General features: G+C 61.3%; 53 protein-coding genes. 32 read left to right on the forward strand and 21 right to left on the reverse strand.

Features of this window, described 5'->3' with window-relative positions; all coding sequences use genetic code 11:
* Positions 1-36: 36 nt before the first annotated feature.
* Positions 37-453, reverse strand: coding sequence for a Fur family transcriptional regulator Irr (irr, locus tag P2081_RS13555; RefSeq protein ID WP_278923416.1), 417 nt, complete (start codon positions 451-453; stop codon positions 37-39).
* Positions 454-661: 208 nt separating this feature from the next.
* On the opposite strand from irr, the gene fabA reads away from it, so the two are divergent.
* Positions 662-1,171, forward strand: coding sequence for a bifunctional 3-hydroxydecanoyl-ACP dehydratase/trans-2-decenoyl-ACP isomerase (gene fabA, locus P2081_RS13560; protein WP_278923417.1), 510 nt, complete (start codon positions 662-664; stop codon positions 1,169-1,171).
* Positions 1,172-1,250: 79 nt separating this feature from the next.
* On the opposite strand, the gene P2081_RS13565 is transcribed toward fabA, so the two are convergent.
* The gene (locus tag P2081_RS13565) at positions 1,251-1,487 is read right to left on the reverse strand and encodes a hypothetical protein (RefSeq protein ID WP_278923418.1); all 237 of its coding nucleotides are present in this window, start codon (positions 1,485-1,487) and stop codon (positions 1,251-1,253) included.
* 191 nt (positions 1,488-1,678) lie between these two features.
* On the opposite strand from P2081_RS13565, the gene fabB reads away from it, so the two are divergent.
* Positions 1,679-2,908 carry a beta-ketoacyl-ACP synthase I gene (gene fabB, locus P2081_RS13570; protein ID WP_278923419.1) on the forward strand — a complete coding sequence of 410 codons (1,230 nt, stop codon included), beginning with the start codon at positions 1,679-1,681 and terminating at the stop codon, positions 2,906-2,908.
* Between the two features lie 7 nt (positions 2,909-2,915).
* A complete protein-coding gene (locus P2081_RS13575) occupies positions 2,916-3,707 on the forward strand; it encodes an enoyl-ACP reductase FabI (protein ID WP_278923420.1) in 792 nt (263 codons plus the stop codon).
* 92 nt (positions 3,708-3,799) lie between these two features.
* Here P2081_RS13575 and P2081_RS13580 read toward each other — a convergent pair whose 3' ends face one another.
* Entirely contained in the window at positions 3,800-4,228 is a 429-nt protein-coding gene (locus P2081_RS13580) for an FKBP-type peptidyl-prolyl cis-trans isomerase (RefSeq protein WP_278923421.1), read from the reverse strand.
* Between the two features lie 284 nt (positions 4,229-4,512).
* Between P2081_RS13580 and P2081_RS13585 the strand changes: the two genes are divergently transcribed.
* From P2081_RS13585 to P2081_RS13630, 10 genes are all read left to right on the forward strand, one after another.
* On the forward strand, positions 4,513-5,199 hold the full coding sequence (locus P2081_RS13585) for a haloacid dehalogenase type II (RefSeq protein WP_278923422.1): 687 nt from the start codon (positions 4,513-4,515) through the stop codon (positions 5,197-5,199).
* Between the two features lie 54 nt (positions 5,200-5,253).
* Positions 5,254-6,231, forward strand: coding sequence for a threonine ammonia-lyase (locus tag P2081_RS13590; protein ID WP_278923423.1), 978 nt, complete (start codon positions 5,254-5,256; stop codon positions 6,229-6,231).
* A 115-nt stretch (positions 6,232-6,346) separates the two neighbouring features.
* Positions 6,347-7,138 carry a 3-oxoadipate enol-lactonase gene (gene pcaD / locus P2081_RS13595; protein ID WP_278923424.1) on the forward strand — a complete coding sequence of 264 codons (792 nt, stop codon included), beginning with the start codon at positions 6,347-6,349 and terminating at the stop codon, positions 7,136-7,138.
* Complete coding sequence (locus P2081_RS13600; protein WP_278923425.1) at positions 7,131-7,841, forward strand: alpha/beta fold hydrolase; 711 nt, start codon at positions 7,131-7,133, stop codon at positions 7,839-7,841. The genes pcaD and P2081_RS13600 overlap by 8 nt, the downstream gene beginning before the upstream one ends.
* Positions 7,841-9,178, forward strand: a complete 1,338-nt coding sequence (locus P2081_RS13605) for a lyase family protein (protein WP_278923426.1) — start codon at positions 7,841-7,843, stop codon at positions 9,176-9,178. Before P2081_RS13600 ends, P2081_RS13605 begins: the two co-directional genes overlap by 1 nt.
* Positions 9,179-9,235: 57 nt before the next feature.
* The gene (locus P2081_RS13610; RefSeq protein ID WP_278923427.1) at positions 9,236-10,435 is read left to right on the forward strand and encodes a TCR/Tet family MFS transporter; all 1,200 of its coding nucleotides are present in this window, start codon (positions 9,236-9,238) and stop codon (positions 10,433-10,435) included.
* 77 nt (positions 10,436-10,512) lie between these two features.
* Positions 10,513-11,613, forward strand: coding sequence for a Zn-dependent alcohol dehydrogenase (locus P2081_RS13615; protein ID WP_278923428.1), 1,101 nt, complete (start codon positions 10,513-10,515; stop codon positions 11,611-11,613).
* Between the two features lie 15 nt (positions 11,614-11,628).
* Positions 11,629-12,006 carry a hypothetical protein gene (locus P2081_RS13620; protein ID WP_278923429.1) on the forward strand — a complete coding sequence of 126 codons (378 nt, stop codon included), beginning with the start codon at positions 11,629-11,631 and terminating at the stop codon, positions 12,004-12,006.
* Positions 12,003-13,235: a mandelate racemase/muconate lactonizing enzyme family protein gene (locus tag P2081_RS13625; RefSeq protein WP_278923430.1), complete on the forward strand. Its 1,233-nt coding sequence runs from the start codon at positions 12,003-12,005 to the stop codon at positions 13,233-13,235. The genes P2081_RS13620 and P2081_RS13625 overlap by 4 nt, the downstream gene beginning before the upstream one ends.
* 168 nt (positions 13,236-13,403) lie before the next feature.
* The gene (locus tag P2081_RS13630) at positions 13,404-13,736 is read left to right on the forward strand and encodes an ArsR/SmtB family transcription factor (RefSeq protein WP_417700783.1); all 333 of its coding nucleotides are present in this window, start codon (positions 13,404-13,406) and stop codon (positions 13,734-13,736) included.
* 121 nt (positions 13,737-13,857) lie between these two features.
* On the opposite strand, the gene P2081_RS13635 is transcribed toward P2081_RS13630, so the two are convergent.
* Positions 13,858-16,908, reverse strand: a complete 3,051-nt coding sequence (locus P2081_RS13635) for an ABC transporter transmembrane domain-containing protein (protein ID WP_278923431.1) — start codon at positions 16,906-16,908, stop codon at positions 13,858-13,860.
* Positions 16,909-17,058: 150 nt separating this feature from the next.
* Here P2081_RS13635 and P2081_RS13640 point away from each other — a divergent pair, with 150 nt between their 5' ends.
* On the forward strand, positions 17,059-17,451 hold the full coding sequence (locus tag P2081_RS13640; RefSeq protein ID WP_278923432.1) for a DUF3307 domain-containing protein: 393 nt from the start codon (positions 17,059-17,061) through the stop codon (positions 17,449-17,451).
* A 57-nt stretch (positions 17,452-17,508) separates the two neighbouring features.
* Here the strand turns inward: P2081_RS13640 and P2081_RS13645 are convergent, their stop codons facing one another.
* Positions 17,509-17,970, reverse strand: coding sequence for an Lrp/AsnC family transcriptional regulator (locus P2081_RS13645; RefSeq protein ID WP_278923433.1), 462 nt, complete (start codon positions 17,968-17,970; stop codon positions 17,509-17,511).
* Between the two features lie 154 nt (positions 17,971-18,124).
* Here P2081_RS13645 and P2081_RS13650 point away from each other — a divergent pair, with 154 nt between their 5' ends.
* Entirely contained in the window at positions 18,125-21,547 is a 3,423-nt protein-coding gene (locus P2081_RS13650) for an indolepyruvate ferredoxin oxidoreductase family protein (RefSeq protein ID WP_278923434.1), read from the forward strand.
* A gap of 86 nt (positions 21,548-21,633) precedes the next feature.
* Here the strand turns inward: P2081_RS13650 and P2081_RS13655 are convergent, their stop codons facing one another.
* The 3 genes from P2081_RS13655 to P2081_RS13665 all read right to left on the reverse strand — a co-directional run bounded on the left by P2081_RS13655 (position 21,634) and on the right by P2081_RS13665 (position 23,607).
* A complete protein-coding gene (locus tag P2081_RS13655) occupies positions 21,634-22,299 on the reverse strand; it encodes a TetR/AcrR family transcriptional regulator (protein WP_278923435.1) in 666 nt (221 codons plus the stop codon).
* A gap of 82 nt (positions 22,300-22,381) precedes the next feature.
* Complete coding sequence (locus P2081_RS13660; RefSeq protein ID WP_278923436.1) at positions 22,382-23,011, reverse strand: glutathione S-transferase family protein; 630 nt, start codon at positions 23,009-23,011, stop codon at positions 22,382-22,384.
* Between the two features lie 101 nt (positions 23,012-23,112).
* Entirely contained in the window at positions 23,113-23,607 is a 495-nt protein-coding gene (locus P2081_RS13665; protein ID WP_278923437.1) for a class I SAM-dependent methyltransferase, read from the reverse strand.
* Between the two features lie 303 nt (positions 23,608-23,910).
* Here P2081_RS13665 and P2081_RS13670 point away from each other — a divergent pair, with 303 nt between their 5' ends.
* From P2081_RS13670 to P2081_RS13690, 5 genes are all read left to right on the forward strand, one after another.
* The gene (locus P2081_RS13670; protein WP_278923438.1) at positions 23,911-25,683 is read left to right on the forward strand and encodes an ABC transporter ATP-binding protein; all 1,773 of its coding nucleotides are present in this window, start codon (positions 23,911-23,913) and stop codon (positions 25,681-25,683) included.
* Positions 25,684-25,756: 73 nt separating this feature from the next.
* Positions 25,757-27,625, forward strand: a complete 1,869-nt coding sequence (locus P2081_RS13675; protein ID WP_278923544.1) for an ABC transporter substrate-binding protein — start codon at positions 25,757-25,759, stop codon at positions 27,623-27,625.
* On the forward strand, positions 27,625-28,653 hold the full coding sequence (locus P2081_RS13680; protein ID WP_278923439.1) for an ABC transporter permease: 1,029 nt from the start codon (positions 27,625-27,627) through the stop codon (positions 28,651-28,653). Before P2081_RS13675 ends, P2081_RS13680 begins: the two co-directional genes overlap by 1 nt.
* The gene (locus tag P2081_RS13685; RefSeq protein WP_278923440.1) at positions 28,650-29,804 is read left to right on the forward strand and encodes an ABC transporter permease; all 1,155 of its coding nucleotides are present in this window, start codon (positions 28,650-28,652) and stop codon (positions 29,802-29,804) included. Before P2081_RS13680 ends, P2081_RS13685 begins: the two co-directional genes overlap by 4 nt.
* Positions 29,801-31,159: a CoA transferase gene (locus P2081_RS13690; protein ID WP_278923441.1), complete on the forward strand. Its 1,359-nt coding sequence runs from the start codon at positions 29,801-29,803 to the stop codon at positions 31,157-31,159. The genes P2081_RS13685 and P2081_RS13690 overlap by 4 nt, the downstream gene beginning before the upstream one ends.
* A 226-nt stretch (positions 31,160-31,385) precedes the next feature.
* Here the strand turns inward: P2081_RS13690 and P2081_RS13695 are convergent, their stop codons facing one another.
* A complete protein-coding gene (locus P2081_RS13695) occupies positions 31,386-33,788 on the reverse strand; it encodes a mechanosensitive ion channel domain-containing protein (RefSeq protein ID WP_278923442.1) in 2,403 nt (800 codons plus the stop codon).
* 302 nt (positions 33,789-34,090) lie between these two features.
* On the opposite strand from P2081_RS13695, the gene P2081_RS13700 reads away from it, so the two are divergent.
* Genes P2081_RS13700 through P2081_RS13730 form a run of 7 tightly spaced genes read left to right on the forward strand, consistent with a single transcriptional unit; the run spans position 34,091 to position 40,690 of the window.
* Positions 34,091-35,317: a glycosyltransferase family protein gene (locus P2081_RS13700; RefSeq protein ID WP_278923443.1), complete on the forward strand. Its 1,227-nt coding sequence runs from the start codon at positions 34,091-34,093 to the stop codon at positions 35,315-35,317.
* Positions 35,314-36,558, forward strand: a complete 1,245-nt coding sequence (locus tag P2081_RS13705; protein ID WP_278923444.1) for a glycosyltransferase family 4 protein — start codon at positions 35,314-35,316, stop codon at positions 36,556-36,558. Before P2081_RS13700 ends, P2081_RS13705 begins: the two co-directional genes overlap by 4 nt.
* Complete coding sequence (locus tag P2081_RS13710) at positions 36,555-37,655, forward strand: glycosyltransferase family 4 protein (protein ID WP_278923445.1); 1,101 nt, start codon at positions 36,555-36,557, stop codon at positions 37,653-37,655. Before P2081_RS13705 ends, P2081_RS13710 begins: the two co-directional genes overlap by 4 nt.
* Positions 37,652-38,239: a histidine phosphatase family protein gene (locus P2081_RS13715; RefSeq protein ID WP_278923446.1), complete on the forward strand. Its 588-nt coding sequence runs from the start codon at positions 37,652-37,654 to the stop codon at positions 38,237-38,239. Before P2081_RS13710 ends, P2081_RS13715 begins: the two co-directional genes overlap by 4 nt.
* A complete protein-coding gene (locus P2081_RS13720; RefSeq protein ID WP_278923447.1) occupies positions 38,236-39,408 on the forward strand; it encodes a glycosyltransferase family protein in 1,173 nt (390 codons plus the stop codon). The genes P2081_RS13715 and P2081_RS13720 overlap by 4 nt, the downstream gene beginning before the upstream one ends.
* Positions 39,405-40,217 (forward strand): polysaccharide deacetylase family protein, encoded by an 813-nt coding sequence (locus tag P2081_RS13725; RefSeq protein ID WP_278923448.1) that lies wholly within the window; start codon positions 39,405-39,407, stop codon positions 40,215-40,217. The genes P2081_RS13720 and P2081_RS13725 overlap by 4 nt, the downstream gene beginning before the upstream one ends.
* Entirely contained in the window at positions 40,214-40,690 is a 477-nt protein-coding gene (locus P2081_RS13730; protein WP_278923449.1) for a class I SAM-dependent methyltransferase, read from the forward strand. Before P2081_RS13725 ends, P2081_RS13730 begins: the two co-directional genes overlap by 4 nt.
* 77 nt (positions 40,691-40,767) lie before the next feature.
* Here P2081_RS13730 and P2081_RS13735 read toward each other — a convergent pair whose 3' ends face one another.
* Positions 40,768-41,910: an alpha-D-ribose 1-methylphosphonate 5-triphosphate diphosphatase gene (locus P2081_RS13735; protein ID WP_278923450.1), complete on the reverse strand. Its 1,143-nt coding sequence runs from the start codon at positions 41,908-41,910 to the stop codon at positions 40,768-40,770.
* Between the two features lie 52 nt (positions 41,911-41,962).
* Between P2081_RS13735 and P2081_RS13740 the strand changes: the two genes are divergently transcribed.
* Positions 41,963-42,664 carry a DUF1045 domain-containing protein gene (locus P2081_RS13740; protein ID WP_278923451.1) on the forward strand — a complete coding sequence of 234 codons (702 nt, stop codon included), beginning with the start codon at positions 41,963-41,965 and terminating at the stop codon, positions 42,662-42,664.
* On the opposite strand, the gene phnN is transcribed toward P2081_RS13740, so the two are convergent.
* The 7 genes from phnN to phnG all read right to left on the reverse strand — a co-directional run bounded on the left by phnN (position 42,628) and on the right by phnG (position 47,836).
* Positions 42,628-43,206, reverse strand: a complete 579-nt coding sequence (gene phnN / locus P2081_RS13745; RefSeq protein ID WP_278923452.1) for a phosphonate metabolism protein/1,5-bisphosphokinase (PRPP-forming) PhnN — start codon at positions 43,204-43,206, stop codon at positions 42,628-42,630. The genes P2081_RS13740 and phnN overlap by 37 nt on opposite strands.
* Positions 43,203-43,886 carry a phosphonate C-P lyase system protein PhnL gene (gene phnL, locus P2081_RS13750; protein ID WP_278923453.1) on the reverse strand — a complete coding sequence of 228 codons (684 nt, stop codon included), beginning with the start codon at positions 43,884-43,886 and terminating at the stop codon, positions 43,203-43,205. Before phnL ends, phnN begins: the two co-directional genes overlap by 4 nt.
* 12 nt (positions 43,887-43,898) lie before the next feature.
* Complete coding sequence (gene phnK, locus P2081_RS13755) at positions 43,899-44,669, reverse strand: phosphonate C-P lyase system protein PhnK (protein WP_278923545.1); 771 nt, start codon at positions 44,667-44,669, stop codon at positions 43,899-43,901.
* Positions 44,670-44,695: 26 nt separating this feature from the next.
* Entirely contained in the window at positions 44,696-45,553 is an 858-nt protein-coding gene (locus P2081_RS13760) for an alpha-D-ribose 1-methylphosphonate 5-phosphate C-P-lyase PhnJ (protein ID WP_278923454.1), read from the reverse strand.
* 141 nt (positions 45,554-45,694) lie between these two features.
* A complete protein-coding gene (locus P2081_RS13765; RefSeq protein ID WP_278923455.1) occupies positions 45,695-46,795 on the reverse strand; it encodes a carbon-phosphorus lyase complex subunit in 1,101 nt (366 codons plus the stop codon).
* Positions 46,796-46,799: 4 nt separating this feature from the next.
* Positions 46,800-47,384: a phosphonate C-P lyase system protein PhnH gene (phnH, locus tag P2081_RS13770; protein WP_278923456.1), complete on the reverse strand. Its 585-nt coding sequence runs from the start codon at positions 47,382-47,384 to the stop codon at positions 46,800-46,802.
* Positions 47,384-47,836, reverse strand: coding sequence for a phosphonate C-P lyase system protein PhnG (gene phnG / locus P2081_RS13775; protein WP_278923457.1), 453 nt, complete (start codon positions 47,834-47,836; stop codon positions 47,384-47,386). Before phnG ends, phnH begins: the two co-directional genes overlap by 1 nt.
* Before the next feature lie 107 nt (positions 47,837-47,943).
* On the opposite strand from phnG, the gene phnF reads away from it, so the two are divergent.
* Entirely contained in the window at positions 47,944-48,675 is a 732-nt protein-coding gene (gene phnF, locus P2081_RS13780) for a phosphonate metabolism transcriptional regulator PhnF (protein ID WP_278923458.1), read from the forward strand.
* 137 nt (positions 48,676-48,812) lie between these two features.
* Here the strand turns inward: phnF and P2081_RS13785 are convergent, their stop codons facing one another.
* The 3 genes from P2081_RS13785 to P2081_RS13795 are packed head-to-tail and all read right to left on the reverse strand — an operon-like array spanning position 48,813 to position 51,033.
* Positions 48,813-49,616, reverse strand: a complete 804-nt coding sequence (locus tag P2081_RS13785; protein WP_278923459.1) for an ABC transporter substrate-binding protein — start codon at positions 49,614-49,616, stop codon at positions 48,813-48,815.
* A complete protein-coding gene (locus P2081_RS13790) occupies positions 49,613-50,329 on the reverse strand; it encodes an ATP-binding cassette domain-containing protein (RefSeq protein WP_278923460.1) in 717 nt (238 codons plus the stop codon). The genes P2081_RS13785 and P2081_RS13790 overlap by 4 nt, the downstream gene beginning before the upstream one ends.
* Positions 50,329-51,033 (reverse strand): ABC transporter permease, encoded by a 705-nt coding sequence (locus P2081_RS13795; RefSeq protein WP_278923461.1) that lies wholly within the window; start codon positions 51,031-51,033, stop codon positions 50,329-50,331. Before P2081_RS13795 ends, P2081_RS13790 begins: the two co-directional genes overlap by 1 nt.
* 427 nt (positions 51,034-51,460) lie before the next feature.
* Here P2081_RS13795 and nadA point away from each other — a divergent pair, with 427 nt between their 5' ends.
* From nadA to nadC, 3 genes are read left to right on the forward strand one after another with little or no spacing between them, the layout of a single operon-like run.
* On the forward strand, positions 51,461-52,513 hold the full coding sequence (gene nadA, locus P2081_RS13800) for a quinolinate synthase NadA (protein ID WP_278923462.1): 1,053 nt from the start codon (positions 51,461-51,463) through the stop codon (positions 52,511-52,513).
* Between the two features lie 53 nt (positions 52,514-52,566).
* Complete coding sequence (locus P2081_RS13805) at positions 52,567-54,162, forward strand: L-aspartate oxidase (protein ID WP_278923463.1); 1,596 nt, start codon at positions 52,567-52,569, stop codon at positions 54,160-54,162.
* 11 nt (positions 54,163-54,173) lie between these two features.
* Positions 54,174-55,025 carry a carboxylating nicotinate-nucleotide diphosphorylase gene (gene nadC, locus P2081_RS13810; protein WP_278923464.1) on the forward strand — a complete coding sequence of 284 codons (852 nt, stop codon included), beginning with the start codon at positions 54,174-54,176 and terminating at the stop codon, positions 55,023-55,025.
* A 61-nt stretch (positions 55,026-55,086) separates the two neighbouring features.
* Here nadC and P2081_RS13815 read toward each other — a convergent pair whose 3' ends face one another.
* Positions 55,087-57,072, reverse strand: coding sequence for a CocE/NonD family hydrolase (locus P2081_RS13815; RefSeq protein ID WP_278923465.1), 1,986 nt, complete (start codon positions 57,070-57,072; stop codon positions 55,087-55,089).
* Positions 57,073-57,138 lie beyond the last annotated feature (66 nt).

Below are 57,138 nucleotides of genomic sequence, written 5' to 3' on the forward strand. Positions count from 1 at the left end.
CTCGTCCCGCAGGGCGCAATGACCTGTCGGCACGGTTCAGATTTTGCGTAGGCGGATCACCACATCAACCGAGGCAATTTCCATGCCCTCGGGCGCGTCTGGCAGACGCTGGATCACCAATTGGTCCGATGGTGCATCGGTGACTCGGCTGCCATCTTCCCAGAAATAATGCGGATGATCATGGGTATTGGTGTCGAAATAGCTTTTGGAGCCATCAACGGTGATCTCTTGCAGCACGCCCGCATCACAAAAGGCGCGCAGGGTATTATAGACAGTGGCCAGGGAAACGGCCGTCCCCTTGGTCTTGGCAGCGTCAAACAGGCTTTCGGCGGTGACATGGCGATGGTTGCCATCCCCCACCAGCAATTCAGCCAAAGCAAGCCGCTGTCGGGTCGGGCGCAGCCCGGCCTCGACCAACCAGTTTGTTGCCACGTCTTCGCTGTTTGGCGTCATGTGCGGATCCTGCATCGCGTTGCTATTGGGGGTTATACTGCAAATGCGTCGCGTTTTTCAAACAGAATCCCCATTTCCAGCGATCCTGTCCAGCGCCCTGATGACACATTCTCTTTGTCAGCCTGGCTTCACTGCTCTTGCCGGACCGGCAAGCCGGGTGCTACAGGAAAGAAAACACATGAAACACCCAGGCAGGAGACGCGCCAGCATGGCCGATTACCCCAGCAGCTTTGACAAAGACGACCTGTTGAAATGTTCCCGAGGAGAGCTGTTTGGCCCCGGCAACGCCCAGCTTCCCGCCCCGCCAATGTTGATGATGGACCGCATTAGCGAGGTCAGCGCCGATGGCGGCGCCCATGGCAAGGGCCATATCGTCGCGGAGTTCGATATCAACCCGGACCTGTGGTTCTTTGAATGCCATTTCCCCGGCAACCCGATCATGCCCGGCTGCCTGGGTCTGGATGGCCTGTGGCAGCTCACCGGCTTCAACCTCGGCTGGCGCGGCTGGAAAGGCCGCGGCATGGCGGTTGGCGTTGGAGAGGTCAAACTCACCGGCATGGTCCGCCCCGAGCGCAAGATGCTGACCTATAAGATCGACTTCAAAAAAGCGATCCAGACCCGCCGCCTGACCATGGGCGTGGCGGATGGCATCGTCGAAGCCGATGGCGAGATGATCTATGACGTCAAGGACATGAAGGTCGTTCTGTCCGAAGCCTAGTTCGCTCTATTCTTCTGCGATGAAAAAAGAGGCCTCCGGGCCTCTTTTTTGTTTGAGAACTGCCCGCTCAGAGCCCGGATTACCGTTTAGGTTTGCTCAAATGCCATGCATTGTAGAGGCCCACTCCAAGCGCCAGCACAGCGAGCAAAAACCATACGTTCCCTGATTGCTCTGAATGTACGACACCCGCGTCATCATCAAAGCAGCGGCCCAATTCATTGAAACAATTCCGCCATTTGAAATACTCGACGTAGTACAAATACCCAAAAGCCAACGCAAACCCGAAAGAAACCAGAGAAGCGATCTTTCTAATCATCTACCAGCCCCTTGCATCACCGCCAAAAGTTTAACGCTTCGGCAGCGAACTTCAACGACCGCTTTGCCCTGTGGTTTCAACGCGGCCAACCACCGCAAAACCAGCTGCAAGCCTGCGCCGCGCCGCCATGCCGTCTTGCACCCCCGCCCTGCAATGCATACTAAGACATAAGCAATTAAGGGAGTGCACGTATGCGTCGTGTCGTCGTCACCGGTCTGGGGATCGTCTCCTCCATCGGAAACAACACCGAAGAAGTCATCGCTTCACTGAAGGCGGGGAAATCCGGCATCGTTGCCAGCCCCGAAATGACCGAGCACGGCTTTCGCAGCCAGGTTGCCGGCACGCTGAAGATCGACATCAAGGAACATGTAGACAAGCGCGCGCTGCGCTTTATGGGCCCCGGTGCCGCCTATGCCCATATCGCCATGAGCCAGGCCATCGCTGATGCGGGCCTTTCAGAAGACCAGATCGTGAATGAGCGCACTGGCCTGGTGGCCGGTTCCGGTGGGCCCTCCACCTCTGCCATGCTGGCGGCGCATCAGGTGGTTGCCAAGACCGGCGCCACCAAGCGTATCGGGCCTTTTGCGGTGCCGAAATGCATGTCCTCGACCATTTCGGCCAACCTCGCGACGGCCTTCAAGATCAAGGGCATCAACTATTCCATCACCTCCGCCTGCTCGACGTCGCTGCACTGCATCGGCAATGCGGCGGAACAGATCATGATGGGCAAGCAGGACGTGATGTTTGCCGGTGGCGGCGAAGAGCTGGACTGGACGCTGTCCTGCCTGTTTGATGCCATGGGCGCCATGTCCTCCAAGAAAAACGACGACCCAGAAGCAGCCAGCCGCGCCTTTGATCAGGACCGCGACGGTTTTGTCATTTCAGGCGGCGGCGGCATTGTGGTGCTGGAAGATCTCGACCACGCGCTGGCGCGCGGCGCCAAGATCTACGCCGAAGTGGTGGGCTATGCGGCCACCTCCGATGGTCACGATATGGTAGCGCCATCTGGCGAGGGCGGCGAACGTGCCATGCGTCTGGCGCTGTCGACCCTGCCCGAAGGCCGCAAGGTCAGCTATATCAACGCCCACGGCACATCCACACCTGTGGGCGATGTCGGTGAAGTCGAAGCCGTGCGCCGGGTCTTTGGCGAAGGTCAGACCCCGCCGATTTCGTCAACCAAATCCATGACCGGTCACGCCCAGGGCGCTGCAGGCGCACTAGAGGCGATTTTCTGCCTGCTGATGCTTGAGAATGATTTCATCACCCCCTCGATCAACGTGGACACGCTGGCCGACGGTATTCTTCCCGGCGAAATCGCCACTGACCTTGTCGAAAATGCGGGCCTCGACTGTGTAATGACCAACAGCTTTGGCTTTGGCGGCACCAATGGGTCGATGGTTTTGAGCAAGTACAAAGGATAATCTCATAATGTCAGGATTGTTGACGGGCAAACGTGGATTGGTCATGGGCGTAGCCAATGAACGTTCAATCGCTTGGGGCATTGCCAAGGCCATGGCTGGTGCCGGTGCCGAGCTGGCCTTTACCTACCAGGGCGATGCCTTTGGCAAACGGTTGGAACCGCTGGCCCAAAGCCTGGGCAGTGACTTCATGGTCGATGTCGATGTGACCAATGATGCCTCGCTGGATGCCGCCTTTGAACAGCTGGGCAACCGTTGGGACAGCATTGATTTTGTCGTGCACGCCATTGCCTATTCGGACAAATCCGAACTGACAGGCCGTTTCCTGGATACCAGCCGGGCGAATTTCAAGAATTCGCTGGATATCTCTGCCTATTCCTTCATCGAAGTGGCGCGCCGGGCGCATCCCTTCATGAAAGACAACGGCGGCACCCTGCTGACGCTGACTTATGGCGGATCCAACCGGGTGACGCCCAACTACAATGTCATGGGTGTGGCAAAGGCGGCACTGGAAAGCGCCACCCGCTATCTGGCCAATGATCTTGGCCCCGAAGGCATCCGCGTCAACGCCATCTCGCCCGGCCCGATGAAGACCCTGGCCGGGGCGGCCATCGGTGGTGCACGCAAGACCTACAAGCACACCGAGCAGAACGCCCCCATGCGGTCCAATGCCACGCTTGAGGCCGTTGGCGGTACTGCGGTCTATCTGGCCTCAGATGCCGGTGCCTGCACCACTGGCGAAATTATCCGCGTTGATGGCGGTTTTCACATCCTCGGGATGCCGCAGCAAGAGCACTTGTAGGCCATCGCGGCGCAAGCGATGCACAAGACCCAAGACAAAAAGGGCGCCTCATCAGGCGCCCTTTTTCTGTTCCAACAGTGCCTTGCACCTGCTCAGCCGATCGAGACCAGCTCGATCTCAAAGTTCAGATCCTTGCCGGCCAGCGGGTGGTTGGCGTCCAAGGTCACGGTGGCCTCGGTCACTTCAACCACGGTCACCGGCAGTACATGGCCTTCTGGGCTTTGCATTTGCAGTTGGGTGCCCAGCTCCAGCGGGATGTCATCAGGAATGCCTTCGCGCGGAATCGCCTGGCGTGCCTCGGGGTTCAGCGGGCCGTAGGCATCGGCGCTTGCGATCTCAAGGCTCTTTTTGTCACCGACGACCATGCCGGGCAGGCCAGCATCCATTCCAGCAATCACCTGCCCAGAGCCAACGGTGAACTCCAGCGGGTCACGCCCCTCAGAGCTGTCAAAGACGGAACCATCCGTCAATGTGCCAGTGTAGTGGATGCGGACAGTATCGCCGTTTTTTACCTCGGTCATGGGACCTCCAGTTTATACAAAATTACAGTGGCGCACCCTACAGGCCTCAGTTCTGAAGTAAACCCGCCTATCCGAGCCTTTTTTGCCCCCTTTACGGCCCCTGCCGCTGCCGCGGAAACCAGCAACCCCAAGCCGAAGTTACGGCCCAAATTCAGGTCCGAATTCAGGCCCGAACTGCGGCCAAGGCGATATAAGGCGCGGCGGCTGAAGAATTGTATCCATCACAACTTCGCGCTTTGCCCCCTCCGGGAGGCATGACAGGATATCCCCAAAGGAGATGTTACATGCCGATTACCACCTGCGTTTTTGATGCCTATGGCACGCTCTTTGATGTGACCGCCGCAGCCCGACAGGCCGCCGCTGACCCCGCGTTTCCGCAGCTGCAGGAAACCTGGCCCGCGCTGGCCAATCATTGGCGGCTGAAGCAGTTGCAGTACACCTGGCTGCGCGCGATCACAGATGCCCACTGCGGGTTTTGGCAGGTCACCCAGGATGGCCTTGACTGGGCGCTAGAGGCCACCGGGCTGCAGGGCGACGCCAAACTGCGCCAGCGCTTGCTGGATCTCTATTGGGAACTGCAGGCCTACCCAGAGGTCCCCGCCATGCTAGCCACCCTGAAAGAGGCCGGCCTGAACACCGCCATCCTGTCAAATGGCTCTCCGGATATGTTGGACGGGGCAGTGCAATCGGCCGGGATTGGTGCGCTGCTGGATGATGTCTTATCCGTGGAAAGCGTCGGCATCTTCAAGCCGGACTCCCGTGTCTATGATCTCGTCGGCCAGCGCTTTGGCTGCCAGAACAAAGAGGTTCTCTTTGTGTCCTCCAATGGCTGGGATGCCGCCGGGGCTGCGGGCTATGGGTTCACCACAGCCTGGGTCAATCGCGCGAAAGAACCCATCGACCGCCTGCCCTGGACACCGGCGCATGTGCTGCAGGATCTGACGACGATTCCAGCCCTTGCCTGCCCGTAACCACCGCTTTTGCACTACAAACCATTTTCGCCACTCAGATTACCGGAGCCCCAGATGTCCTCTTTTGCAATGATCCAGTCCGCAGCCAAGCGGTTGCAGGGCCATGCCCGCATCACGCCGATGCTCAGCTCGCCCTTTATGGACGAGATCGCCGGCCGCCGCGTGCTGGTCAAGGCAGAGTGCCTGCAACACACCGGATCCTTCAAGTTTCGCGGCGGCTGGGCTGCGATTACTGCGCTGGCCCCCGAAGAACGCGCCCGCGGCGTGATCGCCTATTCCAGCGGCAACCATGCCCAGGGTGTGGCCGCTGCCGCCAAGGCCCATGGCGTCGCTGCCGTGATCCTGATGCCTGTCGATGCACCACGCCTCAAAATCGAAAACACCCGCGCCCTGGGCGCCGAAGTGGTGCTGTATGACCGCGCAGGCGGCGAAGATCGCGATGCCATCGGATTGGATCTGGCCCAGACGCGCGGCCTGACCCTGATCAAGCCCTATGACGAACCCGAAGTCATCGCCGGACAGGGCACCACCGGACTGGAAATCGCAGAGCAGGCGGCCAGCCTGGGGGTCGAAACCGGTGATGTGCTGATCTGTTGTGGCGGTGGCGGGCTGACCAGCGGCGTCGCCCTGGCCCTGGAAGGGCTTGGCTCCTCCCTGCAGGTCAGACCGGCAGAGCCCGAGGGTTTTGACGATGTGACCAGATCCCTGGCCAGCGGCCAGGTTGAAACCAATGCGGCGGTATCAGGCTCGATCTGCGACGCCATTCTGACCCCCGCCCCCGGAGAACAGACCTTTCCAGTGCTGCAACGGCTGTGCGGCGGCGGCATCGTGGTCAGCGAGGAAGAAGCCCTGCGCGCCATGGCCCTGGCCTTTGTGCGGTTGAAAATCGTGCTGGAACCGGGTGGTGCCGTCTCACTGGCGGCGGCGCTGTTTCACCCGGATCAGATCCAGGGGGAAGCGGTGATCGCCATCGCCACCGGCGGCAATGTCGACACCGCCGTGTTTCAGCGTGCGCTCTCCAGCTACGCATAGCCCCGCGGCGACGCGCGACCTGCGCCCCCACGGGCGCAGGCAAATCGCACTGTGGGCTTTACCCCGGCCCGGCACCTCTTCTAGATAGCCTGCAAGAGTTATCGGAGAACACACCATGCAGATCGCAGATCTTGGCGATGTCCAGCTTCACTACCGCATTGATGGCGACCCAGAGGGCGCGCCCATTGTCTTTGCCAATTCGCTTGGCACCGATCTGCGGGTCTGGGATCAGGTGGTGGATCGCCTGCCCGCCGGGTTGAAGGTAATCCGCTATGACAAGCGCGGCCATGGGTTGTCCTCTTGTCCAGATGCACCCTATTCGATGGGGGCGCTGGTGCGCGATGCGGAACGGCTGCTGGATCTGCTATCGGTGCGCGACTGCGTCTTTGTCGGCCTGTCGATCGGCGGCATGATTGGTCAGGGGCTGGCGGTCAAGCGGCTGGACATGGTGCGCGCCCTGGTGCTGTCCAACACTGCGGCCAAGATTGGCACCGCCCAGATGTGGCAGGATCGGATCCAGGCGGTCACCGACCACGGCATCGAAGCACTGGCCGACAGCGTGATGGAGCGCTGGTTTGCCCGCGATTTTCGCGCCAAGCCAGAATTGCAACTGTGGCGCAATATGCTGGTGCAACAGTCGCGCGCCGGATACATCGGCTGCTGCACGGCCATTTCCGGCACTGATTTCTACACCCCTACCAGCGGGCTGCGCCTGCCCTGTCTGGGCATTGCCGGATCAGAAGACGGCTCTACTCCGCCCGATCTGGTACGCGAAACCGTCGATCTGATTCCCGGCAGCCAGTTCCATCTGATCCGCCGCGCAGGCCATATCCCCTGCGTTGAACAACCCGACGAATACGCGGCACGCCTGACCCAATTCCTGCAAGAGGTCGGCCACTGTGACTGATTTTCTACTGATCCATGGCTCTTGCCATGGTGCCTGGTGCTGGCGCGATGTGATCCCGGCGCTGGCTGCGCGCAGCCATACTGCCCGCGCCATTGATCTGCCCGGTCATGGGGATGCCCGTGATCCCGCCACCGTCACCCTACAGGAAACCGCCGAGGCGATCCTGGCCGCCGCCACCCCTGAAACCGTTGTTCTGGGCCATTCCTGGGCCGGCTATCCCATTTCCGCCGCCGCCGACATCGTCCCCAAGGCGCTGCGCGGGTTGATCTATCTCTGCGCCTATGTGCCTGTTTCGGGCCAGTCGCTGATCGATATGCGCAAGGCCGGGCCACGCCAGACCATCGGATCCGCCGCGATCAAATCTGCCGATGGCGCCAGCTATACCATTGAACCAGCTGCGGCCCCGCGCCTGTTCTACCACGATTGCCCGCAAGAGGCGGTGGATTACGCGCTAAGCCATCTCTGCCCGCAGCCGATCTTGCCGCAGGACACGCCACTGGTGCTGGGGGACAACTGGCAGGCCCTCCCCAAGGCCTATATCCGCTGCACGAAGGATCAGACGATTCCGCCGGAATATCAGGCACAGATGGTGGCGGACTGGCCACGCGGCAGTGTATACGAGATGCCAAACTCTCATTCGCCCTTTTTTGCCAACCCTGAGGGGCTTGCTGATCTGATCGGGCATATCGCAAAGGACTTCTGATGGCGGGTTCCGTTTTTGACAGCCAGATCTATGGCGACCTATTTACCTCGGGCGATGTAGGGCGCCTGTTCACCGACACCGCCGAAGCACGCGCCATGCTGCTGGTCGAAGGCGCATTGGCCCGGGCGCAGGGGGCCGCCGGGGTGATCCCGCAAGACAGCGCCGCCGCCATTGGCCGCGCCGTGATGGAGGTGGCACTGGATCCCGGCACCCTGCGCAAACCCACTGGCCAGAACGGCGTGCCGGTGCCCGGATTGATCGCCGCCTTTCGCGCCGAGATGAACGCGCCGGAGCACGCGCAATATGTGCATTGGGGCGCGACCTCGCAGGATATCATGGACAGCGCCCTGATGCTGCGCCTGCGCCAGGCGCTGGCCCTGATCGAAGATGACCTGAAGCTGGCGCTTTTCGCCTTGGCCAGGCTGGCCGAAACCCATGCCGAGCTGCCGATGCCCGCGCGCACCTATGGTCAACATGCGACCCCAACCAGCTTTGGGGCGGTGGTCGCCGCCTGGGGCGCCCCCCTTCTGGCGCTGGTTGGCGAGTTGGACACCCTGCGCCGCGACTGCCTGCTGATATCGCTTTCCGGTGCTGCAGGCACCTCTGGGGCACTCGGCCCCAAGGCTGCCGAAATCCGCGCCGAGATGGCCAAGGCCCTGGGACTACACGACCCCAAGCGCAGCTGGCACAGCGACCGCACAGCCCTGCTCCGGCTGATGGATTGGATGGTGCGGGTCAATCTGGCGCTGGGAAAACTGGGCGAGGACTGTATCGCCCTGGTCCAGACAGGCATTGGCGAGATCACCCTCGGGGATGCCGGGGCCTCGTCCACCATGCCGCAAAAGCAGAACCCCGTTGCCGCCTCGGCGCTGGTGGCGCTGGCACGGCAAGGCAGCGGGTTGTTGTCGATCCTGCACGGCAGCGCCTTGCAGCAGCACCAACGCGACGGGGCCGCCTGGTTTAGCGAATGGCTCTGCTTGCCGCAGATCGTTCTGGGCTGTGCCAGTGCTGCGCGCAGTGGTCGCGACCTCTGCGCCGGGATCACCCCGCGGGCCTCGGCCATGGAAGCTGCGCTGGCGAGCGGGCTGGACATGATCCACGCCGAAGCGCTGAGCTTTGCCCTGGCCCGCGACATGCCCCGGCCCGAGGCACAGGCCCTGGTGAAAACCCTGTGTCGCGAGGCCCAGGACACCGGACAGCCACTGCGGGACCTGGTTGCCCGCGACCAGCCTCAGCTGGATGTTGCCACGTTGTTTGATCCGGCAGCGCAGCTTGGCGCAGCCCCGGCCGAGGCCCGGCACTTTGCCCGCAAGGTTGCGGAGCTACCCACCGATTGACATGATAGACCGCTGGCGCCGTTCCACGCCCAGCCCTTGCCAGCAAAGACCATTTTGATGCGCCTGCCTTTGTTCTTTGTGCTGATCACCGTGATGATCGACGCCATAGGCGTGGGGCTGATCATGCCGATCATGCCCAGCCTGCTGCAAGAGGTGCAGGGCGGCAGCCTGGCAGATGCGGCGATCTGGGGCGGGGTCCTGGCCACCACATTCGCAGTGATGCAGTTCCTGTTCAGCCCGGTGCTGGGCGCGCTGTCGGATGCCTATGGGCGCCGCCCCGTTCTGCTGATTTCGCTTTTCATCATGGCGCTGGACTATCTGGTAATGGCGCTGGCCGGATCGCTATGGCTGCTGCTGTTGGGACGGCTGGTGGGCGGCATAACCGCCGCCACCCATGCCACGGCCGGCGCCTATATCGCGGATATTTCCAAACCCACTGAAAAGGCCGCAAACTTTGGCCTGCTGGGGGCCGCCTTTGGCATTGGCTTCGTGCTGGGGCCTTTGATGGGCGGCCTGCTCGGAGAGCTGGGCACCCGCGCGCCCTTTTATGCGGCGGCGCTGCTGGCGGGGCTTAACTTTACCCTGGGCTGGTTTGTCATGCGTGAAACTGTCACTGATGAAACCCGCCGCGCCTTTGACTGGCGCCGTGCCAATCCGCTTGGGGCCTTTCGCGCAATGGGCCGCATTCCCGGCATCAGCGGCTTGCTCTGGGTGTATTTTCTTTATTCCGTTGCGATCTATGTCTACCCGGCGGTCTGGTCGTATTTTACCGCAGAACGCTTTGGCTGGCAGCCGCAAATGATTGGGGTCTCGCTTGCGACCTACGGGATCTGCATGGCCTTGGTTCAAGGCGGCTTACTGCGCTACATGGTGCGCCGCCTCGGCGAACGGCGAACGGTGATCTGGGGGCAGATCTTTGATTTTTTTGCCTTTGGCATCCTGGCGGTGATCAGCAGTGGCGGGCTGGCGCTGGCGCTGATTCCGATCTCGGCCCTTGGCGCCGTCGTTCAACCGGCCCTGCAAGGGCTGATGTCGCGTGCCGTTGCTGACAACCAACAAGGAGAGCTGCAGGGCGTTATGACTGCGGCACATGCGCTGTCGATGATTATCTCACCGCTGATGATGACCGCCACCTTTGCCGCGTTTTCAGATAGGAACAGCGGGTATTACCTGCCGGGCGCGCCCTTTTTACTGGCGTTGTTGCTGATGCTGATCGGTGCTGCATTTTTTGTGCGCAGCCGGTCTTCCGTGACGTAAAACTTCAGGCTGTTCGTGGTTTCCATCTTGCGACACCAGAGACAGCGCGCCACCCTACCACAAACAGGGAGAACACGATGAAAACCATCAAAGCCGCCGTCTGCCATAGCCATGGGGAACCCTTGGTCATCGAAGATATTCAACTGGCCGCGCCACGTATGGGCGAGGTCGAAGTCACCCTGGATGCGGTCGCGATCTGCCATAGCGATATTTCCTGGGCCGAAGGCGCCTGGGGCGGGTTTCTGCCTGCGGTCTATGGCCACGAAGCGGCCGGAGTAATCACTGCCCTGGGTGATGGGGTCAGCGGTTTTCGCGAAGGCGACAGCGTTGTGGTCACCCTGATCCACTCTTGCGGCAGCTGCCCGAATTGCGCAGGCGGCAAACCAACGCTTTGCCAAACGCCCTATGATCCCATCAAGGACGGCCCCCTGCAGACCGCTGATGGCGGCCCCTTGATGCAGGCGATGACCTGTGGTGCCTTTGCCGAAAAGGTGGTGGTAGATCAACGCCAAATCGTCAAGATCCCCGATGACCTGAACAAAGAGGCGGCCTCGTTGATTTCTTGCGGGGTGATCACCGGGGTGGGGGCTGCGGTCAATGCTGCCGGGCTGCGCGCCGGACAAGATGTGGTTGTGATTGGCGCGGGCGGTGTCGGCCTGAACGCCATTCAAGGCGCGCGCATTGCCGGGGCACGGCGCATCGTGGCAGTTGATATGACCGAAGAGAAACTGGAAATCGCCAAGGAATTCGGCGCCACCGACGGCGTGCTCGGCAGCCTGAAATCCCCCTGGAAAGCCGCCTTCAAGGCGCTTGGCGGCAAGGGGGCCGATGTGGTGTTGGTCACTGTGGGGGCCATTCCCGCCTATGAACAGGCGCTGCGCTATCTCGGCTATGGTGGCAAGGCCGTAATCATTGGCATGCCCCATTCTGGCGCAAAGGCAGAATACGAACCCGTCATCATGGCAGCGGTCGGGCATGGTCTTATCGGGTCCAAAATGGGCGATGTGGTCATTCAGCGGGATATTCCCTGGATGGTTGACCTCTACCAGCAGGGACGGCTGAAACTGGACGAACTGATTTCGGGGCGCTGGCGGCTGGATCAAATCAACGAGGCCATCGCCGATACAAAGACTGGCAGCGCCAGACGCAATGTGATTGTGTTTGACCGAACCGACTAAGACGGAGCCTTTCCGGTGCTGCAATTTCTGACCGAGCTGTTCAAACCCAAGCCCGCCCCGACGCCGCCCATCACCGCTGAAACCTCGATGAATTTTGAGGCCAGGGATATCGGCCCCTTTCTGGCACGGCTGGCGGGCTCGCCCCGATTTGAGCTGCCGCGCGATTTTGCAGCCACAATCACGGACGCCCTGCCTGACCTGGACCTGGGCCAAACCCGGCGTTGGCGCATTGATGGCGATTTCGATCAACGTGCCGCGGTGCTCGAAATTCAGGTCTTCATGGATGATTTCGACGCGCCGGACCTATCCTTTTTCAGCTCGGCCCCCGTCATCGCTGCGATCAATGCCGAGCTGGACCTTCTTGACGACACCGCAGAGAGGCCTGGCACATGAAGCTACAAGATCTCGACATCATCGTCACAGCCCCGCCTGCCCCCGGCTGGGGCGGGCGGTACTGGATCCTGATCAAGCTGACCACCGACAGTGGCATCACCGGCTGGGGGGAATGCTATGCCTCCACGATCGGTCCCGAAGCGATGAAACCCGTAATCCGCGATGTATTTGAACGGCACATGGCAGGGGAAAACCCGGAAAACATCGAGCTGATGTTCCGCCGGGTTTACTCCTCGGGCTTTACCCAACGCCCCGACCTGACAGTCATGGGTGCCTTTTCCGGACTAGAGATCGCCTGCTGGGATATCCTGGGCAAGGATCGCGACCGCCCGGTGCATGCGCTGATCGGCGGTCGGATGAACGACAAGATCCGCGCCTACACTTACCTCTACCCGCTGCCGCACCACGACATGAACGCATTCTGGACCGCCCCCGATCTGGCCGCGGAATCCGCCGCCGAAATGGTGCGCCAAGGCTATACCGCCATCAAGTTCGACCCGGCCGGCCCCTACACCATGCGCGGAGGCCACATGCCCGCGATGCAGGATATTGCGCTGTCGGTTGCCTTTTGCAAAGCCATTCGCGGTGCTATCGGTGACAAGGCGGATCTGCTGTTTGGCACCCATGGTCAATTCAACACCGCTGGTGCGATACGGCTGGGGCAGGCGCTAGAGCCCTATTCTCCACTCTGGTTTGAAGAGCCGACGCCGCCGGACAATATCGAAGACATGGCCCGCGTTGCCCGCAACCTGCGTATACCCATCGCTACCGGCGAGCGGATGACCACCAAAAGCGAATTTGCAGCCGTGCTGCGCAGCGGTGCCGCCGAGATCCTGCAGCCGGCGCTGGGGCGTGCCGGCGGGATCTGGGAGATGAAGAAGGTCGCCGCCCTGGCAGAGGTCTTCAACGCCCAGATGGCACCGCATCTTTATGCCGGTCCGGTGGAATGGGCCGCCAATATCCAGCTGGCTGCCTCGATCCCCAATATCCTGATGGCCGAATGCATCGAGACCCCGTTCCATGACGCCCTGATCAAAGGCAGCATCCGGGTCGAGAATGGCTTTATCACCCCGCCGCTGACCGTCGGCCTGGGCATCGAAGTAGACGAAGCCCTGGCCCGTGCCCATCCCTTTGGCGGCGACGATCTGCATCTCAACATGCAAGAGGCCCCCTGCGACTACCAAGGCGGGAACAGTTTTGCCGGGGGGGCACCACCACTGGACGCCTAGCCTGGGGGGAGCGCCTTGCCCCCTGCGCCGCCCATCTGGCAAGAAGGTTTTGCAGGGGGTGACTTATCCCGGTCAAATCGGGCAATATGGGGCCACCAGCCACCGCAGGATCTAGAATACGTGCCCCTTCAGACACCAGCCGCCCCCCGTGAAACCGCTGCGTCCCCCATGCCGGAGGAAACCCTGGCAGGCCTGCCCGCCATGGCCCCCGACGACATGGCCGACCGCGCAGCCGAGGCCGCTGCCTTTCTGAAAACCCTGGCCCATGAAGGCCGCCTGATGATCCTGTGCCACCTGGGCACCGGCGAAAAATCCGTTGGCGCACTGGGAACCCTGCTGAGCATGCGGCAGGCGGCAGTCAGCCAGATGCTGGCGCGGCTGCGCGACGAAGGTCTGGTGCAGACACGGCGCGAGGGAAAGACCATCTACTACGCGCTGAAGAACCAACACACCGAAGAAATCATCGCGCTGCTGCATCGCCAGTTCTGCAGCCCCGACTAGCTGCGCCGCACCCGACCCACAGCAAACAGCCTGTTGCACAACCCGGTGGTCTGTCCAGTACTCTGCGGCTGCGCGCACCAAGACCTGTCGCGTTCATTTTCTTTCGCATGTTTCAGATGCGCTAGTGGCTCACGTAGCCAGACACCACCTGCAACAGCTTGAAGGCTGTATTGGCGTCGTTCTCCACCACCGACAGGAACTCTTCCTCGCCGATCCGCAGGCAGGTCAGCTCTGTCTCTGCCACCATGCTCAGGGCGCGGGGTTCCTTGCGGATCAGCCCCAGTTCGCCCACCAGATGCCCTGGCCCGACCGAGGTCACCAGATGATCGGCCTTGCCCTCTTGTGGCAGAAACAGCCCCGCCTTGCCGTCGATGATCATGTAGACACCATCGCTGGCCACATCGTCCTTGTGGAAGACCGTGTCGCCTGCCTCGGCGGAATACCAGCGCGCGCCAAAGGCAAGCAGCCGCAGCTGTCGACGGTTCAGCCCGGAAAACAGCTCTGTCTGTTCCAGCGCACGCAGCTTGCGCGCCAGATCCTGGCTGGCGGCGCTGTCTTCTACGCTTTCCTGCTGCGCCTCATCGCTGACCAACCTGCCCTGCCGCAACTCGAAATGGACATCAAAGACATCCACATTCTCAAAGCCGACCTCAAGATAGATCAGCGTCGTATCCGGCAACAACTCGCGCAGGTTTTTGTGAACCGCAATCCGGGTCTCAATATCATAGCTGCTCAGGGCCCCATCCAATAGCAGGATATCAGGCCGCTTGATTGTCGCCCGCGCAAAGGCCAGTGGCTCTGCATAGCTGGCGGGCAGCCCCTGACCGCCAATTGCGACCGGCAGGTCAAAGATCAGCTCTACCACCATGTCCCGGCCGCCATTCTCTACCAGGACCTGCGCTACCAGACGGCGGACATCATCGCCGCGCGCGCCGGAACTGTCAGAGATTTTCCCAAAGAGCGCATTTTCCAGGACCGTCAGGCCCGGCGCGAATGCCTCCTCGTCCAGCCGTACAACGACATCCGACAGGCTGCCCATCAGATCATCCGCGTGGTTTTCGCGAAACTCCAGAATGCGCGCCTTCATATCATCACTGAAGGCCGGGCCGATCTGCTCTGCCGAGATACTGAAAGGGACAATCATCAGCTGTGCCAGTTCTTGATGGCCCAGCGCACCGCCCCCGTTGGCGCGGGTTGTATCCACCAGCGCCGAGGCCCGTTCGTAGGCCCTAACATCCAGCCCCAGCTTGCGAAACAGCGGATGATCGGTGCCGTCCATGCCAAAGATCTGGCGCAGGATGTCCACGACATCTTCAGTCAGCGCCACCAGGTCATCCACCAGTTTCAGCGCCTGCAGCCGGTCGAGAAATTCAACATGCCGCTGCAAGAGCTCTTCCGAGATCGGCTCTCGGAGGGTGGCATAGAGCAGGTTTTCCGCCACCGGCAGCGCCGAATTATACCTGTCTGGTGCCAGCGCATGGACCTGGCTTGTCAGCCCCGCCTCTTTGAGCGCGGCACGCACCTTGGGACGCAGGTCAATCAGACACTGCGCCAGCCTCGGGTGCAGCTTGGGGTCAAAATGTTGCTCCATACCGCGGCGAAACAAGGCGCTATCAGTGCCTATCCCCGCCAGCAACTGCACCCACCAATCGCGCAGGTCATGCGCCGAAGAAAAGCCCGCCAGGCCCGGATCAAGCCAGGGCGCATCAAAGGGATCGGCGCTGTTCCCTGCCTGCTGCGCGGCGCGATAACGCTGCACATCGCGCGGTTCCCCCTGTGGGCGAGAGCGCATGGGCATCATCACGTTGTCGCCAAAAGAGCCCTGAAACAGCACCGGACGCGAGGTCACATGGCCAACCCGCAGCGCCAGAACCGCCTGATGGATCGAGCGCAAATCCACATCTGCAATCGTCACCTTGCCCGCCGAGGGCAGCACTTCACGGGTCAGCAACTGGGCCAGCGCCCGCCGGTCTTCTTCCGACGGGGCAGCAATGCCGATAACCTTGCCCCCAGGCAGGCAGGCATTCAGATCCTCCAGCACCAGGTTGCCATCAGCATCACGCACATTGACCGCATCCAGCACGATATCGCCGCGCAGCCGGATCTGCTCTTCCGGTTCGCCGATCATCAGCTCTTCGCGCACCATGCCTGGCGGGGCAAACCGTTCCAGTATCACATCCCAACGCAGGGACATATCCTGGGTCTGGTTGTAATAGGTCAGCAGTTCTTTCCAGGGCGACGCAAGATCCTTATAGGCCGCCAGGGCCGCCACCAAAGCCCCAAGAGAGACCTTCCCCTGCAGCACCAGATAGCCGCCAATCGCATAAAAGAAAAAGGGCGTCAGATTGGTAATGAAGTTATTGAGAAACTTCATGAAAAACTTTTTCTGATAGATCTGGAAGCGGATATCATACAGATGCCCCAGCCGATCCGTGATCGCCGCCATCCGATAGCGCCAGCCGCCATTGATGCGCAGGGTCGCCGCCCCTGCAGCGCTTTCACCGATTTCAGAGGCCAGGGCGCGCACCTGGTGGATGCGGGTCTTGTTCAACACGTTGATCTGACGCTGCAGCATCGGGATCAGCCAGCCCTGCAAGGGGATCAGTGCCACCGCCGCCAAGCCAAACCAGAGACTCTGGCTGAACAGAAAAAACAGAATGGTCGCCATCTGCCCGGCCTGCAAGACTGGCTGACTGACCGCATCGCCCATCAGCCCGCCCATCGGCTCGCTCTCAGAGGTGATCATCGAAACCAGTTCCCCCTGGCTCACCCTTTCGAAATAGGGCTGCGGAAAGCGCAGCACGCGGGCGATCAGAGAATAGCGAAAGCGGCGCAGCATCCGTTCGGCCAGCACCCCCTTCATGGTGTTGATCCGCATCTTCAACAGTCCGTGCACCAGCACCGAGATCAGGAATGCGCCGCACAGGATCCACAGATAATTCAGCTGCGCGATATCGTATCCCAAAAGATCAATACTATCGCTTTGGGCACCAATCGCGTCATTGATGATCCGCTTTGGCAGTTCCAGCGTCAGGTAGAGCAGTGGAAAAAGACAGGTGGTGACCGCCAGTAAAAGCACTTGATCACGTTTGGAATATTTCCAGATAAAGCGGAACAGGGAACGTTCTATGGGACAGCTCCAACTCTGGCTGCAACAAAAGGGATCTTTCATGACTAGCGCGGATTACCCCTGACAGGCAATGGCCGGTTGGCGCTGTGATCTAGTTCACCTTCGCATAACCCCAACCGTGATAAGCAGTATTTGCCAGCCCGCCAAAAACCCGTATGGTTTCACTTAAGTTGTTCATCACAGGGGATCGCATTGCCAGGACTTGTCGGATCAGTATTGACCTTGCTCTGCCTGTTGCAGATCAAACATCTTTTTGCGGATTTCTTTCTGCAAACCCCCAAGATGCTCTCTGGTCGCGATACCTATCTGCATACTGGCCGCGCCCAACATGCCGGGGTTCATACGCTTGGATCGATTGCGGTTTTTGTGCTGATGGGGGCTAATGTCGGCTTTATCCTGCTGATTTGCCTGGCGGAATGGGTGGTGCATTTCCACATCGACTACGGCAAAGCGCACTATTCCGAAAAGAAGGATCTGACCCCACAGCAGGCGATGTTCTGGCGCGCCATGGGCACCGATCAGTTTTTGCATCAACTTACCTATCTTGCCATGGCGGCCATCTGGGTAAAGTGTACCTTCTGGTAACCGCCAAGGCTGCCTGCTCCGTCCCACCACCGCAGGGCGTAAGCCAACATCAGGATGTTATGGCACCACCGGGCAATCACGTTTGATGGTGCGCAGCACCACGTTCGTTTGGGCGCTGGCCACCGCAGGTAGCCGAAACAGGAAGTCTTCCAAAAAGCGGTTGTAGGCCTCCAGATCCGGCGCCAGCACCCGCAGGTGATAATCCGACTGGCCGGTGGTGGCATAGCACTCCTGCACCAGGGGGCTCAGCTCGACAGCGCGGATGAATTCTGCTAATTTTTCCGGGTCATGGCGGGTCAGATGTACATGCACGATGGCGTGAAACCCCAGCCCCATGGCAGGCGCGTTGACCACGGCGCCATAGCGTTCGATTACGCCGGTTTCTTCCAACGTACGCACCCGGCGCCACAGGGCCGAGGCCGACATGCCGACCTTTTCGGCCAGATCTGCATTCGAGATCCGGGAATCTTCCTGCAAAAGGCGCAATATCTGCCCGTCGCGCGCGTCCAAAACCTGCATATCGAATAAAAACTCCGAATAAGTCCAATATTTCGGTACAGATATCCAAAAAAAAGACCATATACAAGAAATCAGGCACCGTTATCCATAAAAGTCGAAATATTCTGTCATCCAAACCACCATATTTCATCCCAGCCCCGCAAGGACCGCCAGAATGACCAAGCTGAGCCATGACTTTCGCAGTTATAAACTTGATGACCGCTACGCCCGGAACGAGGGGCGCGTGTTTCTGACCGGAACCCAGGCTCTGGCGCGGGTGATGCTGGATCAGGCGCGGCGCGATAAAACGGCGGGGCTGAACACGGCTGGGTTTGTCTCTGGCTATCGCGGATCGCCGCTTGGCGCGGTGGATCTGGAGTTTTGGCGGTCGCGCCAGCGGATGGAAGATAACCGCATCACCTTTATGCCTGCCGTCAACGAAGACCTGGGCGCCACTGCGGTATTGGGCGCGCAGCAGGCTGTCCTGGATCCCCACTGCGAAGTCGAAGGCGTGTTTTCGCTCTGGTACGGCAAGGGCCCCGGCGTGGATCGTTCTGGTGATGCACTGAAGCACGGCAATGCCTATGGGTCTTCCGCCAAGGGCGGCGTGTTGGTGGTCGCAGGTGATGACCACGGCTGCGTCAGCTCCTCTATGCCGCATCAATCGGATGTGGCGTTCATGTCGTGGTTCATGCCGGTGCTGAACCCGGCGGATATCTCTGAATTCCTGACCTACGGCGAATATGGCTTTGCCCTGTCGCGCTATTCCGGCACCTGGGTTGGCTTTAAGGCGGTATCGGAAACGGTGGAAAGCGCGCGGTCGGTTGAATTGCAGCCGGATCGTGATTTCACCTACCCAGAGCTGCCCGACTATCCCGGCGGGCTGCACATTCGTCGTGCCGACCTGCCCTCGCCCGAGATCGAGACCCGCATTCGCGCCAAGATCAAAGCGGTACGCACCTTTGCCGAGGCCAACCCGATTGATCGGCGCATCTATGACGACGACAACGCGAAATTCGGATTTGTTACAACTGGCAAGGGCCATCTGGACCTGATGGAAGCCCTGCGCCTGCTTGGCCTGGACAAGGCGGCCTGCCGTCGCCTGGGCATCGACATCTACAAGGTTGGCATGGTCTGGCCCCTGGCCCGCCCAGAGGCCCTGCGCTTCATGCGCGGCAAGGAAGAAGTGCTGGTTGTCGAGGAAAAGCGCGGCATCATCGAAAGCCAGTTCAAGGAATATTTCTACGATTGGCCCGGCGACAAGCCCAAAAAGATGGTTGGCAAATACGACAGCGCGGGCGAACCGCTGATCCCCTGGACCGGAGAGCTAAGCCCGCTGATGCTGGCCCCGATCGTGGCGGCGCGTCTTGATAAGTTTTTTCCCGGCGAAGACCTGCCCGCCAAGGCCTCCGCGCTGCTGGCCGAGCCACCCAAGCTGATCAATGTGCCCGGCGCCAATCGCACGCCCTATTTCTGTTCCGGCTGCCCGCATAACACCTCGACCAAACTGCCCGAGGGCAGCGAGGCCAAATCCGGTATTGGCTGCCATGTGATGGCCAGCTGGATGGACCGCGAAACATCAGGCTATGCGCAGATGGGCGGCGAAGGCATCACCTGGACGGCGGCCTCGCAGTACAATGGCGGCAAGCATATCTTCCAGAACCTCGGCGAAGGCACCTGGTATCACTCTGGCTCGCTCGCCATTCGCCAGGCAGTCGCGGCGCATACCAATATAACCTATAAGATCCTGTATAACGACGCGGTTGCCATGACTGGCGGCCAGCCCGTTGATGGGCCGGTCAGCGTGTTGGGTATCGCCCAGACCTGCCGCGCCGAAGGGGTGCAGCGTATCGCCCTGCTGTCTGACGATATCGACAAATTCAACCGCAGCGATTTCCCCAGCGGCACCACCTTCCACGACCGCGCCGATATGGATCACGTCCAGCGCGAGCTGCGCGAGATCAAGGGCGTGTCGATCCTGATTTACGAGCAGACCTGCGCCACGGAAAAACGCCGCCGCCGCAAGCGCGGCACCATGGAAGACCCCAAGAAATTTGCCTTTATCAATGATCTCGTTTGCGAAGGCTGCGGCGACTGTTCCATTGAAAGCAACTGCCTAAGTGTCGAACCCAAGGAAACCGCCTTTGGCCGCAAGCGCAAGATCAACCTGTCCAGCTGCAACAAGGATTTCTCTTGCCTGAACGGATTCTGCCCCAGCTTTGTCACCGTTGAAGGTGGCGCGCGGCGCAAGAAACAGCCTGCCGGGCTGGACCGGGGCGCGCTGGCGGCAAAACTGCCCCAGCCTGAACTGCCAGCACTCGACAAGCCCTTTGACCTGCTGGTCACCGGCGTTGGCGGCACCGGGGTTGTGACGGTCGGCGCCCTGATCACAATGGCGGCCCATCTTGAGGGCAAAGGGGCCAGCGTGCTGGATTTCACGGGCTTTGCGCAGAAATTTGGCACTGTTCTCAGCTATATTCGCCTGTCCGACAGCCCAGACAACCTGAACCAGGTGCGGATTGATCATGCGGCGGCGGATGCGGTGATTGGCTGCGATGTGGTGGTCAGCTCCGCGCCCAAGGCCTCGGCCCATTATCGCGCCGGCACCCGTATCGTGCTGAACCGCGCCGAAATGCCCACCGGTGATCTGGTCCTACACCGCGATGCCGATCTGATGGCAGGCCTGCGCGAAAAGGAAATCGCCACCGCCGTTGGTCCGGAAAACCTGTCAGGTTTCAACGCCAATGAAGCCGCTGAAACTCTGCTGGGGGATGCAGTGCTGGCGAATGTGATGATGCTGGGCTTTGCCTGGCAAAAGGGTCTGGTCCCCGTCAGCGCCACGGCGCTGGACCAAGCGATTGAACTGAACGGCGTCGCGATTGAAAAAAACCGCCTGGCCCTGACCATCGGTCGCGCCATGGCCGTCGATCCAGATCTGGTCTCGCGCTACTATGCCGAAACGCCCGAAGCCGAGGAAAGCCTGGAGCAAATCATCGAGCGGCGCGCAGTCTTTCTTGCCGGCTATCAAGATGCCGAATATGCCAACCGCTACACAAATACCCTGGAAGAGTTCCGCGGCCAGCTGCCCAAGGACAGCGCCGATGAGCTGACGGAGGCGGCGGCGCGGTCTTTGTTCAAACTGATGGCTTACAAGGATGAATATGAAGTCGCCCGCCTGATGACCAGCACTGGCTTCAGCGATCAGCTGGCCGAGGAATTCGAAGGCGACTACAGCGTCAACTACCACATGGCACCGCCGCTATTATCCCGCAAGAAAGACGCCCGTGGGCGGCCGCTCAAAAAGCGCTTTGGTCCCTGGTTGCGCCCTGCCCTGTCCCTGCTGACGCGGGCCAAGCGCCTGCGCGGCACCTCGTTCAACCCCTTTGGCTATCACGAGGAAGCCCGCCTGCACCGCAGCCTTTTGGACTGGTACGAGGCAGCCCTGCGCAGCGTCAGCACGGGGTATGACAGCAAAAAGCACAACGACTGCCTGGCGATCCTGACCGCGCCGATGGAAATCCGCGGCTATGGCCCTGTCCGCCTGGAGGCCGCCCGCAAGCATCGCGCCCTCGCCGAGCAGTTGCTGAAAACGCTCTGATCAGACAGACACCCGCGCGTAATCATAGAAAATGGCCCCCACGTGGGGCCATTTTCATCTGCCCCGATCGCCAGCGCGTTTTCCTGTCACAGGTCCCAGTATTGCAGGGTGAAAGCGGTGAATTCTTCCAGTTCTGCCGCGCTTGGCTCGCAGCCGGTAAAAACCTTGAGATACTGCGGCGTCATTTCCAACCGATGCGCATGGCTTTCATTGGGTTCGGCCATGTCATAGCCAAGCTGCATATAATACAGCACCTTGGCGCGGGTCATCGCCTCAAGTGCGTCATACCCATACCGCAAAAACATCTGGGTCAGCGCCTCAACCCGGCGGGCATCCGAACGATCCAACAGGCTGCGCACCTTGCCCGAGCGGCGCGCCCAGTCACGCACCGCAAAATCCAGCGCGGTGTTGAACAGCGCCGGATTGGCGATGCAGTGAAACACGTTCAAGACCGCGCCGGTGATGGCCTCGGCCGGGGCCTCTGCGCGGGATACCATGGCGGCGGTATTGGTCTGTTCCCAGGTTTTCAGCAGCGCATCCAAAAGATCCTGGCGTGACTTGAAATACCAATAGAAAGAAGACCGTGACACATTCATCCGCTCGGCCAGGGCCAGCACCTTGACCTGATCCACCCCGTCAGAGATCAGCACATCCATCGCCACATTCAGCCAGTCATCCCGCGTGACTTTGACATTGCCGACAAGTGGCGCGGCGCTGGGGTTATCGCGGTGCAAAAGCGGCTTTGGCGGCATATGGTGAGATTTCCTGTTGCGGAGCGAAGCCGCATCCTGCGGATCCCTCCCTCAATTGTCCAGCCTTGTCACCGCCCCCACATTATATCTGGGCGCTTGGACGGGCCTTGATCGCCGCGTGCCAGGCCAGGCTGGCGCTATTTTCTTCGGGAATGCGCTGCTTGATGACGCGGGCGAATTCAACAAAGACAAAGGCGGAAATATCCGCCAGGGTAAAATCGTCACCGGCCAGATAGGGGCTTTCCTTCAAGCGCTCTTCCAATAGGGCGAAAAAGACCTGGGTGCGCGCCTGTCCACGCGTCGCCAACTCGGGAAGCTGCGCATAGTTGTCGGGGCCGGGAATGGCGCGATCCTGAAAGGCGGGGTGGGTGTTGCGCAGCGTCTCGGCAATGGGCATGCCGCCTTGCTGTTCGACAATGGCATTCCACATCAGCACCAGGCCCTTTTCATCGGCGGTGCGCCCCATCAGGGCCGGTTCAGGGGTATGGGCCTCCAGATAGGCGGCAATTCCAAGGTTTTCGGTCAGCACCGTACCCGCATCCGTCACCAGCACCGGGATGGTGGCGCGCGGGTTTACCGCAAGAAACGCCGCCCCCAGCTGCTCTCCCTTGGCGATAGAAATGTCGTGGCTTTCCGGCGCAAGGCCTTTTTCCGCCAGAAACATCCGTGCCCGGCGCGGGTTTGGCGCGGTGGAACAATCGTAAAATATCATCAGCTGGCCTCCTTGGTTGCAGGCCAGCCTAAAGGGCTTTGCGGGCAAACCTCCAGCGTAACCAAACGTCCGACCGTGCTCTTGGCATCGCTCTCGACGCTTTAGGCGTCCCGACGATAGATAAAGCAACGCCCCGCGACCGCTTCGGAAGGCAGTGGCATTTCGCGCAGCGCGTCAAAATACATCCGGTCCGAAGAAACCATCAAACCACCCACCGCCAAGAGCGGCTCGACCAGAGGTGAGATAAGCCGGGCGAAAGCATCGTTTTTGTCCCGGTTATGGCCGCCCAGGTCCGCGTGAATGAGGCTGGCCGTCGCGCCAAACCGCTTCAACGCCGCTGGCAGGGTTTCGCGCACATCGCCCAGGATGACACGATCTTCTGGCGGGGTGCTGTCTGGATGCGAGGCAACAGCGCGTTCAAAGACGTACAGATCCCGCCCCGTCACATTGTGCTTCATGTGGTGATAGGTGCGCCCGTTGCCCAGGCCCAGTTCGAACACCGGTCCCGAAAGGGATGCCGTCTCGCGGATGCCAAAATCCAGACAGGCGCGTTGCGACACCATGCGATCAATAAAAAGGTCTAGTCGGGTGATCATGGCAGGTCTCCTTTGGGCAGCTGATGGTGCCGGCTGATCTTGGCGGTACTCCAGCCCGCCACATACCCACCCTGCCTGTCAGATCTTGGCACAAATGTGTAGCACTTGCCGAAGATCACCGGCAGCACAGGACAATATTGTGTCCCTAGGGTGCCGCTGGATCAGTTTTCGACCCGCAACCCCTTTGTTTGGCAAATGGGATTTGACTAGACCGTCGCCACCGCGCCATGGTGAAGCCAAAAAACAACCGAACAAGACGGGACCGTTATGACAGGGACAACACATCACGGCAGGCGGCGCTGAATGGTGCCTTTGCTTTCTGTAAGAAACCTTACCATCGGCTTTGGCAAGGATGACCCTGTCGTGCGTGACGTCAATTTTGATGTCGCCGAGGGCGAAACCCTGGCGCTGGTTGGCGAGAGCGGATCCGGAAAAACCGTGAGCTGCCGCGCGGTGCTGCGCGTTCTGCCCAAAGTTGCCCAGATTCGCAGCGGCAGCATCACCCTTCGCAATGGTACGGGCACTACTGATTTGGTCACCCTGCCGGAACGCGCCATGCGGGATCTGCGCGGCAATCAGATTTCGATGATCTTTCAGGAACCAATGCGCTCTTTGTCGCCGCTGCACCGTATTGGCAACCAGGTGGCAGAGGTGCTCTGGCTGCATGGCCGCAAAAGCGAGGCCAGCGCCAAGAAAGAGGTCCTTGCCTGTTTTGACCGTGTCGGCTTTCCCGATCCCGAACGCACCTATAGTTCCTATCCGTTTGAACTGTCTGGCGGGATGCGGCAGCGGGCGATGATCGCAATGGCCATGGTGGCCAAGCCCAAACTGCTGATTGCGGATGAACCAACGACGGCGCTGGATGTGACAACACAGGCGCAGGTTCTGGGCCTGATGAAGGAATTGCAACGCGATACCGGCATGGCAATGATCCTGGTCACCCATGACCTGGGCGTGGTTGCCAATATGGCGGAACAGGTGGTGGTGATGCACAAGGGCCGGGTGATGGAATCCGGCGCTGCCGAACCGCTGCTTTCTACCCCGGCCCATGCCTATACCCGCGCGCTGATGAAGGCGGCGCCGCAAATCCCCGCCAATGTCGCGCCCAAGCCGATAGAGCCCACTACCGACCTGATCCTGGAAATGAACGCAGTTTCAAAGACCTATAGCATGCGGGCAGGCAAGGGCTGGAAGGCCCCCAGCCTGATCTATGCCTGCTGCGGCATTGATCTGCATCTGCCGCGCGGCAAGACGCTGGCGATTGTCGGCGAGAGCGGATCGGGCAAGACCACCGCCGCGCGCATTGCCCTGGGCGCCGAGCCGCCTGATCAGGGCGGGCAGGTGCTGTTTCGGCCGACCAAGGGCGCAGATCCGATTGAGGTGCACCAGATGGACCGCACCGCGCGCACCGCCTTTCAGCGCGAGGCGCAGATGGTGTTTCAGGATCCCTATTCCTCGCTCAGCCCAAGGATGCGGATTTTTGATACCATGGTTGAACCGCTGGAAATCCACCGCATTGGCAGCCGGGCAGAACAGCGCGACAAGGCCGCCGAGATGCTGCAGATGGTTGGCCTTGGAAGGGATATGCTGCAGCGCTATCCGCATGCGTTTTCTGGTGGCCAACGCCAGCGCCTGTCGATTGCCCGCGCCCTGATGCTGGATCCTTCGCTGCTGGTCTGCGACGAGCCCACCTCGGCGCTGGATGTTTCGGTGCAGGAACAGATCCTGCGCCTGTTGGAAAGGATCCGCGACCAGAAGCAGCTTTCATATCTGTTTATCAGCCATGATCTTGCCGTGGTGGCGCGCATCGCCGACGAAGTGGCGGTCATGCGCCGTGGGCTGGTGGTCGAACAGGCCAGCCCGGAAACTCTGTTCCACAACCCGCAACACCCCTATACTAAGGCGCTGATTGCGGCGCAGCCCGAACCTGACATTCATCGCCCCATTGATCTCAAGCTGGTGGCGCAGGGGGCTGGCAGCCCGGAAAATTGGCCAGAACATTTTCGCTTCGCAGGCTATGATGCACCGCCGCTGGTGCCGCTAGAGCCCGGACACAAGGTACGCTGTCATGTCTAAGCCACGCCTCATCCAAGCCCGTAAATTTGCCAGGTCTTTGGCCTGCTCTGTCGCTGCTGCGGCCTTGACGCTGATGGCAGGCGCTGCAGCGGCTGGCCCCAGCTTTGTAGAAAGCAGTTTCTGGCAGACTGAAGTGGACATAGGCCACCTGCCGCCGGTGTCTGAACGACTGCCGCATATTCCATTGATTGTAGACCTAGCTGCCAAGGGCCGCAGCTTTGGTCAGCAGGGCGGTACGCTCAACACCATGGTCACCCGCTCCAAGGACATCCGCCAGATGGTTGTCTACGGCTATGCCCGGCTGGTGGGTTATAGCGAAGACTACCAGCTGCAGCCCGATATCCTGCACAGTTTCGAGAATGTCGGCAACAGGCGCTTCACGCTGAATCTGCGCCCTGGCCACCGCTGGTCCAGTGGCGATCCCTTCACCTCTGCCGATTTTGAATATTGGTGGAAGGATATCGCCAATAATCCGCTGCTCAGCCCCGCCGGGCCGCCTGATTTTCTCTATGTGGATGGCGGCCTCCCCCGGGTCAGCTTCCCGGATGAAACCACGGTGATCTATGAATGGGACCAGCCCAATCCGCAGTTCTTGCAAAGCCTGGCCCAGGCACGCCCGCCCTTTATCTACCGCCCCTCGGCCTATCTGAAGCAGTTTCACGCCGACTATACCGATGCCGAAAGCCTGGCCGCCGAAGTCGACTATGCCCGCGTCAAAAGCTGGGCCGCGCTGCACAACAAATACGACAACATGTACAAATACGATAATCACGAGCTGCCCACCCTGCAGCCCTGGATCAATGCCACCCCCGGCAAGCGGATCCGCCATCAGTTTGTGCGCAACCCCTACTACCACAGGGTCGACAGTAAGGGCGTGCAGCTCCCCTATATCGACACCGTCGAAATGGAAATCGTTGCAGGTGGGCTGGTGGCGGCAAAATCCAACGCGGGCCAAGCCGACCTACAGGCGCGTGGGCTGGGCTTTCGGGACATCCCGATCCTGCGCAAGGGCGAAACAGAAGGCGGCAATTACCAGACCTATCTTTGGGGCACCGGCGCTGCTTCGCAGATCGCGATCTACCCCAACCTAAATGTAAAAGACGCGGTCTGGCGCAGTGTGCTGCGCGATGTACGGGTGCGCCGGGCGCTGTCACTTTCGATCAACCGCCCGGCCATCAACAGGGCGCTCTATTTCAAACTGGCCAAGCCCGGCGCCATGACCGTGCTGGAACAAAGCCCGTTTTTTGACCCGATGCTGCGTGACTCCTGGGCCTCTTTCGACCCAGAACTGGCCAACCAGTTGCTGGATGAAGCCGGGCTTACGGAAAAAGACGGCTATGGCATCCGTATCCTCCCCGATGGCCGCCGGATGGAACTGGTGGTGGAAACCGCCGGCGAGCGGCAAGAGGTGGAAAACGCGCTGCAAATCATCACCGATGACTGGAACGATGTCGGCGTCAAACTGGTGATGCGCCCGCTGGACCGGGATATTTTGCGCAATCGGGTGTTTTCCGGCACCACCATGGCATCGGTCTGGTACGGATGGGACAACGGCCTGCCACAAAACCATACCTCTCCGGCCTATCTGGCACCGACAGATCAGGTGTTTCTGGCCTGGCCCAAATGGGGTCAATATTACCAAACCAACGGGACCTCTGGTGAAGCGCCTGACATGGAACCCGCTCAGCGTCTGCTGTCACTGTTGCACGACTGGGAAGCCGCCGAGAATGACAGCGACCGCGCAACCGCCTGGCGCCAGATGCTCAAGATCCATGCCGAGCAGGTCTTTGGCATCGGCATCGTCGCGGCGGCACCGCAGCCGGTGGTTGTATCAAACCGGTTACGCAATGTGCCCAAACGCGCCATCTGGGCCTGGGAACCCGGCGCCCATTTTGGCATCTACCGCCCTGATGAGTTCTTCTTTCAGGATGGTGAAAGCTGATGCCAATTCTGCGCTACGCCCTCTATCGCTTTGGCACCATGCTGCTGACGCTCTGGGTGGTGTCCATTCTGGTGTTTGCCATCATCAACCTGCCGCCGGGGGACTATCTGTCCAACCAGATTGCTGAACTGCGCGCCAGCGGCCAATCAGCCGGTGTGGCCAAGGCCGAATTTCTGCGCAGCGAATATGCCTTGGATAAACCTCTCTGGCAGCAGTATTTCATCTGGGTTGGCTTTTTGCCGGGGCCGCATGGGTTTTCCGGCTTGATGCAGGGCAATTTTGGCTGGTCCTTTGAATTTGACAGTCCCGTGGCCGAGATTGTCGGTGACAGTCTCTGGTTGACCGTGTTGGTCAATCTGGCTGCTGTTATCTTTGTCTATGTCGTGGCCCTGCCCCTGGGCGTGCTGGCAGCAGCGCGGGCGCGCAGCTGGGTGGACTACACCTCGGCCTTTGTCGGTTATCTCGGCCTGGCCACACCCAACTTTCTGCTGGCGCTAATCCTGTTTTACTATGGCCACCGCTGGTTTGATCTACCCATTGGCGGCCTTATGGATCCCAGTTTGGAAGGTCTGCCGATGAGTTGGGAGAAGGTGAAATCCATCCTCATCCACCTGATTGTGCCAACCTTCGTGATTGGCACCTCCGGGGCCTCGGCGATGATGCAGCGGCTGCGAGCCAATATGCTGGACGAGCTGGGCAAACCCTATGTGGAAACCGCCGTGGCCAAGGGCATGTCACCGTCCAGGATGCTGGCAAAGTATCCGCTGCGGGTGGCCTTCAACCCCTTTGTTGCAGATATCGGCAACCTGCTGCCGGCAATGATCTCCGGCTCGGTGTTGGTTTCGGTTGTTCTTGGGTTGCAAACCATCGGCCCTACCCTGCTGACAGCACTCAAGACGCAGGACATGTTCCTATCCGGATTTGTTCTGATGTTTGTGGCGCTGCTGACCCTGATAGGAACGATGATTTCCGATGTCCTGCTGGTCCTCTTGGACCCCCGCATTCGATATGAGGGGCGCAAAGCATGACCCAATTGCCTGATGGACGCTTTGTAGACGACGCCCCCTATGATCCCGACGCCGCCCTGCAAGAGCTGGAGCGCAAGGATCTGGACGCCCCCAACTGGGTGCTGATCTGGCGCAAGTTCAAGACCCACAGGCTTGGCCTGATTTCCGGTGCCTTCTTGTTGTTCTGCTATCTGCTGCTGCCGGTGATTGGCTTTATCGCGCCCTATGGCCCGAACCAACGCCTGAGCGAGCATCTCTATGCTCCACCGCAATCCATCAATCTGTTTCATGAGGGCGAATTCATTGGCCCCTTCATTTACCCGATGACATCCGAAGCCGATCTGGAGACATTTCAATGGGTGTTCAAACCGGATCTCGACACTCCGCGCAAATTGGATTTTTTCTGCGAGGGAAAGACCTATCACATTGCCGGGCTGATCCCCTCTGACACCCACCTGTTCTGCGCGCCCAAAGGTGCAACCGTGTTCCTCTGGGGCTCTGATCGGCTGGGCCGCGACATCTTCAGCCGCATCCTCTATGGCGCGCAGCTGTCGCTGACGGTTGGCCTGATCGGGATTTCGGTCTCCTTTGTTCTGGGGATCTTCTTTGGGTCTGTTGCGGGGTATTTCGGCGGCAAGATCGACTGGGGGATCAACCGGCTGATCGAAGTCCTGCGCTCGCTGCCAGAGCTTCCTCTGTGGTTGGCGCTTTCGGCGGCGGTGCCGTCTAACTGGTCGCCGGTGGCGGTGTTTTTCATCATCTCCATAATCCTGGGAATCCTGGATTGGCCGGGGCTGGCGCGCTCTGTCCGGGCCAAGTTCCTATCCCTGCGCGAAGAAGAATATGTGCGCGCCGCCGAAATGATGGGCGCCTCCTCTGGGCGGGTCATTCGCAAACACCTGATCCCCAATTTCATGTCGCATCTCATTGCTTCCGCGACCCTGTCGATCCCGGCGATGATCTTGGGGGAAACCGCGCTGTCCTTCCTCGGGCTGGGGCTGCGCGCCCCCGCAGTCAGCTGGGGGGTGATGCTCAATGACGCGCAGAACCTCGCCTCGATCGAGATCTACCCCTGGACTGCAATCCCGATGCTGCCGATTGTCATCGTGGTACTGGCCTTCAACTTCTTTGGCGATGGGCTGCGCGACAGTCTCGACCCGTATCAGCAGTGACCCGGTCGCAGTTCCTGCCGCTGCTCCCCACACCGGGCAGCTATCACGTCACCGGAACGGGACGCTACACCAGCGCCTTTGCGGTAAGCGAACTCGCCAATGCCTGCTTTGCCGCCGTAGGGCAACAACTGGCAGAGTTGATGCAGGCAGGCGGGCTCAGCCACGATCTGCCCCCCGTCACGGTGAACCAGCGCCTTGCGTCCCTTTGGTTTGGCTACAGTTTTGCCGCGCAGGACTGGGACCTGCCAAGCCTATGGGATCCGATAGCGGGGAACTACCGGTGCAAAGACGGCTGGATCCGGCTGCATACCAATCTGCCCCATCATTGTGCAGCTGCCCTCTCAGTCCTGGGCTGTGCCAAAGACCGGGCAGCCGTGAGCGCAGCGGTCGCCACATGGGCCGGCGAACAGCTCGAAACTGGGATTGTCGCCCAAGGCGGTGTCGCTGCCTACATGCGAAACCGGGCGCAGTGGTTGGCCCATCCGCAGGGGCGCAGTGTCACCCAGGAACCTCTGGTGCACTGGGGCGCGCCGCGCCATGTCACCCCGCGCTCGCGCCCCATGGCCTCTGCGGCACGCCCTCTGGCAGGGCTGCGGGTGTTGGATCTGACACGGGTCCTTGCCGGACCAATTGCCACGCGTACCCTGGCGGGCCTTGGCGCAGAAGTGTTGCGGATAGACCCTCCTGGCTGGGATGAACCCGGTGTTATACCCGACATTTCCCTGGGCAAGACAATGACCAGCCTCGACCTGCATGACCAAACAGATCGGCACAGATTCGAAGAGCTACTGGCACAGGCCGATGTTCTTGTGCATGGCTACCGTCCCGGCGCGCTGGATGGCTTGGGCTATACAGGGGCAACCCGCACAGCGCTGGCGCCAAACTGCATCGAGGTAAGCCTCAATGCCTATGGCTGGAGTGGCCCCTGGGCGGAGCGGCGCGGCTTTGACAGCCTGGTACAGATGAGTGCAGGGATCGCAGACGCTGGCGCGCAGTGGGCCGAAACGGACAGACCAACTCCACTGCCTGTCCAGGCGCTGGATCACGCCACCGGCTACATGATGGCGGCGGCCGTGCTGCGGGCGCTAAAATCTGCAATGCTGGAAAATCGCGCCGCCAACGCGCGTCTGTCCCTGGCGCAAATGGCAGAGCAGCTGGCGCAAACGCCGCATCACCTTGACGGCCCAGCGCTTCACGCCGCAGAGGCAGACGACTATGCATGCGAGATCGAAAACAGCACCTGGGGGCCCGCGCGACGCTTGAAACCCGCCCTGCAAGTTGGTGGGACCCGGATGTATTGGGATCGCCCGGCCCAGGCCTGCGGCAGCGCCCCGGCCCGCTGGTCAACAGCCTAGATCCACCAGCCCTGCAGGCAGCGCCCCGCCGGGCCTCTGGCCCGGCGCCCGGCCCAACGCCAGACGAGGCGCGTCAGCGGATCGGATTGGGGGCGGGAGCCCCCCCCCCTTGTTTAATCTCTCATATCAGGGCGACAGCGTTTCGCGTTTAACGCGCCGCATCATTCATACCCAACGCAGGCCTCATCAACGCACCTCCTGCGCTGTCTTGCGGTCCCGAACGGCCTTAGCGGTCGTCGCCACCGCCATTGACATCCATGATGTCTTCATCAATTGCCGCCTGCACCCCACCAGCAATGGCTTCCCGCTTGTGCTGCGGGATGTCGTCCACCTGATCCTCGGCCAGCCGTACCGTGACTTCGCGATGGGCAAATTTGATGCCTTCGCGGGCAAAGAGCTCGCGGATATCCTGATAGACCCGCTTGCGTATCAACCACTGATCTCCCGGTTTGGTCATGAACTTGACCCGGATGATCATCGCAGAATCCTGCATTTCAATGACCCCCTGCGATTTCAGCGGCTGCATGAAGCTGTCGCCGATCACCGGATCGCTCAACAATTCGTTGCCCAGCTTCTTGATCAGCTTGCGCACCTTGTCGACATCGGTGTCATAGGTCACCCGCAGCGGCAGCTTCATCATCACCCAATCGCGGGAATAGTTGCTCAGCACCTTGATTTCACCAAAGGGAATAGTGTGCAGCGCGCCCAGATGATGGCGCAGCTGGAACGAACGCACAGAGATCTTTTCCACCGTGCCCTTGACCTCGCCGATGTCAATGTACTCCCCCTTGCGAAAGGCATCATCCATCAAGAAGAAGGCACCCGAAAAGATATCACGTACCAGCGTCTGCGACCCAAAGCCAACCGCCAGGCCAACCACCCCAGCACCTGCAAACAGCGGGCTGACATTGATCCCAAGCTCCATCAGCACAATCAGCACCACCGCAACCACAACCACGGCCAGGATGACCCCGCGAAACAGCGGCAACAGGGTTGCCAGACGGCTGGCCCCACCATGGCCGCCTTCGTCACCCAGCTCGGCCTCTTGCACATCGCCGGTTTCTTCCTGGATCTTGCTGTCGATCCAAATTCGCGCCGCGTGATAGACAATATAGCCCAGAAAGGTGATCACGATCACATCAAAGGCGCTTTCCGCCGCGCTTGTCTTCATCCATTTGGCTTCTGGGTTCCAGACCATGACAAGCGCATAAGCCCCAACCAAAAAGGACAGGATCCCGGCAACCCGGCGGGCCAGATCCTCGATACTGGCAACCGGGTGGCGCTGCCCTTCGGACATTGCCTGAATTTCATCCTCTGAAATCCCCCCCTCTAGGTCCTCGCCCGCCGGTACGGAACCTACGCCCTCGGCCCCAAGGGCCGGGTCGCGGGCCAGCTTTGCTTGACTGCGCCGCCCATAGGCCTCGATCCCGTAGTTGATAACGCCATAGACCACCAGAATGGAGGTCAGCACCATATAGGTACCCGCCATCAACGGCATCGACATTTCGCGCTCCAGCACCAGATCGAACGCCAGTTTGAGCCAGCCAAAAATGACATAGATGACGAGAACAGGCGCCCAGAGCATCGACAGCGCGCGCAACAACCAGGAGCATTCCTCCTTCGGGCGGCCCGCCCGGATCCCATTGCTGATGGCACGGGCATTAACGGCGATCAAAACCAGGCTGCCCAGGGTGCCCACCAGGGCCAGGATGCCAGAGACCAGCGCATAAACATTATAGTTCAGGCCAAAATCGCCAACCCAGGTGGCAAAGATCAGCGTAAAGACATCATAGGTCGCCAGCAACGACGCCGAAATGTAAAGTCGCTTGGCATCCCTGTCCGAAAAGACCGGCATTCGGTATTGGCTCAGATAGGGCGACAGGACCATGCGCCACAGGTCCGATACCGTGCGTGAAACAAAGAAGGCGGTATAGATCGCGGTCACGGTAAATTCGATCGAACTGTCGCCCGAGGCACCAAAAATCAGATAAGAGACCGCAAGGGCAAAAACCATTGCAAAGAGCGTGCCGCCAACCCCCATCAGGAATCGGAAGATCAGGAAGGGCATCTTTTCATAGTAACCTTCCGGTTGCGCCTTGATCCGGGCCTGGACATAGCGCTTGGCAATCCGCTTGCCGTAGATTTCCACCGACAGCCAGCGCCCGATCATCAGAAACAGCAGGCTCCAGCCCAAAACCTCTACATAGGTCATGATGCGGCCATCGGGGCTGGTCTGGCGCAGGATATATTTCATCTCGAATATCGAATAGGGCAACGCCTCTAGCCGGCTGCGCAACTCCTGCCGGAAGGATTGCAGCTCCGACTGCGCCTTCATCAAGGATGAGGCCCCCTCCATCGGCGGGCTGCTCGCCCCGGTGCCGGGCGGTGTCACGCCTGTTCCGGTCAGCTTGCCACTGCCATCGACGATGATCACGCCAAGGCCGCTTTCTGTTGCCAGTTCAACCGCGCGCGCCACCGGATCGACAGGATCGGTGGAATCGCCCGGCACCGCTGCACCGCCTTCTGTTGCCGTGGCAGACTGTTGCGCCTGCGCGCCCTGCGGCATCAAACTCGCGGCAGACCAAAGCAGCAGAAACAAATAAATAGCGCGCAATAGACCGTTAATCATGGCAGGAAAACTCCGAGTACAATGCCATCAGGCTAGCCTCTCCGTTGCGCGGTCGCAATCGCACAGATCAGTTTCTCAACCAGAGGCACCAACGGTTGCAGGCAAGACACTCTGCCCTTTTGCACCATGTGCAGCCCCGCACTCTGCCCACAGCAGAACCTGCCCCAAGTGCCGCGAAGACCTGCCGATTTGTCCTCTGCGGGCCATATCGCTGCAAAATCACACGGGAAACAGGGTAATACCCTTGATCTTGGCACCTTCCTATTGCACCACCCCTAGGGAGTACACCTGCAGGCTGGCCCATGATTTCCACCAACGACAGCTCCGCTGAGCTAGATCATCTTCAACGCGGCCCCCGGGTTATGCTGTATAGCCATGACACCTTTGGCCTGGGTCACTTGCGGCGCTCACGCGCCCTGGCCGGGGCGATTACCGCGGCGGATCCTACCGCCTCTGCCCTGATCCTGACCGGGTCGCCGGTGGCGGGGCGGTTTGCCTTTCCCAGCCGGGTCGACCATATGCGCCTGCCCGGAGTGATCAAACGATCCGACGGCAGCTATGCTTCGCGCACCATGGGGATGAGCATCGAGGAAACCACCGCCCTGCGCAGTGGCCTGATCCGCTCCATGGCCCAGCAATATGCCCCCGATGTGCTGATCGTCGACAAGGAGCCCACCGGCTTTCGCGGTGAATTGCTGCCCGCGCTGGAGCTGTTGTCGCAGAAAGGGCACAGCAAGCTGGTACTGGGGCTGCGTGATGTGCTGGACGAACCAGAGGTGCTGGCCGAGGAATGGGCCCGCAAGGAGGCCATCGCCGCAACCGAGCAGTTTTACGACGAGATCTGGATCTATGGGCTGGCCTCGATCTATGACCCAACCAAGGGCTTGCCGCTCAGCCCTCGCGTGCGTGATCGGATGCATTGGACCGGCTATCTGCGCCGGGATCTTGGCCCGCTGGATACCCCGCCCGAACAGCCCTATGTGCTGATCACCCCCGGCGGTGGCGGCGATGGGGCAATGATGGTGGATCTGGTGCTGTCAGCCTATGAACAGGACCCCGACCTGGCGCCCCGTGCGGTGCTGGTCTACGGCCCGTTCCTGTCGGGCGAAACCCGCGAAGCCTTTGAAACCCGTGTCGAAGCGCTGCAGGGGCGGGTGACCACGGTGGGCTTTGAATCCCGTATCGAAACCCTGTTTTCCGGCGCGCAGGGCGTGGTCTGCATGGGCGGCTACAACACCTTTTGCGAGGTGCTGTCCTTTGACAAGCCCGCCGTCATCGTGCCGCGCACCACACCGCGCCTGGAACAATGGATCCGCGCCAGCCGTGCCGAAGAACTGGGCCTGGTAACCATGCTGGATGAACGCCGCGATGGCTGGACGCCAGCCGCCATGACTAGGGCCATTCGCGCCCTGGCGGCACAGAAGCAACCATCACAGGCCTTTTCCAGAGGATTGTTGGATGGGTTGGATTGTGTCACTCAGAGGGTATCTGCCCTGTTGCAGGATCTGCCGCAAAAGGCCGCAAAATGACCACAGAAAATCCCCCCCTTGCCGTGCTGGTCAAAGGCTGGCCGCGCCTCTCCGAGACCTTTATCGCCCAGGAACTGGTCGCGCTTGAAGAAGCAGGCCTGACCTTTGAAATCTGGTCCCTGCGCCACCCAACCGATGTAAAGCGCCACCCCCTGCATGACCGTTTGCAGGCGCGGGTACGCTATCTGCCCGAATACCTCTATCAGGAACCGACCCGCGTCTGGCAGGCGCGCGCCACAGCCCAGGCCCTTCCCGGCTACGCCGAAGCCTATCGCATCTGGCGGGCCGATCTGCGCCGCGATCCCAGCCGCAATCGCGTCCGCCGCTTTGGCCAGGCCTGCGTACTGGCTGCCGAAGCCCCTGCCGAGGTGCTCGGACTTTATGCCCATTTCCTGCACACCCCCGCCTCGGTGGCGCGCTATGCTGCCATTATGCGCGGACTGCCCTGGAGCTTCTCTGCCCACGCCAAGGACATCTGGACTTCCCCGGATTGGGAGATTTCGGAAAAGCTGTCCAGCCAGCACCACGGCGCCGCCTTTGGTGCCACCTGCACCGCCTTCGGTGCCCGTCACTTGCAGCAGATGTCGGATGATCCGGCCCGGATTGATCTGATCTATCACGGGCTTGATCTGACCCGGTTTCCCAAACCACCGCAACGCCAGTGGCGGCAGGCGCAGGATCCGCTCAAGCTGATGTCGGTGGGTCGCCTGGTCGAAAAGAAGGGCTTTGACCGCCTGATCTCTGCACTCGCGCTCCTCCCGGCAGAACTGGACTGGCACTGGATCCATATTGGCGGTGGCGATCTTGGTAGTCAGTTGCAGGATATGGCCAGGCAGGCCGGGATCGCGCAGCGCATCACCTGGCGCGGCGCCTGCGATCAACCCGAAGTCATTGCCGAGATGCGCGCCAGTGATCTCTTTGTCCTGCCCAGCCGGGTTGCCGCCGATGGCGACCGCGACGGCTTGCCCAATGTGCTGATGGAGGCGGCCTCGCAACTGCTGCCTATACTGTCGACGCCTGTTTCGGCCATTCCCGAATTCATAACAAGCGGCACCCATGGGCTGCTCAGCAAGGATGACCCAAAGGCCCTGTCTGCCGCCATCCAGTCTTTGGCACAAGATCCGCAACAGGCCGCAACCATGGCCGAGGCAGCCCTGCAGCGCCTGCGCCGCGACTTTGGCATGGATCCTGGCATTGCCCAGTTGGTGGCCCGCCTGGGTGCCATGCTGCAGGGCTCATGACCGACGCGGCAACAGCCACGCGGATTGCCTTTTATGCGCCGATGAAATCGCCGCGCCATCCGGTCCCTTCGGGTGATCGCGAGATGGCGCGCAATCTGATGGCCATCATCGCCGCCGTACCGCAGGCGGTTGTCGAGATTGATCTGGCCACCGAATTAAAAATCTTTGACAAACACGGCGATGCCGCGCTGCAGGCCAGGCTGCGCAGCAAGGCAGCCCAGGAAGTCGCTCGACTGGTGCAAGAGATGCCACGCCTGGATCTCTGGGTGACCTACCATAACTATTACAAGGCCCCCGATCTGATCGGCCCGCAGGTCGCCCGTGCCCGTGGCATTCCCTATGTGCAGATCGAAAGCACCCGCGCCCTGCGGCGTCTCAAGGGGCCCTGGGCTGGTTTTGCCCAATCTGCCCATGACGCCGCCGATGCCGCCGACCTGATTTTCTATCTCACCGCCAATGATCTGATCACCCTGGAGCGCGAGCGCTATCACGATCAACAGCTGGAACTTCTGCCGCCCTTCTTGCCGATGGATCAACTGCCCACCGCCAGCAGCCTGTCAGGGCCGATGCTCAGCGTCGGTATGATGCGCCCCGGCGATAAGCTCGCCTCTTACCAGATTATCGCGGACAGTCTGCGGGGGCTGGATGGCGACTGGCAACTACAGATCGTCGGCGATGGTCCCGCCCGCGCCGATGTCGCGGCCCTGATGGCCCCCTTTGGCCACCGCGTTACCTTCCTTGGGGAACTGTCTCGGGAAGATCTGGCGCAGGTCTACGCCGAGGCCAGCCTGTTTTTCTGGCCAGGCGTCAACGAGGCCTTTGGCATGGTCTACCTGGAAGCTCAGAGCCATGGGCTGCCGGTGGTGGCGCAGGATCGCCCCGGTATGCGCGACATTCTGGCCCCCGGTGTCTATCCCGACGTGGCCCAGGGGGCTGCGGCCCTGCGCCACCGGTTGCAGACCCTGCTGCACAGCCCAGACCTGCGCCGGAATCTTGGCACCCAGGCCCGCAATATGATTGCCAGAACTCATCTGGCCCCCGCCGCCAGCCACCGCTTTGGTGCAGCACTTGCCCGCCTTTTGAAGGAGCAGAGATGATCCGCCTTGCCCTTTTGCGCCATGGCCATACCGCCTGGAACCGCGCCGGACAGATCCAGGGTCGTAGCGATATTGCGCTGGACGATGCTGCCCGGGCCGAGCTGTCCAGCTTTGCCCTGCCCACGCCTTGGGATCAGGCAGATCTCTGGTCCAGCCCGCTGTCGCGGGCGGTGGAAACCGCGCAATTAATAACCGGGCAGATACCGCAGACCGCCCCGGCCCTGACAGAAATGTTCTGGGGGGACTGGGAAGGCAAGAAAGGGCTGGAGCTGAAGGCCGACCCGGACAGCGGCTTTCGTGATATCGAGCACTGGGGCTGGGACTATCGCCCCCCGGGTGGCGAAACCCCGGCAGAGGTCTGGAACCGACTGCAGCCTTGGTTGGCCAGGCTGCAACGCGACACCGTCGCGGTCTGCCATATTGGGATAATGCGGATGATCCTGGCCCGTGCCCATCACTGGGGTTTTGACGGTCCAGCCCCCTTTCGCATCAAACGCAACCGGCTGTTTGTGGTCGAAATCGACCAGGCGCACCTCACCCCCTGGGCAGAGCCGGTGCGCCTGCTGAAGAGGCCCGCACCATGAAGGTGATGATCGTGGTCACCCACCTGCTGGGCACCGGCCATCTGGCGCGGGCGTTGACCCTCGGGCGGGCCTTTCAGGCTGCTGGTGATCAGGTGCAGATCGTCTCGGGCGGCTGTTCTGCGCCGCAGCTCGACACCTGCGGGATCCCGCTGCTGCAACTGCCGCCGCTACGCTCTGACGGGGTGAATTTCACCCAGTTGCTGACGCCGGACAACACCCTGGCCGATGAGGGCTATCACCGGACGCGCCAGGTGGCGCTCTGTGCTGCGCTGCGCGCGATGCAACCTGACCTGCTGATCACCGAACTCTACCCCTTTGGCCGCCGCTCCCTGCGGGCGGAGTTCCGCGCCCTGCTGGAAGCAGCACAGCAGCTGCCCAAACGACCAAAGATCCTTGCCTCGATCCGCGACATCCTGGCACCGCCATCAAAGCCGGAAAAGGCCATCAAGGCGGATGCCATGATTGCAGAATTCTACGATGCCGTTCTGGTGCATTCCGATCCGCAGGCCACCCCGCTCGCGCTAAGCTGGCCGGTCTCGGATATGCTGGCCGCCAAACTGCACTACACCGGCTTTGTCGCCCCTGCCGCAGCCGGACCACATCCAGAGGCAGAGGGGCGCGGCGAAGTTCTGGTCAGCGCGGGAGGAGGCAATGTCGGAGACGAGATCTACCACTGCGCCCTGGCTGCCGCCCGGCTGATTCCGGACCAACCCTGGCGCCTGCTGGTGGGTGGCAGTGACGCCGCCGAGCGGATCAAGGCCCTGTCCAGTTTGGACTCACCTGCCCGGATCGAAGCCGCCCGCCCTGATTTTCGCCAGATGCTTTCACATGTGGCGGCCTCGGTCAGCATGTGTGGCTACAACACCGCGCTGGATCTGTTGCAGGCCAATACCCCTGCCGTGCTTATCCCCTTTGATGCAGGACGCGAGGTCGAACAGGGGCTGCGCGCCCAGAGCCTGGAACCGCTGCCGGGCTTTGCCAGCCTGCGCACCGCCGATCTGACACCAGAGCGCCTGGTTGCTGCGGTGCAAGCCGTGCAACAGGCGCCACGCCGCACGGCGGCGCAGTTTCAGTTTGACGGCGCGGCGCGCAGCGTCGAAATTGCCCATGACATGGTCCGGGATCAGGCCCAGGATCAGGCCAACGATCAGGCAGGAGCAAAGCCATGAGCCCGACGCAGCCCCCTGGTGCCACGCCTGATGCCACCCCTGACGGCCCCCCGGACTGGGCCCCGCTCGACCAAGAGCTGCGCCACTGGCAGGCAGCCGGTCTGAAACTGCCGCTGTGGTGGCGCGACGATGATGCGATCGAACCAACGCCGCAGCTCGACCAGCTGAGCGCACTGGCACAAAAGCTTGCCCTGCCGGTGCATCTGGCCGTGATCCCGCGCGATGCCCAGCCCGCGCTTGCGGCCTATGTCGGGGCGCATCCCGAAGTGATCCCCCTGGTGCATGGCTGGGCCCATATCAGCCGGGCCGCCCCCGGCGACAAGAAGTGTGAATTCCCGCCCCGGCATCCGCTTGCAGGGTCGCTTGCCGAGATGGCAGAGGGACTGGCGCGGCTAAAGGCCCTGTTTGGCCCCCGATTGCAGCCCATCTTTGTGCCGCCCTGGAACCGCATCGCGCCGGACCTGCTGCCCTTGATGGCAGACCTCGGTTTCGCCGCAGTGTCGCGTTTCACCCCGCGCACGCAGGCCTGGGCCGCCGCCGGGCTGGCACAGATCAACACCCACCTCGATCCCATCGACTGGAAGGGCAGCCGGTCTCTGGTTGCCCCAGAGCACCTGATCAACCAGGTCAGCAACCAGTTGCGCGCCCGGCGATTGGATCAGGCGGACAACCGCGAACCCTATGGCATCCTCACCCACCATCTGGTGCATGACGCGGCCATCTGGGATTTCACCGAGGCGCTGATTACGCGCCTGATGCAGGGGCCGGGGCAGATCTGGACCTTTGACAAAGAGGAAGATGAGAGATGAGCCGATTGGATTCCATGCTGCGCCGTTTGACCGCCCAGCGCGACGGGCTGAACTGGGCCGCCAGTGCAATCGCCGGGATCGACGGGGATGTGCTGGACATGGGACTTGGCAATGGCCGCACCTATGACCACCTGCGCGAAACCCTGCCAGATCGCCGGGTCTGGGTCATCGACCGGGTTCTACAGTGCCATCCGTCCTGTGTGCCGCCCGAGGCGGATTTTCTGCAGGGCGAGGCGGTGCCGATGCTGGAGCGCCTCAAATCTGAGGGCCACAAGATCGTTCTGGCGCATTATGATTTTGGATTTGGCGTCAAGGAAGAGGACGTGGCCGAGGCCGCAGCCATGTCGCCAGTGATTGCCAGCGTCATGGCCAGGGGCGGCATTGTGGTCTCGGGACAACCTCTGGTGGGGTTTGAAGAGCTCAAAGGTCCAGACGGCATTCCCGAGGGTCGCTACCTGTTTTACCGCGCCTGACACTGCGGCGACCCCTGCCAGAACATATTGCAGGGGCCACCGCAGTTGCATGTACCGCGGGCACAAAGCCTACTTGGCTAGGCCACGCGCTGCCCACGCGCCCAGACCCCCCGCAGCGCCGGGGTGCCATCAATCAGCTTGAAACGGATCAGATCGGCGCGTTTGCCGATCTCCAGCCGTCCACGATCCGACAGCTCGACCGCGTCTGCCGGGGCCAGGGTCACCGTTGACAGACCGCGCGCCATATCGCCCCAGATCTGGCCGAGTTTCACGGCAGACATCAGCAGTGCCCCCGGAACATAGTCCGAAGAGATGATATCCAGCAGCTCCAGCTCTGCCAGCTCCTGCGCTGCGACATTGCCCGAATGAGACCCGCCGCGGATCAGATTGGGCGCCCCCATCATTACCTTGATGCCATGGGCCTGGCAGGCACGTGCGGCCTCTACCGTGGTAGGGAATTCCGCCAGGTGAATGCCGTGCCCTGCCGAGGTTGCAACCTGGTCCGCCGTGGTATCGTCGTGGCTGGCCAGCACCGCGCCAAAGCGGCGCGCGGCCTTGACGGCCTCCACCTCATGCAGATCCCCGTATTGGTCCCGCAGGGCCTTCAGGTGGGCAACGTGGGCCTGAAACCCGGCATCATCCAGCCCGTGCTTGCCTTTGACATAAGCCTCCAATTTGGAGATGTCGCGAAACTGTCGCTGCCCAGGCGTATGATCCATAAGCGAGACCAGACCCACGCGATCCGCCTCGTCAAACTCTGCCAGTTCTTCGACCAATGTATCCGAACAGACCTCTGCCCGCAGGTGCAGGAAATGCGAAATCTTCAGAGCGTCGGCTGACCGCAGGTCCAACAGCTCGGTCGCCAAACCACGCGCATAAGATCCATAGCGGCTTTCTTTGCGGCTGACCGAGCCCACCCGCATGGCATCAAACACGGTGGTGATCCCGGTGCCGGCCAGCTCTGCGTCATGGGCCATGATGGCAGCAGCATGCGGCCAGTCCACCGAGGGACGCGGCTGAATGTGGCGCTCCAGATTGTCGGTATGCAGTTCAACCAAGCCAGGGCTCAGATGATCGCCATCGCAGTCAATCGCGCCTGTCGGCACCGATGCACCCGCACTGATATCGGCAATCTTTCCGCCGTGGATTTTGACCTGCCCGCGCAGTGTTTCACCAGGCAGAACAAGGGTGGCATTGGCAAGGATCAATTCATCTGTCATCTGAGCTTCACAACTTTCGGACTATAGGAACGGCCACGTATAGGAGGCCAATGTGACATTCACGCGATATGCGATTTACTACGCCCCCCCGGCGGGGGCCGATTGGGCTGAGTTTGCAACCCAGTGGCTGGGTTGGGACATGGAGGCTGGCATACCCGCCCCACAGCCCCAGATTGCCGGTTTGGATCTGGCCAGCATCACGCAGGTGCCGCGCAAATACGGGCTGCACGCGACGCTGAAGCCGCCGATGCGTCTGGCCAAGGGGCGCAGCCTTGCGGATCTGCAACAGGCCTGCGTCAGCCTGGCGGCCCGGCAGGCCCCGGTGGTGCTTGACGGGCTGCATCTGGCGCGGCTGGGGCGGTTTCTGGCCCTGCGCGTCAGCGGCGATGAGACCGCGCTTGGCCAATTTGCGGCCGCCTGCGTGCAGGATCTTGATGCCTTTCGTGCGCCCAGCTCTGCGGCCGAACAAGCTAAGCGCCGCGCGACAGGGCTCTCCCCTGCGCAGGATGCAAACCTCATGACCTGGGGCTATCCTTTCGTACTGGATCAGTTCCGCTTTCACATCACGCTCACCGGCAAACTGCCCAGGGCGGATCTTCCCGCTGTCGAGACCGCGCTTGACGCCCATCTGATACCCTTGCTGCCCAGGCCTCTGGTGATCCGGGATTTTGCCCTGGTGGGCGAAGACAGCGCAGGACGGTTTCATTTGCTGCATCGCTATCCCCTCACCGGCAGTGGGGCAGCAGCGGGATAAATCGCTGCCCTGGCCTGGGCGACGGCCAGCCCCAGATCGCCACTGTTGTCGATCTCGTGCAGCCGCCGCAGCCCCGCAGGCAATGGCTGGCCTGCGCGGGCCAGGCGACGTTGGACCTCGGCGCTGTCTTCGCGCCCGCGCTTGGACAACCGCTCGGCCAAAATCTCTGGGTCGGCGGTCACCGAAAGCACGATGAGATCGCTAAAAACCTCTTGCGCCGTTGCCAAGACGGCGCGCGACAGGTTCACCAAAACGCCCTGCCCCTGGGCGCGCAGATCTTCGATTGCCAACGGAATGCCATAGTGCAAACCATGGGCGTGCCAGTGCAGGGCGAAATGCCCGGCTTGCACCAGCTCGGAAAACGCATCTTCGCTAACCGCATCATAGTCTTCGCCGCCGGCCTCTGGCGCGCGGGTCACCACGCGGCGCATCAGGCACAGCCTGGGATCGCCTGTCGCCAGCGCCTCCATGATGCTGTCCTTGCCCACCCCGGAGGGGCCGACCACCGCAATCACCGGCCCCTTAGCTGCGCTGGCCTTCATGCCGCCACCTGCGGCGAAAAGGCCGAAACATCAACAAAGCGGTCGCAGACCTGATCGCGGGTGGCCTCGTCATGGAAAATGCCGATAATTGCCGCCCCCCGTGATTTGGCGCCTTCGATCAGCCGCAGCACCGTGGCGCGGTTCTTGGCATCCAGACTAGCGGTGGGTTCATCCAGCAGCAGCGCCGGATAGTCATAGGCAAAGCCGCGCGCGATATTCACCCGCTGCTGTTCGCCGCCGGAAAAGGTCGTAGGGCTCAACGACCAGAGCCGCTCGGGGATGTTCAGCTCCGCCAGCAGGCTGGCGGCCTTGTCCCGCGCCGCCGCCTGCGGGGTGCCAACAGCCAGTAATGGCTCTGCCACCACATCCAGTGCCGCCACACGCGGCACCACCCGCAGGAACTGGCTGACATAGCCCAGTGTGTCGCGGCGCAGGGCGATGATCTGACGCGGCGCCGCCTGGGCCACATCCAGATCCCCCACCATAACCCGGCCAGAAGCCGCAAGGTAGTTGCCATAGATCAGCCGCATCAGGGTTGATTTCCCCGCACCTGAAGCCCCCACCAGACCGACACATTCACCCGGAGCAACCGTCAGGTTGACCCGCTCCATCACCGGGATTACTGCACTGCCCTGATTGTGCAGGGTGAAACTCTTGCTCACGTTTTCAAGTTCAATCATCGTCTTTGTCCTTCAAACCTGCAGCACGCTGGAAACCAGCAGCTGGGTATAGGCATGTTGCGGGTCATCCAGCACCTGATCGGTCAAACCGCTTTCGACCACATGGCCGTCCTTCATCACCATGAGACGATCCGCCAGCAGGCGCACAACAGCCAGGTCATGGGTGACGATAATGGCACTAAGGCCCATTTCACGCACCAGACTGCGCAGCAAATCCAGCAGACGGGCCTGTACCGAAACATCCAGCCCCCCGGTGGGTTCATCCATGAACACCAGTCGCGGCCCCGTCACCAGGTTGCGGGCGATTTGCAAGCGCTGCTGCATGCCGCCGGAAAAGTCTGAGGGGCGATCATCAATGCGGCTGTCACTGATCTCCACCCGGCCCAGCCAATCGGCGGCCTGCTCGCGGATCTCGCCATAATGACGCCCACCCACGGCCATCAGCCGTTCGCCGATATTGCCGCCAGCCGAAACTGACATGCGCAGGCCATCTCGGGCATGCTGATGCACAAAGGCCCAGTCGGTCCGCCCCAGCATCCGGCGTGCCGGTTCTGACATGGTGCAGGTATCCACCGGCCCATCAGCGCGGGTATCAAACACCACTTCGCCGCAATCCGGCGCATGATGGCCAGCCATGGCATTGAGCAATGTCGACTTGCCAGATCCACTTTCGCCAACGATGCCCATGACCTCACCTGGATAAAGATCAAAGCTCACATCCTTGCAGCCAATCCGGGGACCATACATTTTGGTCAGGGCCTTCACCTGCAACAGCGGTGTCATGTCCTGTTCTTTCACTTCAGCCCCCATCACGCGGCCTCCTCACCCAATCGACCCACATGGCCCTCGGCACGTCGGCTGCGGCAATAATCGGTGTCTGAACAGACAAACATCCGGCTGCCCGCATCATCCAGGATCACCTCATCCAGATAGCTATCCTCTGCGGCGCACAGATCGCAGGGATGATTGGCCTTCGTGGCCTCAAACGGGTAGTCCTCAAAATCGAGGCTCACCACACGTGTATAGGGCGGCAGCGCATAAATGCGCTGTTCGCGGCCCGCGCCAAACAACTGGATCGCTGCCATCTCAAGCTTGGGATTGTCGAATTTGGGGATCGGCGAGGGATCCATCACATAGCGGTCCTCTACCTTCACCGGATAGGCATAGGCAGTGGCAATATCGCCGTGCTGGCTGATATCTTCATAAAGCTTCACATGCATCAAACCGTATTCCTCAAGACTGTGCATCTTGCGTGTTTCCATCTCCCGCGGTTCCAGAAAGCGCAGCGGCTCAGGGATTGGCACTTGATAGACAAGAATCTGGTCCTCGCTCAGGTCGGCCTCGGGAATCCGGTGGCGGGTCTGAATGACGCTGGCCTTTTTCGTTTCCTCAGTGGTGGCAACCCCAGCGGTGCGTTCAAAGAACTTGCGGATCGAAACAGCGTTGGTGGTGTCGTCCGCGCCCTGGTCGATCACCTTCAGGCTATCGTCAGGAACCAGCGTCGCTGCAGTGACCTGCACGCCCCCCGTGCCCCACCCATAGGGCATCGGCATTTCACGGCTGGCAAAGGGCACCTGATAGCCCGGCACCGCCAGACCTTTCAGGATGGCGCGACGGATCATCCGCTTGGTTTGTTCGTCCAGATAGGCGAAATTATAGTCAGACATGTTGGGCATCCTTCTTACCTTTAGCCCGGCAGCGCCGGGCAGCGCCCGATCTCCCCGTCAAGTCGGAGACTTGCTTCCAGAAAAATGGGAGGGCGCTTGGGACCCACCCGAGGTCGGGCACTGCCCTTTGTTCCAAGTGGTTCATTCCGCCGCCTCCTGTGCTGCCATCTGATCCGCCAGTTCCTGCGCCTCGCGGCGCAGTTTGCGCACCAGTTCCAGCTCGGATTGGAAATCCACGTAATGCGGCAGTTTGATGTGCTCCAGGAAACCCGTCGCCTGAATATTGTCGCAGTGGCTGAGGACAAATTCTTCGTCCTGTGCTGCGGCACCTAGGTTGTCTTCGCCCAGCTCTTCCCAGCGCAGGGCCCGATCAACCAGCGCCATGGCGATGCTCTTGCGCTCTGACTGACCAAAGACCAGACCGTAGCCACGGGTGAACTGCGGCGGCACCGTTTTGGAGCCTTTGAACTGGTTCACCGTCTCACATTCGGTCAGCTCCACCTCGCCAATCTCGATGGCAAAGCCCAGCTCGGGGATTTCCATCTCAACCGGCACCTTGCCGATGCGCAATTCCCCCACAAAGGCGTGGTTGCGCGCATAGCCACGTTGGGTCGAATAGGCCATACCAAGGATAAATCCTTCATCCCCACGCGCCAAGGATTGCAGCCGCACCGCACGCCCGGCAGGGAAGCTCATCGGTTCGCGGGTCAGATCGCCCGGCGTAACATCCGAAGCGGGTTCGCGCTCGATGATGTCCTCGCCCTGCAGGAACTCGGTGATATGCGGTGTTGCCTCAAGGCGTGGTTCTGCGATCGGAGCCTGCGGCACCTCGCCATCGGCGGCCAGTTTAAAATCGAGCAACCGATGGGTGTAATCAAAAGTTGGCCCCAGAACCTGCCCGCCCGGCGCATCCTTGAAGGTGGCAGAGATCCGTCGATCACAGGCCATCGCGCCAGTATCCACCGCCTGCGTGTAGCCAAAGCGGGGCAGCGTGGTGCGATAGGCCCGGATCAAGAAGATAGCTTCGATCAGATCACCACGCGACTGCTTGATCGCCAGGGCCGCCAGATCAGGATCATACAGCGACCCCTCGGCCATCACCCGGTTCACCGCCAGGCTCATCTGTTCGCGGATCTGCGCCAGGCTCAGCTCGGCAACGTTGGTATCCCCCCGGCGCTCTTCGGCCAGCCAGGCATGGGCATTGTCGATGGCGCGTTCACCACCCTTTACAGCGACATACATCGGGTCACTCCTTTGGCAAAATCGTGGTGGACCGGGGCAGCGCCGTCAGTTGGCCACCGCAGGTAAAGAAGAAATCCACCCCCAGCGGGAACTGCATCGCATTTGCCTGACAGGCAGCAACATCCGGCAGACGCAGTTCTGCGCGCTCCTTTATGCCCGGCCCGGTCAGGGTGGCCGTAGCAGGTATCAGCTGCGCCATCTCGACAATCAGGGTGGCAGATCTGTCCGGGTATTCCGAGGTGCCGACGCGGTATTGTCCCACGGGCATCAAGGCCACCCAGCTGCCAAGGGCAAAATCTGCCTGATCCGCCGCAACAATCGGCGCGCCGGTATGAAAGGCCAGCCAGGCGCGCAGCTCAGGACTGTCCACATCCGGGGCCAGATAGACGCCAGTTTCCGGGTCGCACAGCGTCAGCAGCAAGGCCCCCGCCGCAGGGGAAATCCCCGCAGGGGGGCTGGCTCCGGCAATATCCTGAACAGTGCCGGGACGCGCCATGGCATTCATCGCCGCGCGAAAGGCATTTGCCGCATCCACAGGCGGCGTGGCAAAGCCACCGCCATAGCTGTTGGTCTCAATATCTAGGGACATCAATCCTCCCCCCGAACCATTGTGAAGAATTCAACCTTGGTGGCTGCGGCCTTGGCGGCGCGCGCCTCCTTGCGCGATTGCTGTGCCTGCTGCAGCGGCTCCAACACCGCTTGGCGCAGGTCATTTGCTACTTGGGTCTGCATCAAGGCATCCACCTTGGCCGCGATTTCGGCCTTAGGTTTTGAGCGCCCCTGCACATATGCATGGCCCACAGTGCCATCCGTCAGCGTCAACGCACAGCGGGTCACTGTCATCTCGCCCAGATTGAACGCTGCGCCCGCGCCCCCCATGCGGCCGCGCACCATGACGCCACCTGCTTCGGGGGGGCGCAGCCAGTCAAACGCCGGATCGTGATCAAAACCGCGCCACAGGCTGGCAAGCTCTGCCTCATTGGCCTGTGCCAGCAGGCTCATCCAAGCCTGGCGCGCGGTTGCGGAAATATCTGTTTTCATCAGTGAAAGCCTCTTGGCCGGGTTGTCTACATGAACTATACAACTAGACAAATACTAACGAGTCCAACCGCCCCAGCGCAATCGAAACCTTGTGAAAGTTTAGTGACATGTCCGATGCCCCCTCAGCAGCCAGCCGCACGCCTGTGTGGAAATCCATCTCGATCTCGCTGACCGATGACATCGCCCAGGGGCGGTATGGCACGGCGGACAAACTGCCCTCGGAGGCGCAGTTGGCGGCGCGCTTTGGTGTCAATCGCCATACGGTGCGCCGGGCCTTGGCTGCCATGGCAGAGCAAGGCCTGGTGCATGCCCGACGCGGTGCCGGCGTCTTTGTCGCCGCCGCCCCTACCGATTACCCAATTCGCAAACGGGTACGGTTTCACCAGAACATCCAACGGGGCGGGCAGACCCCGGCCAAGCAGATCCTGATGCTGGAAACCCGCATTGCCTCGTTGATCGAGGCCGAAGCCCTGGCGCTGGAACCCGGTTCATCTGTGCATGTCTATGACGGGATATCCCTGGCCGACGGCCATCCAATCGCCCTGTTTCAAAGTGTTTTTCCCGCCGAAAACCTGCCCGGTATGCTGGCCGCGCTGGAGCAGAAACAATCGGTAACAGAGGCACTGAAGGACTGTGGAGTTGCTGACTATACCCGCGCAGAAACCCGCATCACCGCCAAGCTGGCCACCGCCACCCAAGCGCTGCATCTGCGCATTTCGGAAGGCGCGCCAATTCTGCGCACCACCGGGGTCAACATCGACCCCAACGGCCAACCGGTAGAATTTGGCCGCACCTGGTTTGCCGGCGATCGGGTGACCCTGACGGTGGATGGACGCTGAAGGCCCTGCCACCATGAAAACAGGCCCCCGCCATTGAGCGGGAGCCTGTCACAGGTCAGCTTGTTTGATTTCGCATGCATTGATGCGCGAAACCGGGACACATTTTTTCGCGACCTGCTCTAGACGCCAGTCGGACCCTACTGTTTGGCGTTAAAGACAAACAGGGTTTCGCCATTGATCTTGTAGTCGTTGATCAATTCCTTGGCCCGATCCGAGGTCAGCCAACCCTCTAGCTGCATCGCCAGATCGTTCTTGGCATGCGGGTGCTTTTCCGGGTTCACTGGCAGATAGGCATATTGGTTGAACAAGACCGGATCGCCAGAGAACAGCAGTTCCAGATCGCCCTTGTTGCCAAAGTTCAGCCAGCTTGCCCGGTCCGCCATGATGTAGGCGCCCATGCCAGAGGCCGTGTTCAAAGCAGCGCCCATGCCCGCGCCGACAGCGCGATACCAGGCGCCAAATTCTGCCGGGTCCAGATCCGCTGCCTGCCACAGGCTCAGCTCTTTCTTGTGGGTGCCACTGTCATCGCCGCGGCTGACAAAGGGGGCAGCGGCGGTTGCAACCCGCTGTAGCGCCGAGGCCGCATCCGACGCACCGCGCAGGTCCGCGGCATCGGTCTTCGGGCCGATAAAGACAAAATCATTATACATGATTTCGCGGCGGTGGGTGCCATTGCCACCCGCCAGGAATTTTTCTTCGGCCTTTTGCGAATGCACCAGAATAGCGTCAACATCACCGGCCTCGCCCAGACGGATCGCCTGCCCGGTGCCCACCACCAGAAGCTGCACATCAAGATCCAGATCGTTCTTGATTTCGGGCAGCAAAATTTCCGCCAGTCCCGAATTGTGGAAAGAGGTGGTCACCGCCAGTTTCATCTCTTCGGCCATGGCTGCACCAGTCAGCAACAGGCTTGTAAGTGTTCCGAAAATTATATGCTTCATTCTACAATGTCTCCTCTTAGAAACGCACTTGCTTGCGGGGTTTTCGGCCCGGCAAAAAATGCCTTGGCCGGGGTGAATTCATGGATGCGCCCATGCAGGACAAACAGCACCTCATCGGCCAATCGCTGCGCCTGCCCCATGTTATGGGTTGACATGATCAGCCGGGTGCCTGCAGCGGCGACCTCTTGCAGGATATCTTCGATTTCACGGGTGGCGCGCCCATCCAAAGAGGCGCAGGGCTCATCCAGAAAGAGCACATCCGGTTCGCGAATCAGCGCACGGGCCAGCGCCAGTTTCTGCCGCTCCCCCCCGGACAAAAGTACCGCCTGCCGGTCCAGCGCATCGCCCAGATTGATCCGTTCGGCCCACTGGGCTGCGCGCATCCGTGCCTCTTTGCGCGGGACGCCAATCAACTGCAAAGGATAGGCAATGTTTTCCACCACCGGGCGCCGCATCATGATCGGCGTCTGAAACACGAAGGCCTGTCGCCGCTGCGCCTGTTCCATCGGGCAGGCCCAGTTCAGGCTGCCTCCGCCCATCCGCGCGATCCCATGCAGCATCTTCAACAGGGTGGTTTTTCCCGCCCCATTGGGCCCGACGACGATGCTGGTGCCCTGCCCCGCAAGCGTCAGATCAATTGGGCCGACCAGCACCTTGCCGCGTCGGCGGACAAGGGCCTGTTTGGCAACCAGAGGAAACATCTGCTGCGTCATCACCAACGCCCCTCGCTTTCAGTATGGCCCAGCCAGTGGATTGCCAGGTTGACCGCAACCGCCATGGCGATCAGCACAAAGCCAAGCCCCAGCGCCATGGCAAATTCGCCCTTGCCGGTTTCCAGGGCAATCGCCGTGGTCAAAACCCGCGTGGCATGGTCGATATTGCCGCCAACCACCATGATGGCGCCGACTTCTCCGATGGCGCGGCCAAAGCCTGCCAGCGCCGCGGTCAGCAGCGCGCGGCGGCCATCCCACAGCAGGGCCTTGATACGTTGCACCTGGCTGGCATTCATCGAGATCAGCAAATCGTGGTAATCGCTCCAGAGTTCGCGCAGCGACTGATGCGCGATAGAGGCGACCAGCGGCACAATGATCACCACCTGTGCGATAATCATCGCCGTGGGGGTAAACAACAGCCCCAAGACCCCCAAAGGCCCCGCCCGCGACAGCAGCACGTAGACGATCAGCCCCACCACAACCGGCGGCAGCCCCATCAGCGCATTCAGCACCGCAATTGTAACACGGCGCAGACGAAACCGTCGCACTGCAAGCAGCGCCGCCAGCGGCAGCGCAATCATCGAAGCAATCGCCAGCGCCGTCAGCGTCACCCTGAGAGAACGCAAAGTGATCTCGACCAGATCCTTGTCCAGGGTCACCAATAGCCAAAAGGCCTGGGCTATGCCGTCCCACAGATCAGCCATTGCGCGTGTCTTCCCCCCAATGCGCGCGAAATCACCCCCGGTGCCGCGTTCTTATCGTGTTCAAAATCATAGCTATGGCGCCAGAAACAGTGTAAAAAACATCACAAATGAAAAAGGGTCAATTTGTCTACCCCGGCGAGAGCCAAGCCTGAAGGCTGGGCCATATCCGGCACCTTTTCCTAGCTGGTTTTTGCCGCCTCTCGCAGCCAAAACGGACGCGATACACAAAAAATGCGACCCGCACGCCGTCTTGCCTGTTTCCTTTCGCCGCCACAATGCGCCCATCTGCCCCAAATGCGCCGGGTTCCGCGCGCTAAATCATCGCAGCAGGGCAGCTATTCTACCGGCTTCTCTTGCGTGCGGGAATCGAACGTGAAACAAGCCCCTGCCATGGTTTCAATGCGAAACACCACTTTGAGGATTAGCCATGTTTGATCTGCAAACTATGCGCGATCAGCTCGCCGCTCATTACGATCTGGCCCCCAATCCTGCCCTGGCGCAGGAAATGTCAGAGACCTATGCCACCATGCAGCGCGTGATCACGCCAATGGATTGGGCCATTCATGCCCCCTATGTGGCCGCCATCAACGCGCTGAAGAAAGAACGCAACGCCGTCATTCTTGCCCATAACTACATGACCCCCGAAATCTATCACGGTGTGGCGGATGTGGTGGGCGACAGCCTGCAGCTGGCGATCGAAGCCACCCGCGTCGAGGCCGATGTCATCGTGCAATGCGGCGTGCATTTCATGGCCGAGACCTCCAAGATCCTCAGCCCGGACAAGATCGTGCTGATTCCCGATCTGGAGGCTGGCTGTTCGCTGGCAGAATCGATCACCGCCGAGGGTATCGCCGAAATGCGTCGACGCTACCCCGGTGCCCCCGTGGTCACCTATGTGAACACCACTGCCGAGGTCAAAGCCGCCTCGGATATCTGCTGTACCTCTTCCAATGCGGCGCAGATCGTCAGCGCGATGGAAAGCGACACGGTGATCATGACGCCTGATCAGTATCTGGCGCAGAACGTGGCAAAGGATGTCCCCCAGAAAAATGTGGTCTGGTGGGAAGGGTCCTGCATCGTGCACGAACAATACAGCGCCAAGGATCTGCGCGAGTTCCGCGAATGGAACCCCGGCACCCGGCTGATTGCCCACCCCGAATGCCCGCCAGATGTGGTCGCCGAGGCCGATTTCTCGGGCTCGACCAGCGGCATCATCAAATATGTCACCGAAGAGAAACCGGAAAAAGCCCTGCTGATCACCGAATGTTCGATGGCCTCGAATATCTCTGACAGCCTGCCCGAGGTGGATTTTGTCGGCCCCTGCAATATGTGCCCCTATATGAAGATGATCTCGCTTGAGAAAATCCTTTGGTCGCTGCACACAATGTCAGAGCCGGTCGAAGTTGACCCGGCCGTGGCTGCGGGCGCCCGCCAAGCGGTGCAAAAGATGATCGATCTATCGCAAAAGCTGGGTATCTGACCCCAGCCCCCGCGCAGCGACACTGACGGAGAGCACAGCATGGCCCGCGCCCGATGAGCAGCCCCCCCAGCAGTCCCTTGACGACGGACCGCATCGTGATCGTCGGGGCCGGCCTTGCTGCGCTCTATGCTGCGTTGGAACTGGCACCACGCCCCGTGCTGATGATCTCACCCGAGCCTTTGGGCCTGGGGGCCAGTTCTGCCTGGGCGCAGGGCGGCGTGGCGGCGGCCATGGCCAAGACCGACAGCGCCGCAGCCCATGCCCAGGACACCGAAGCCGCCGGGGCGGGCACCGTCGATCCCGAGGTCGCCGCGATGGTCACCCGCATGGCACGAGATCACATTCTGGACCTGACGGCCCTTGGCGCGCCCTTTGATCGCGATCCGCAAGGCAACTATGTCATGAGCCGCGAAGCCGCCCATTCCGCCGCCCGTGTGGTCCGGGTCAAGGGCGATCAGGCCGGACATCAGATCATGGAAACCCTGATCCAGACGGTACGCGCCACACCGTCGATCCAGATCATTGAAAACACAGAGGCCCTGCGACTGCAGACCGAGGGCGACACCGTCACCGGCCTGTGGATCCGCCGGGCTGATCGGCCTTCAGCGCCGGTGCAGATAAGCTGCCCTGGCGTGCTATTGGCGGGGGGCGGTTCCGGTGGGCTATTTGCCCATACCACCAATCCGCCGCGTATCCGGGGCCAGGTGATTGGCCTGGCCGCCCGCGCAGGCGCCAAGATTGCCGATGCGGAATTTGTCCAGTTTCACCCCACAGCGGTGGATTGCGGCGAGGATCCCGCGCCACTGGCAACCGAAGCCCTGCGCGGTGAGGGGGCAATCCTGATCAATGCGCAGGGCCACCGCTTCATGCAGGATCTGCACCCGCAAGCAGAACTGGCCCCGCGCGATGTGGTGGCCCGTGGCATCTTTGCCGAAACCCAGGCCGGACGCCGGCCGATGCTGGATACCCGCGCAGCCCTGGGAGAGGGGGTACTCAGCCGCTTTCCCGCCCTGGCCGAAACCTGCGCCCGTGCAGGCATCGACCCGGTGAAGGATCCCATTCCGGTGGCCGTCGCCGCGCATTACCACATGGGCGGCATCCAGACCGACCTGCAGGGCCGCGCCAGTCTGAACCACCTTTGGGTCAGCGGCGAAGCCGCCTCTACCGGGCTGCACGGGGCCAATCGCCTGGCCTCCAACGGGCTGCTTGAGGCGCTGGTCTATGCGCGCCGGGCCGCTGCCGACATTGCCGCCAGTATCGCCCCGCCGCCAGCCGCCGATAAGGTGCCACCGGTACATCCCGCATTCCCACCCGCAACCGATGGCGGCGCGGGTATGGATCTCGCCGCGCTGCAACGCCTGCGCCAGACCATGACGGCCCATGTGGGCATGCGCCGCGACGCCGCCGGGCTGACCACTGCGCTGCGGATTCTGGCGCAGCTTGAGGTCGAGCAGGCCGAGGATGAGGCCTTTCTTAACATGTGCGCCACCGCGACGCTGATCACCATCAGCGCCCTGCAACGGCGCGAAAGCCGGGGTGGCCATTTCCGCAGCGATTATCCCGATGCCGACCCCGCCTTTGCCCGGCGCAGCCATATCACCCTGGACGCGGCCCATGCGATCCGCGACCGGGTGCTCTCGACCTCTTGAAAGGACAGCCCATGCTCCGCCAATCCCCCCTGCCCGATCTGCTGCTGGAGCCGCTGGTGCGCGCCGCCCTGCAGGAAGATCTGGGACAAAACGGCGATATCACCACCCGCGCGGTGATCCCGCCTGCGACCCGGTACAAGGCACGACTGAATGCGCGGCAACCTGGCGTGGTCTCGGGGATGCAGATAGCCCGCCTTGCCTTTCAACTGGTGGACCCTGCCCTGCAGATTGTCACGCAGGTTGAGGATGGCGCCGCTTGCGCGCCCGGCGACACGCTGATGACCATCGAAGGGGCCGCCGCATCCATCCTGTCGGGGGAACGGGTGGCGCTGAACTTTGCCGGCCGCCTGTCAGGCATTGCCAGCCTCACCGCCAGCTTTGTCGCCGAAACCAGGGGCACCCAGACCCGCATCACCTGCACCCGCAAGACCACACCGGGGCTGCGGATGGTGGAAAAGCAGGCCGTGGTGCATGGCGGCGGTGCCAACCATCGCTTTGGCCTGTCAGATGCCATCCTGATCAAGGACAACCACATCGCCGCCGCCGGGGGTATCGCGGCAGTGCTGAACGCCGCCAAGGCCAACGTCAGCCATATGATGAAGGTGGAAATCGAGGTCGACACCCTGGCACAGCTGGATGAGGTTCTGGAAACGGGTGGCGCAGATGTGGTGCTGTTGGACAACATGACCACCGAAGACCTGCGCCGCGCCGTCACCATGGCTCGTGGCAGGTTGGTCAGCGAAGCCTCGGGCAATATGACCCTGGGCCGTATCGCCGAGGTCGCCGCCACCGGAGTTGATTACATATCATCCGGGGCGCTGACCCACTCGGCGCAGACGCTGGATCTGGGGCTCGACTTTTAGCGGTACGCCCATCCCCGGAATACGGTTTCGAAGGGGGGGCAGCGTGCTTTGCCCCCCTGGTTCACAAAAATCCGCGCGGGATGGTTTCTTGCCATTCCTTGATCAGAACCTCTGTGCCCTCGGCCCCTTCGCGGGCGGTCACCCGCCGCCAGAGGTGAAAGTTATCGGTGTCGCAGGTCATCTTGTTTTCGGTATCAATCGAGACCTGCCAGTCCTCGCGCTCGAAGGTGAAGTTCCAATCACTGGCAAAGACCGCAGAAGCCGGATCATCTGGGTGGATCGCATAGTGCATTGTCACATGACTGCCCACCACCATGCCATGATAGGGATCACGGGCCTTGCCGTAGTCATCAAAGGTATCCAGCATCAAGGTGCCATCCGCACGGGTTGTGCGCTCCGATGTGCCGCTGGCGGCCCGCAGCACCTCGCTTTGCAGGGTGGGATAGGCGCGGGGCGCACCGGGGTTTTGCGGCGCGATTTCCGCCGCGACCTGGCGCTGCGGCAGGGTCAGGGTGCAGCCCTCCAGATGCAATGTCACCTCTGCTGCCTGTGGGGCGGGCCAGACAATCGGCCAGTAGGATGTTGACAGGGCCAGCCGCAGCTGATGCCCCGCGCGCAGGTGTTGGGCGCATTCGTTCAGCTCTACCACGGCACTGTAGCGCTGCCCGGGCACCAGCATCTCTGGCGCGGTATGGCTGTCACGATGGGTCAGGTTCAGCGGGCGAAAGCTGATCCTCTGCGACACTCCTTCGGGCGACAGATCACAGAGCCGCGCCACCAGCTGGGCAACAGGGCGATCAACGCTGAACTCCACCCGCAGCCGTGGCCGCCCAAGGATTTCCAAAGGCGCCGCGAGCGGCGCTGTGTCAAAACAGGCCGACAGTGCATCATCACCGGATTGATCCCCCGGCAGTTCGTTGTCAAACCGCATCCCGGCGCAGAAATAACCACTCTCCCGCCCGAGGGTCGCCGGATTACTGATCCGCTGTTCCCCGCTGGCCGGTTCGGCCTGCAACCCCTGCGGGCCAAGGTGCATCACCCGATCCGTCACATTGGGCGAGGGCCACTGCGCCTCGGCCACCCAGCGGCCCCGGCGCGGTTTGTTCTGCTGGCTCGGGTTGAAATGTTCCTGCATGTAAACACGATAGTCCGGCAGGTCAGCCGCACCGCTATCCTGACCACGCAGGTGCTGATCAAACCAGGTCAGCACCTCGCCATGGAAATCCGCCGGATCGATCTTGGCGATATGGGCATAGCGATGTTCCCAAGGGCCAACCAGCGCCTTGGTCGGAGCCGTCAGGTTGGCGGCCAGCGCCGAGGGCGTGTTGACATAGGCATCCGCCCAGCCGGTGATCGCCAGAACCGGCGCAGTGATCGCCGACCAGTCCTCGCAGACCGATCCATGCTGCCACTGGCCGTCGCGGGTCTGATGGCGCAGCCAGTCTGCCGCCATAAAGGGCATATTCTGCATCCGCGCGATCCAGTCTTCGCGCCAATCCGCACGGTTCAGCGGGTCAGCCGGGCGCGATTGGTAGGCAAACATCTGGGCCCCCCAGTTGGCATTATCGCTCAGCAGGCAGCCCCCCATATAGTGGATATCATCCGCATACCGATCTGCGGTCGAGGCCACCGAGACCACCGCCTTCAGCGCCTCTGGTCGCCGATAGGCCAGCTGCAAGCCATTGAAGCCGCCCCAGGAAATGCCGATCATGCCGATGTTTCCGTCGCACCAGTCCTGGGCCGCGATCCAGGCCAGAATCGCCTCTCCGTCGCTCAGCTCTTGTTCCGAGTATTCATCGTCAAACCTGCCTTCGCTATCGCCGGACCCGGCAATATCAACACGGATACAGGCATAGCCTTCGCTGGCAAAGACCGTATGGGTCGTCTCATCGCGCGGCGCGGTACCGTCACGCCTGCGGTAGGGCAGATATTCCAGAATGGCCGGCACAGGCCCATCGACCTGCGGCAGCCAGAGCCGCGCCGCCAAACGGCGCCCGTCAGGCAGAGGGATCCAGGCGGTCTCGGTCACGTCATAGGCACAGGGCATTGGGGGCTCTCTTTCTTCTCAAATATTGCAGCGCGGTTTGTCCAGCGTGACCTCTGGCCGCCGCAG

This window comes from Pseudophaeobacter profundi (assembly GCF_029697505.1).
GTDB lineage: Bacteria > Pseudomonadota > Alphaproteobacteria > Rhodobacterales > Rhodobacteraceae > Pseudophaeobacter > Pseudophaeobacter profundi.

Bases quoted from the DNA above. Each gene is read 5' to 3' on its own strand.
- P2081_RS13700 (WP_278923443.1), top strand. From the start codon at position 34,091: ATGATTTCCACCAACGACAGCTCCGCTGAGCTAGATCATCTTCAACGC.
- P2081_RS13585 (WP_278923422.1), top strand. From the start codon at position 4,513: ATGCCGATTACCACCTGCGTTTTTGATGCCTATGGCACGCTCTTTGAT.
- P2081_RS13715 (WP_278923446.1), top strand. From the start codon at position 37,652: ATGATCCGCCTTGCCCTTTTGCGCCATGGCCATACCGCCTGGAACCGC.
- nadA (WP_278923462.1), top strand. From the start codon at position 51,461: ATGTTTGATCTGCAAACTATGCGCGATCAGCTCGCCGCTCATTACGAT.
- phnK (WP_278923545.1), bottom strand. From the start codon at position 44,669: ATGACACCGCTGTTGCAGGTGAAGGCCCTGACCAAAATGTATGGTCCC.
- pcaD (WP_278923424.1), top strand. From the start codon at position 6,347: ATGCAGATCGCAGATCTTGGCGATGTCCAGCTTCACTACCGCATTGAT.
- fabA (WP_278923417.1), top strand. From the start codon at position 662: ATGGCCGATTACCCCAGCAGCTTTGACAAAGACGACCTGTTGAAATGT.
- P2081_RS13650 (WP_278923434.1), top strand. From the start codon at position 18,125: ATGACCAAGCTGAGCCATGACTTTCGCAGTTATAAACTTGATGACCGC.
- P2081_RS13705 (WP_278923444.1), top strand. From the start codon at position 35,314: ATGACCACAGAAAATCCCCCCCTTGCCGTGCTGGTCAAAGGCTGGCCG.
- P2081_RS13685 (WP_278923440.1), top strand. From the start codon at position 28,650: ATGACCCAATTGCCTGATGGACGCTTTGTAGACGACGCCCCCTATGAT.
- P2081_RS13710 (WP_278923445.1), top strand. From the start codon at position 36,555: ATGACCGACGCGGCAACAGCCACGCGGATTGCCTTTTATGCGCCGATG.
- phnL (WP_278923453.1), bottom strand. From the start codon at position 43,886: ATGATTGAACTTGAAAACGTGAGCAAGAGTTTCACCCTGCACAATCAG.
- P2081_RS13655 (WP_278923435.1), bottom strand. From the start codon at position 22,299: ATGCCGCCAAAGCCGCTTTTGCACCGCGATAACCCCAGCGCCGCGCCA.
- P2081_RS13630 (WP_417700783.1), top strand. From the start codon at position 13,404: ATGCCGGAGGAAACCCTGGCAGGCCTGCCCGCCATGGCCCCCGACGAC.
- P2081_RS13635 (WP_278923431.1), bottom strand. From the start codon at position 16,908: ATGAAAGATCCCTTTTGTTGCAGCCAGAGTTGGAGCTGTCCCATAGAA.
- P2081_RS13760 (WP_278923454.1), bottom strand. From the start codon at position 45,553: ATGTCTGACTATAATTTCGCCTATCTGGACGAACAAACCAAGCGGATG.
- fabB (WP_278923419.1), top strand. From the start codon at position 1,679: ATGCGTCGTGTCGTCGTCACCGGTCTGGGGATCGTCTCCTCCATCGGA.
- P2081_RS13790 (WP_278923460.1), bottom strand. From the start codon at position 50,329: ATGACGCAGCAGATGTTTCCTCTGGTTGCCAAACAGGCCCTTGTCCGC.
- P2081_RS13645 (WP_278923433.1), bottom strand. From the start codon at position 17,970: ATGCAGGTTTTGGACGCGCGCGACGGGCAGATATTGCGCCTTTTGCAG.
- P2081_RS13765 (WP_278923455.1), bottom strand. From the start codon at position 46,795: ATGTATGTCGCTGTAAAGGGTGGTGAACGCGCCATCGACAATGCCCAT.
- P2081_RS13660 (WP_278923436.1), bottom strand. From the start codon at position 23,011: ATGATATTTTACGATTGTTCCACCGCGCCAAACCCGCGCCGGGCACGG.
- P2081_RS13615 (WP_278923428.1), top strand. From the start codon at position 10,513: ATGAAAACCATCAAAGCCGCCGTCTGCCATAGCCATGGGGAACCCTTG.
- nadC (WP_278923464.1), top strand. From the start codon at position 54,174: ATGCTCCGCCAATCCCCCCTGCCCGATCTGCTGCTGGAGCCGCTGGTG.
- P2081_RS13725 (WP_278923448.1), top strand. From the start codon at position 39,405: ATGAGCCCGACGCAGCCCCCTGGTGCCACGCCTGATGCCACCCCTGAC.
- P2081_RS13565 (WP_278923418.1), bottom strand. From the start codon at position 1,487: ATGATTAGAAAGATCGCTTCTCTGGTTTCTTTCGGGTTTGCGTTGGCT.
- P2081_RS13670 (WP_278923438.1), top strand. From the start codon at position 23,911: ATGGTGCCTTTGCTTTCTGTAAGAAACCTTACCATCGGCTTTGGCAAG.
- phnN (WP_278923452.1), bottom strand. From the start codon at position 43,206: ATGAAGGCCAGCGCAGCTAAGGGGCCGGTGATTGCGGTGGTCGGCCCC.
- P2081_RS13720 (WP_278923447.1), top strand. From the start codon at position 38,236: ATGAAGGTGATGATCGTGGTCACCCACCTGCTGGGCACCGGCCATCTG.
- P2081_RS13605 (WP_278923426.1), top strand. From the start codon at position 7,841: ATGGCGGGTTCCGTTTTTGACAGCCAGATCTATGGCGACCTATTTACC.
- P2081_RS13805 (WP_278923463.1), top strand. From the start codon at position 52,567: ATGAGCAGCCCCCCCAGCAGTCCCTTGACGACGGACCGCATCGTGATC.
- P2081_RS13625 (WP_278923430.1), top strand. From the start codon at position 12,003: ATGAAGCTACAAGATCTCGACATCATCGTCACAGCCCCGCCTGCCCCC.
- P2081_RS13795 (WP_278923461.1), bottom strand. From the start codon at position 51,033: ATGGCTGATCTGTGGGACGGCATAGCCCAGGCCTTTTGGCTATTGGTG.
- P2081_RS13695 (WP_278923442.1), bottom strand. From the start codon at position 33,788: ATGATTAACGGTCTATTGCGCGCTATTTATTTGTTTCTGCTGCTTTGG.
- P2081_RS13590 (WP_278923423.1), top strand. From the start codon at position 5,254: ATGTCCTCTTTTGCAATGATCCAGTCCGCAGCCAAGCGGTTGCAGGGC.
- P2081_RS13815 (WP_278923465.1), bottom strand. From the start codon at position 57,072: ATGCCCTGTGCCTATGACGTGACCGAGACCGCCTGGATCCCTCTGCCT.
- P2081_RS13575 (WP_278923420.1), top strand. From the start codon at position 2,916: ATGTCAGGATTGTTGACGGGCAAACGTGGATTGGTCATGGGCGTAGCC.
- P2081_RS13735 (WP_278923450.1), bottom strand. From the start codon at position 41,910: ATGACAGATGAATTGATCCTTGCCAATGCCACCCTTGTTCTGCCTGGT.
- P2081_RS13610 (WP_278923427.1), top strand. From the start codon at position 9,236: ATGCGCCTGCCTTTGTTCTTTGTGCTGATCACCGTGATGATCGACGCC.
- phnH (WP_278923456.1), bottom strand. From the start codon at position 47,384: ATGTCCCTAGATATTGAGACCAACAGCTATGGCGGTGGCTTTGCCACG.
- P2081_RS13785 (WP_278923459.1), bottom strand. From the start codon at position 49,616: ATGAAGCATATAATTTTCGGAACACTTACAAGCCTGTTGCTGACTGGT.
- phnF (WP_278923458.1), top strand. From the start codon at position 47,944: ATGTCCGATGCCCCCTCAGCAGCCAGCCGCACGCCTGTGTGGAAATCC.
- P2081_RS13675 (WP_278923544.1), top strand. From the start codon at position 25,757: ATGGCAGGCGCTGCAGCGGCTGGCCCCAGCTTTGTAGAAAGCAGTTTC.
- P2081_RS13580 (WP_278923421.1), bottom strand. From the start codon at position 4,228: ATGACCGAGGTAAAAAACGGCGATACTGTCCGCATCCACTACACTGGC.
- irr (WP_278923416.1), bottom strand. From the start codon at position 453: ATGACGCCAAACAGCGAAGACGTGGCAACAAACTGGTTGGTCGAGGCC.
- P2081_RS13730 (WP_278923449.1), top strand. From the start codon at position 40,214: ATGAGCCGATTGGATTCCATGCTGCGCCGTTTGACCGCCCAGCGCGAC.
- P2081_RS13680 (WP_278923439.1), top strand. From the start codon at position 27,625: ATGCCAATTCTGCGCTACGCCCTCTATCGCTTTGGCACCATGCTGCTG.
- phnG (WP_278923457.1), bottom strand. From the start codon at position 47,836: ATGAAAACAGATATTTCCGCAACCGCGCGCCAGGCTTGGATGAGCCTG.
- P2081_RS13665 (WP_278923437.1), bottom strand. From the start codon at position 23,607: ATGATCACCCGACTAGACCTTTTTATTGATCGCATGGTGTCGCAACGC.